Source organism: Pseudonocardia lacus, from assembly GCF_018531445.1.
GTDB lineage: Bacteria > Actinomycetota > Actinomycetes > Mycobacteriales > Pseudonocardiaceae > Pseudonocardia > Pseudonocardia lacus.
In genome coordinates, this window is the sequence record NZ_JAHDTH010000028.1 from 1 (window position 1) to 55,549 (window position 55,549).

Below are 55,549 nucleotides of genomic sequence, written 5' to 3' on the forward strand. Positions count from 1 at the left end.
GGGCGAACCGCGCGGGCGCCGGGCCGCTGACCGTCCTCGGCGCCGCGGCGGCGATCGCGTCGGCGAGCGCCCGCGCCCTCGGCCGTCCGCGGTCGGCCTCGACCAGCCCGGTGCGCAGGTCGGCCGTCGTCACCGCGCCGGTGGTGCGCAGGTGCACGGTGCCGATCCCGGCCGTGGCCAGCCCCAACGCGACCCCGACGGCCAGCGGCCCGGCCCCGTCGACCAGGACGCAGGCCTGGCGGCGGTGCTCGCCGCGGCGGCGCAGCGCCGTCGCGTCCACGACGACGCCGGCCTCGTGCAGTCGCGAGAGCAGGTCGAGCGCGTCGGACCGGCGGGCGCCGCGGGCGACGGCCCGCTCGACCAGCTCGTCGCGCCCCGACGGGGTGGCGAGGTCGTCGACCAGGGCGGCGAGCCCGGCGGGCAGGCCCTCCACGACGACCGCGGCCCCCGGGTCGAGGCCGACGAACCGCTCCTCGGGTCCGGTGCGGAACACCCGCCGGTGCGGGCGCAGACCCAGCACAGCGGGCAGGCCGGCGGCGGTGGGCGCGGCGTCGGGGACCGCGGGCGGCGTGGTCGCGGTGGCGGTCGTCCCGGTGGTCACAGCGGTATCGGTCATGGCGCCGATGGTGCCCCCCGCCGCCGACCGGTGCACCCGGCTATCCACAGGCCCACAGGGCCTGTGGACAACTGCCGCGTCCGCCGCGGCGCCGACCGCGCCCGACTAGTCTGGGGTGATGGCGCAGCCCGCGGTCGTCGAGGTCCGCCGCAGTGACCGCCGTCGGCGGATGGTCAGCGCCCGGCGCGAGGGCGACACCGTGATCGTCTTCATCCCGGGCTGGATGAGCGACTCGGAGGAGCGCCGCTGGGTCGACGAGATGGTGCGCAGGCTCGAACGCAGCGAGGCCCGCCGCCGCTCACCCGCCCGCAAGGGCGACGAGGAGCTGAAGCGGCGCAGCGTCGAGCTGTCCCGCCGCTACCTGGACGGGCGCGCTGTGCCGACCACCGTGCGGTGGGTCCCCCCGATGCGTACGCGCTGGGCGTCCTGCACACCCGTGGACGGCACGATCCGCATCAGCGAACGCCTGCGCGACGTGCCCGGCTGGGTCGTCGACTACGTGCTCGTGCACGAGCTCGCCCACCTGCTCGAGTCCGGCCACGACGAGGCGTTCTGGGCCTGGGTGCACCGCTACCCGCGCGCCGAGCGTGCGATCGGGTACCTGGAGGGGCTGTCGGCCGCGGCCGGGCTCGGCCTGGTCGGCGTCGACGACGAGCGGCCCACCGACGACGACGCGGACCCGGTGGTCGGCGCGGAGCCGGCCGCCGAGACCGCCTGAGCCGGCGCCGGCCCGGTCAGCCCTTGGCGCCGGGGTCCTCCGGGTCCTCGGGAGCGTCCTGACCGGCCAGCTTCTCCAGCTCGGCGATCGGGTCGCCGATCTCCTTGCGGGCCACGAAGGCGGCCGGGTCGTCCAGGTCGTCGGCCGTCGGGACCAGGTCGGGGTGGGCCCACAGCGCGTCGCGCCCGGAGATGCCGCGCTGCTCGCCGAGCAGTCGCCACAGCTCGGAGGCGGCCCGCAGCCGGCGCGGGCGCAGCTCCAGCCCGACCACCGTGGCGAAGGTCTGCTCGGCCGGGCCGCCCGAGGCCCGCCGGCGGCGCAGCGTCTCGCGCAGCGCCTCGGCGCCGGGGAGCCGCTCGCCCACGGCCTCGGCGACGACCGCGTCGACCCAGCCCTCGATCAGCGCGAGCAGCGTCTCCAGCCGGGCCAGCGCGGCCTGCTGCTCCGGGGTGGTCTGCGGCTCGAACAGGCCGGACTGCATGGCCTCCTCGATGGCGGCCGGGTTGGCGGGGTCGATGCCGCGGGTGAGCTCCTCGATGCGCGAGGTGTCGACCTGGATGCCGCTGGCGTAGGCCTCGACCGCGCCCAGCAGGCGCTCGGTGAGCCACGGAACGTGCGCGAACAGCCGCTGGTGGGCGGCCTCGCGGGCGGCCAGGAAGATCATGACCTCGCTGGCGGGGCGGTCGAGGTCCTTGGTGAACTTCTCGATGTTCTCCGGCAGTAGGGCGGCCGTCCTGGCCGGCCCCACCGGGATGCCGATCTCGGTCGAGGTGAGCACCTCGGCGCCGAGCTGGGCCAGGCCGTTGCCGAGCTGGCTGCCGAAGGCGAGCCCGCCCATCTGCCCCAGCATGGCCAGCATCGGGCCCGCGGCGTTGCGCACCTCCTCGGGCATGGCCTCGACCCAGGCCCCGGACATCCGGCGGGCGACCGGGTCGCACAGCCGCTTCCAGGTGGGCATGCTCGCGGTGACCCACTCGGTGGCCGCCCAGGCCTTCGTCTCGGTGGCCCCGGCCGGGAACTCGGTGACCGGGTCGAGCCACAGCTCGGCGAGCTTGACCGCGTCGCTGACCGCGGCCCGCTGCGAGCCGGTCAGCGACGAGGTGGTGGCCGCGAGCCGCTGGCGGGCAAGCTGCGCGGCCAGGTCGTAGTTGACCGGGCCGCCGTCGCCGGAGCTCTGGGCCTGGCTGAGCATCTGGCCGAGCTGGGTGAGCATCTGACCGAGCTGGCTCACGTCGAAACCGCCCGCGCCACCCGGGCCCCCCGGCATGCCGGGGATCCCGCCGGGCGGCATGCCAGGCAGGTTGCCCAAGCCGAACGGGTCGTTCGGGCCGTCGTCGCGGCGCTCCCGGTCGTCGTCGCGGTCGCGGTCCTTGTCGCGGTCGGCGGGTCCGAAGCCGAACGGGGTGTCACCCATGGGTTCACGGTACGCGGGTGGCGCGCGCCCCGCGTTCGCCCTCGGCGTGCGGATGCGCAGCGCCTGGCCACACGCCGGGCGGACGCCGCGTGGTCATAGGCTCGCGGCGTGAACCGCAGCACGTGGAACATCGCCGCCGCCGCCCTGCTCGCGGTGGTGCTCGGCGTGCTGGGCGGCACCCTGCCCGTGCCGTTGGTGGCGCTCGGGCCGGGACCGACCTACAACACCCTCGACACCGTCGACGACGTGCCGGTGATCCGAGTCGACGGCCTGTCGACCTACCCGACGTCCGGCCACCTCAACATGACCACGATCGCGGTGTCCGACCAGCTGACGATGTTCGGCGCGCTCGGCGCGTGGGCGTCGGGATACCGGCAGGTCGTGCCGCGCAGCACCATCTACCCGCCGGAGAAGTCCGACGCCCAGGTCCAGGAGGACAACTCGGCCCAGTTCGCGGCCTCGGAGGCCAACGCCGAGGTCGCCGCGCTGGCGCAGCTGAGCGTGCCCACCCGCGTCGTGGTCGGCGAGCTGACGGAGAACTCGCCCGCCGGGCCGTCCCTGCAGGTGGGCGACGAGCTGCTGTCGGTGGCCGGCAAGGCGGTCGACTCGCCGGTCGCGGTGGCCGAGGCGCTCCTCGACACCGTCCCCGGGCAGGCGATCCCGGTGATCTACCGGCGGGCGGGCCAGGAGGGCAGCGCCGAGGTCGTGCTGGGGTCCAGCCCGGATCGCCCGCAGGGCCTGCTGGGCGTGCGCCCGGGCATCGAGCCGCTGGGCGGCGACATCACGATCAGCCTCGGCGACGTCGGCGGGCCCTCGGCCGGGCTGATGTTCGCGCTGGCGGTGGTGGACAAGCTGACGCCGGGCGAGATCACCGGCGGGAAGTTCGTCGCCGGCACCGGCACCATCACCCCGGACGGGCAGGTCGGCCCCATCGGCGGGATCCCGTTCAAGATGGTCGCCGCGGCCGAGGCGGGCGCCGAGGTCTTCCTGGTGCCGGCCGGCAACTGCGAGGAGGCGGTCTCGACCGCGCCCTCCGCCCTGCAGCTGGCCAGGGTGGCCACCCTGGCCGACGGCATCGCCGCCCTGGACGCCCTGCGCGAGGGCCGGCCGATCGCTTCCTGCTGAGGCCGCCCGCCACACGACGCGGAACCGCAACGATCCGGACATTCGGGGCCCCAACGGGAACTCCACAGCTCATCCGTAGAGTTGGGTGGGCAGGGCGTGCCGTCGGGCCGGCTGCCAGGGGTGATCCGGAAGGGTCGCCGCGCGCGGGCCGGCGCGGCCGCCCGGCGCCCGAGACCCGAATTCAGGAGCGTGCCCTGTGGCCATGCGGCCCCCGGTGGGAGCCCCCACGCTGACCCGCCGTACCCGGATCCTGCTGATCGTCGCGGGCATCCTGGTGCTGCTGCTGCTCGGTGGTTCCCGCCTCATCAGCTTCTACGTCGACTGGCTGTGGTTCGGCGAGGTCGGCTTCCGCGACGTCTTCACGACCGTCCTGTTCACCCACATCGTGCTGTTCCTGATCGGCGGGCTGCTGATCGGCGGGTTGGTGGCGCTGTCGCTGGCCATCGCCTACCGGTCGCGGCCGGTGTTCGTGCCGGTGTCGGGCCCGGAGGACCCGATCGCCCGCTACCGCACCGTGATCATCCAGCGGCTGCGGCTGTTCGGCATCGGCATCCCGGTGCTGGTCGGCGTCATCGCGGGGGTGGCCGCCCAGGGCAACTGGGAGACCGTGCAGATGTTCCTGAACTCGACGCCGTTCGGGGTCACCGACCCCGAGTTCGGCATCGACATCGGGTTCTACGCGTTCCAGCTGCCGTTCTACCGCTACGTGCTCGACTGGCTGTTCGTCGGCATCGCGGTGAGCTTCGTGGTCGCGCTCATCGCGCAGTACATCTTCGGCGGCATCCGGCTCACCGGCCGCGCGGGCCAGGTCTCGGCCGCCGCGCGCGCCCAGCTGGCCGTCCTGGCCGGGGTGTTCGTCCTGCTCAAGGCAGTGGCCTACTACCTCGACCGCTACGAGCTGCTCTACAGCGACCGGGCCCAGCCCATCTTCACCGGCGCCACCTACACCGACCTCAACGCGGTCATGCCGGCGAAGCTGATCATGCTGTTCATCTCGATCATCTGCGCGGCGGCCTTCTTCGCCGCCGTGTTCCGCCGCAACCTGCAGCTGCCGGCCATCGCGACGGTGCTGCTGGTGCTGTCCAGCGTCCTGGTCGGGGCGGCGTGGCCGCAGGTGCTGCAGCAGTTCGTGGTCGCGCCGAACGCCAACGAGCGCGAGGCCGTGCCGATCGAGCGCAACATCGCCGCCACCCGGGAGGCCTTCGGCATCGACGAGGTCAAGCAGGTGGACTACAGCGGCACCTCGGAGGTCGACGCGGCCCAGGTCCGCCAGGACAAGGCCACCGTCTCCAACATCCGGCTGCTCGACCCGGCCAAGATCTCCCAGACGTTCACCCAGCTCCAGCAGCGGCGGACGTTCTACGGCTTCCCGTCCAACCTCGACATCGACCGCTACGAGGTCGACGGCGAGCTGCAGGACTACGTGGTCGCGCTGCGCGAGCTCGACAGCACCGGTCTGGCCGGCAACCAGCAGGACTGGATCAACCGGCGGCTGGTCTACACCCACGGCAACGGCATCGTGGTGGCCCCGGCCAACCAGGTGAACGCGGTGCTGGAGGACAGCGGCGGCCAGGGCGGCCTGCCCAACTTCACCAGCATCGACCTGTCCAACCACGAGTCGCCGTCGATCCCCGAGCCGCTGCGCGTCACCGAGCCGCGGGTCTACTACGGCGAGCTCATCGAGGGCTACTCCATCGTCGGTGGCGAGCCGGGTGGGGCGCCCATGGAGTACGACTCCGACACGGAGCGCTCCACCTACACCGGCCAGGGCGGCGTGTCGGTCGGCAACGTCTTCAACCGGATGGTCTTCGCCCTGCTCTACGGCGAGCGGAACATCCTGTTCAACGGCTCGATCAACGAGAACTCGAAGATCATGTACGTGCGCGACCCGGAGGAGCGGGTCAAGAACGTCGCGCCGTGGCTCACCACCGACGCCGACCCGTACCCGGCGGTCGTGGACGGGCGGATCACCTGGATCGTCGACGGCTACACGACCCTGGAGAACTACCCGTACAGCCAGAAGATCTCCCTCGGCGAGGCGACCGCCGACACCCTGGGGCAGAACCAGCTCGACGCCAACAAGGACGTCAGCTACGTGCGCAACTCGGTGAAGGCCACCGTCGACGCCTACGACGGCACCGTGAAGCTGTTCGCGTTCGACGAGTCCGACCCGGTGCTGCAGACCTGGATGAAGGCGTTCCCGGGTACGGTCGAGCCGACCGCGGCGATCAGCCCGAGCCTGCGTGAGCACCTGCGCTACCCGGAGGACCTGTTCAAGGTCCAGCGCGAGCTGCTGTCGAAGTACCACGTCGACAACCCCAGCGAGTTCTACGGCGGCGTGTCCTTCTGGGACGTGCCCTCCGACCCGACGGTGCAGGCGCCCAACACCAGCGGCACCGGCGACGCCCAGCCGCCGTACTACATCGTGGCCGGCAGCCCCGACGGGCAGAACCCGGACACGGCGACGTTCCAGCTGACCAGCGCGCTGGTCTTCCAGCAGCGCCAGTTCCTCTCGGCGTACATGTCGGTCAGCTCGGATCCGGACACCTACGGCGAGATGACCGTGCTGCAGCTACCCCCGGACACGACGACGTTCGGTCCACAGCAGGTGCAGACGAGGTTCCTGGGCGCGCCGGAGGTCAGTGAGCAGCTCAACATCCTGCAGCGCAACCAGACCACGATCGAGTACGGCAACCTGCTCACCCTCCCGGTGGCCGGCGGCCTGCTCTACGTCGAACCGGTCTACATCGAACGCGCGAACCAGGAGTCCAGCTACCCGCAGCTGGCCCGGGTGCTGGTGAGCTACAACGGCCGGGTCGGCTACGACGCCAACCTCGCCGACGCGCTCGACGAGGTCTTCGGCCCCGGCGCAGGCGCCGACACGACGTCCGTCCCGGGCGCCGAGACGCCGACCACACCGACGACACCGCCGGCCGGGAGCCCGACGGCACCGTCACCGGGTGCGCAGAGCCCCGACGTGGCCGCCGCGGCCCAGGCCATCCAGACGGCCATCACCAACCTGAAGACGGCCCAGACGGCCGGCGACTTCGCCGGTCAGGGCGCCGCGCTGCAGGCGCTGGACACCGCCGTCCAGCAGTTCCAGGCCGCCCAGGCGGCCGCCGGCGCCGCGACGCCGCCCCCGGCCCAACCCGGCGGCTGACGCCCCGACCGCCCGGCTCCCCGCCAGGGGAGCCGGGCGGTCCCGCGGGGGACCCCCCCTGCGCGGGAGCGTTTCCGGGGGGTGTACTGTCGTAGACACAGCAGGACAGCAACACAACAGCAAGACCGGTGAGACACAACAGAATCACCACGGCGCGGGGTGGAGCAGCTCGGTAGCTCGCTGGGCTCATAACCCAGAGGTCGTAGGTTCGAATCCTACCCCCGCTACGAACGACGAAGGCCCCTGACCAGCACGGTCAGGGGCCTTCGTCCTGCCCGGGTAGCGATTGCGGCCGATCGGATGATTACGCCCGTGGTCAGGCGTGCGCGATGCCGGCGATCTGGGTGTTGAAGGTGATGAACGGGGAGTGCAGGCGGTAGGGCTCGACGTCGAGGCGGGCGAAGCCGGCGTCGCGCAGCGCGCCGGCCAGGTCCCGTTCGCACGAGCAGCCCTCGAAGGTCCACGCCCACGGCCGGCGCAGCGCCCGTTGGAGGGCGCGGGTGGGGGTGCCGGCGGGGGCGGCGACGTGTTCGACGAAGCGGTAGGTGCCGCCCGGGCGGAGGATGCGGCGGATCTCGGCGAGGACCGCGGCGGGGTCGGTCACGGTGCAGAGCACGAGCGAGGAGATCACCGCGTCGACGCTGTGGTCGGGGAGGCCGGTGTGCTCGGCGACCCGGTCGCGGAGGTCGAGGTGGACGCCGCGGCGGTCGGCGGCGGCGCTCAGTTGCCTGTGCATGTGGGGGTTGGGCTCCACGGCGACCAGCGTCGACCCCGGCGCCAGGTGGCGGAGGTTGGCGCCCACCCCGGAGCCGATCTCGACGACGGTCGGGGGCAGGTCGGCGAACACGCGCCGTTTGTGGCGGCGCACGCTCCACTCGATGTAGGGGCCCATCACGCGGAAGAACGCGGCGTTGAAGGGGCCGCGCGCGCTGTGCACCTCGAAGTCGGTCGTTGCTGTCATACGCGCACTCTCCGCCGGCCCTGAGGGCGTGTCAGGCGTGGAACTACCCCAGTTCGCGCCGGGCGCCGTACCAGGCGGCGATCTGGGCGCGGGAGCGGAAGCCGAGGCGCAGCCGGATCCGTTCGACGTGGCCCTCGGCCGAGCGCTCGTCGATGCCCAGGCGCGCCGCGATCTCCCGGTTCGTGCACCCCTGGCTCACCAGGTCCGCCACCTCGTGCTGGCGGGCGGTCAGCCCGTCGGTGCGGCGGCGGGCGACGGGGAGGCCGAGGAAGCGGCGGACCACGGCCACCAGCTCGTCGCGGTCGCCCGCGTAGGGGATGTGCGAGCGGCCGGGCAGCAGGGTCAGCCGGGCGCCGTCGATGCCGGCGGTGAGGGCCTCGGCCTGGGCGACGGGCGCAGCGCGGTCGCCGGTGCGGTGCACCACCAGCGTCGGGGCCCGCACCCGGGCGAGCTGGTCGGTGACGTCGAGCTGGTAGCTGAGTGCCAGCAGCGCACGGGCGGTCGCGGCGGTCGAGCAGGCGCGCTGGTAGCGGGCGAGCTCGGCGCGCGTCGCGCGGTCGGCATCGGGGGCGAAGATGTCGGTCAGCACGTCGGAGCCCAGACCCCAGTGCGACTCGACCAGCCCCAGGACGTGGTTCCGCACGGCGGGCGGGGACAGCTCGTCGCCGCGCGCCCAGCCGCCGTAGAGCACCAGGCGCCGGACGTTGCCGGGGTGTGCCGCGGCGTACGCGGCGGCAACCGGGGCGCCCATCGAGGTGCCCATCAGGTCGAAGGGTTCGTCCAGCACGGCGGTGATCGCGGCCAGTTGTTCGAGCTCGAACTCCAGGGACGCCGGGCGGTCCACCGCAGGCGACAGGCCGCACCCGGCGCGGTCGTAGCGCACGAGCCGACAACCCCGCGCCAGCGCCTCGTAGAGCGCCCGCTCGGCGGGCAGCTCCCAGCCCAGCCGCAGGTGCGTGAGCCAGCCCATCACGTACACCAACGGCCGGCCCGCGCCGACCGAGGCGTACGCCACGGCGGTGCCGTCGGCCAGCACCACGTGGTCGAGCCGCTGCTGCACCCCGCGATTGTCGCCGATCCGCGACCGGCTCAGCGTCCGACGCGTCCGGTCACGGGCGGTCGGGGCGGTAGCCGCCGACCCCGGTAGTCGAGCAGGACGAGGCGGGAGAGGCTGCGGACCAGGGACCGGCTCCCGATCGTGCGCATGGGCTTCCACCTCGCCTTCCGTCGGACACCGGTACGTCGAACGGCCGACGGCGCGGATCGGCGCCCGGACCCGTCCGGATCCGAGTGGTTCCGGTCCTGGGCGTGGCGGTCCCGGCGGGCCAGGATGGGCCCATGACCGCAGTGTTCGTGCACGGCAACCCGGAGACGTCGGCAGTCTGGGGGCCGCTGCTCACCGAGCTCGGGCGCACCGACGTCGTGCTGCTGTCGCCGCCGGGCTTCGGCGCCCCGCTGCCCGACGGCTTCGGCGCCACGGTCGGCGAGTACCGCGACTGGCTGGTCGGCGAGGTCGAGGCGCTGGGCGAGCCGGTGCACCTGGTCGGGCACGACTGGGGCGGCGGGCACGTGGTCAACCTGGCGATGACCCGTCCCGACCTGCTGCGCAGCTGGGTGACCGACATCATCGGCGTGTTCGACCCCGACTACGTCTGGCACCCGCTCGCGCAGATCTGGCAGCGGCCCGGCGAGGGGGAGGAACTGGTCGAGCGGATGATCGGCGGCCCGGCGGACGAGCGCGCCGAGCGACTCGTGGGGCGGGGGATCACGCGTCCGGTCGCGGACCTGCTCGTGGCCGGCCAGACCGCGGACATGGGGCGGGCGATCCTGGCGCTGTACCGGTCGGCGGCGCAGCCGGTCATGGCCGAGCTCGGCCGCGACCTGCCGGCCGCCGCGGCCCGTCCCGGGCTGTGCCTGCTGGCCACCGCCGACGACATGGTCGGCACCGACGAGCAGCGCAGGCGCTCGGCGGTGCTGGCCGGCGCCCGCGTGGAGGTCCTCGACGGCCTCGGGCACTGGTGGATGGTCGAGGACCCGGCCCGCGGCGCGCGGGTCCTGCGTGACTTCTGGGACGAGGTCGGTTAGACCCCGCCCAGCGCCGCCACGATCTGCTCCTCCAGCAGCCCCGACATCGAGGTCGTGTAGCTGGCGGTGAGGTGGTTGTCGTCGAGGTAGACCAGCACGTTGCCGATCACGGCCGGGCAGCGCGCGGCGTCGCAGACGGCGTCGGCGATGTCGAGGAACGACACGTTCGCCGGCACGTCGTCCAGCTGCGCGTACGGCGGGACGGCCGCGTAGACGGCTTCCCGGTCGGCACCGCAGTCGGCGCCGTCGGTCTGCACGCAGTCGGGCACGGAGTAGTCGAAGCGGGGGTTGTCGCGCACGGCCAGCACCGGGATGCCCAGGTCGTCGAGCTGGCGCCAGCGCTCGACGAAGCCGGGCGGGGTCTGCTCGGTGAGCCCGGCGCGGACGTCCCGGCTGGCCAGGGTGACCACCGCGTCCGGGTTGAGCTCGGCGATCTCGGCGGCGGCGGCCTCGCCCCAGTTGAGGCAGTCGAGCTCGTCGGGCACGACCTCGGAGACGGTGGAGAAGGGGCAGGCGCCGCGCACGATCGCGGTCACCTGCCAGTTGCGCTGCTGGGCCACCGGGAGCAGGGCGCCGGTGAGCTGCTGGACGTGCGAGTCGCCGACCACGACGATCCGCCGCTCCGGCTCGCCCTCGACCGGCTGCGTGCAGCGGTCCATCGGGAACTGCGCCAGTGGAGCGCAGTCCCAGTACTCGATGCGGACCCAGTCCTCGTAGACGGTGACGGGGGCGGGCAGCAGCGGGGCGGGCGAGGCGTCGGCGCCGACCAGGGCGAGCGCGCCGGGGTGGAAGGCGTCGCCGACGGCGCCCGGCTGCTGGGCGCGTTCGGCCAGGGCCACCTGCCAGCCGCCGGCGACGAGCAGGACGGCGACGAGCCCGGCCGCGGCGAAGCGGCGACCGGCCGCGGGCACGCCCTTGGCTCCGGCCAGCACCGGCTTCTCGACGAGGTGGTAGGTGAGCACCGCCAGCACCAGTGACAGGGCGATGATCGCCGTCCCGCCGAGCGCGCCGACCTCCTCGCGGTCGCGGGTGACCAGGTAGAGCACCAGCAGCGGCCAGTGCCACAGGTAGAGCGCGAAGGAGATGTCGCCGAGGTAGCGCATCGGGCGGGCCGAGAGCAGCCGGTCGGCGCCCAGGGGCGAGCCGCTGTGGCCGGCCAGCAGCACGAGCCCGGCGCACACGGTCGGCCAGAGCGCGGCGTAGCCGGGGAACATCGAGCCGACGTTCAGCACGATCCCGCACAGCAGCAGCCCGACGACGCCGATCCAGCCCATCGCGACCCGGACCGCGCGGGAGAGCACGACCCGGTCGATCCACAGCGCCAGCAGCCCGCCGAGCGCGAACTCCCAGAGCCGGGTCAGCGTGTCGAAGTAGGCGAGCACCTGGTCGGAGTCGGTCAGCGCGACCGAGTAGCTCAGCGAGGCGACGAACACGCCGAGGACGGTCAGGGTCAGCCGGCCGTGCAGGCGGTGCGGCTGGGCCCGCACGGTCAGCAGGACCAGCGCGATGAGCAGCGGCCAGGCCACGAAGAACTGCACCTGCACCGACAGCGACCAGAAGTGCTGCACGACGCTGGCGATGTTGTTGCGCGCCCCGTAGTCGACGGCGTCGGCGGCGAGCTGCCAGTTCTGCACGAACAGCGCCGAGGCCAGCAGCTCGCGGATCGTCTGGCCCCACCGCCCCTCGGGCAGCAGCGTGGCGCCCGCGAGCCCCACCGACAGCAGCACGACCAGCGCGGCCGGGCCGATCCGCAGGACCGTGCGGCCCCAGCGGCGCCGCACGTGCAGCGCTCCGCCCTCCGCGGCCCGGACCAGCTGCGCGGTCAGCAGGAACCCGGAGACCAGGAAGAACACGTCGACGCCGCCGGAGACCCGGTTCAGCCAGACGTGGTAGACGACCACCAGCGCGACGGCGAGCCCGCGCAGGCCCTGCAGCTCAGGGCGGTAGCGGCGCTCGCTCGCGCGATGGGTGGCGGTCGTCGTGGAGCCGTTCAGCGGTGCGTTCATGCGTCCTTCCGGCCGGACGAGGGGGACCCGGCCAGGACAGGTTAGGAACGCGGAGGTCTCGATGCGGTGACGGGGTGCGCTCGATCAGTGCGCGGTCGATTCGGCTCAGTACCCGGTGTAGCCGCCGGAGGCGTTGGTCCGGCCGCCCTTCTCCAGGGTGTCCACACCGTAACGGTCGATCATGTAGTTGACGCCGGCGGTGATGTTGGCGACCGGGTCGGTGATCGGGCGGTCGGCCAGGCTCGGATCGACGTAGTGGTCGAACGTCGAGGGGATCGTCTGCATGAGGCCCTGCGACGGCGTGCCGGCGCGGGCGTTGCTGTCCCAGTTGTTGATCGCCCGCGGGTTGCCGCCGGACTCCTTCATGATGACGTTCTTCACACCGGGCGCGAGGTCCTGCGGGAGGTCGAGGATGTCGAGCGCCTCGGCGATCCAGCCGTCGACGCCACCCTCGGCGATGATCCGGTCGAGGCGGGCCTGCTCCTCGCGCTCGGCCTGCTCGCGGGCCAGCTGCTCGGCGAGCTGCTGGGCCAGGTCGGCGCCCTTGCCCAGCCGGGCCAGGTGCTCGTCGGCGGCGCTGAAGCCGTCCGACTCGCCGATCTCGTAGACGACCGGGGCCAGCGAGCCGATGGTGGTCGGGCCCGGCTCGGCGGCGTCGACGACCGGCGCGATCAACGCCGCGCTGCTGGCCGCGAGCGCGGCGTTCAGCTTGGGGGCCTCGTCGGCGTTGGCCTGCGGGGCGACGTCCTCGGCGAAGGTCGGGACGAACGCGCTGAACGTGCCGGTGGCGACCGCGCCGACCGCGGCGGCGGTGGCCAGCACGCTGGTGCGGAGGGTCGGGCCCTTCGGGCCCGAGGCGCGGGCGATCAGCTGGGTGGCCGGGATGGAACCCGACCCATGCGCACGCCGACCACGGGGGGAGCGGTGACCTGACACGGACCTGCCTTCCAGCGCTGGGGAGCGATCCGATCACTGCGCCACCGGTTCGGGGGGACCGGACGAGCCGCGCGGAGTGGGGGAGCGGCGGCTCGTTGCGCATGTGATCGGATCGTGACGCCTGTCGAGAACCTTATGAGGATCGTCGAGCGTTGGACAAGGTCCACAGGCGCCTGTGGGCGCTGGTGGGCGGCCGTTCACCGGGTCCGCCGCCGCCGACGGCGCCCGGCGACGGCGGGATCAGCGGTCAGCCGGCGCGCCGAACGGGGATCCGCCCGGCGAGCAGCAGGCAGGAGTCGCCGAACTCGTGCCAGAGGTAGCCGCGCCCGACGGCGGCGGCGTAGGCCCGGTCCACCAGTTCCGCCCCGGCGACGGCCTGCAGCAGCAGCAGGTGCGAGGCCTGCGGTTCGTGCCAGCCGGTGACCAGTCCGTCGACCACGCGGGCCGGGCGGTCGGGTCCGAGGACGAGGTCGGTCCACCCGGAGCCCGGGCGGACCCGGCCCTCGGCGTCGGTGGCGGTCTCCAGGGCGCGGGTGGCGGTGGTGCCGACGGCGACGATCCGCCCGCCCGCGGCCCGTGCGGCGTGGACGGCGACCGCGGTGCCGGCGGGCACCGCGTACCGCTCGGGCAGGGGCAGCTCCCCGGCCTCCAGCGACGAGACCCCGGTGTGCAGCACGACCCGGGCGACGCCGACGCCGCGGGCGCGCAGGCCGTCGAGCACGTCCTTGCTGACCGGCCGCCCGGCGCTGGGCATCTCGGCGCTGGCGAAGTCGCCGTCGGGCTCGGCGTGCACCGTCCGGTACGCCGGCAGCGGCGGGTGCCCGACGAGGTAGGGGTAGCGGATGGGGCGGCCGACGGTGCGCAGGTAGGCGGGCAGCGGCGCGGTGGTGTCGAACTCGGCCAGCCACAGCCGGCTGCCCTCGACGGGCGCCGGGTCGGGATGGGCGGTCCGCAGGTGGGCGGCTGCGCCGCCCGGCAGGGCGATGCGGTCTCCGACTCGCCCGTCCGGGACCCGTTCGCCGCGCTCGGTGCGCAGCTCGACCACCCAGCCGCGGCCGTCGCGGGCCGGCCCGGAGACGTGCACGGTGACCGGGCGGCCGTCCTCGCGGGTGCCGTCGACGGCGGCGGGTTCGGTGTCGGAGGTGTTGACCACGAGCAGGTCGCCGGGGCGCAGCGTCGAGGGCAGGTCGCGGAAGCGCAGGTGGCGCAACGGCCGTCCGGCTTCGGCGACCATCAGCCGGACCCCGTCGCGGGCCAGGCCGCGCTCCTCCGGCGGGCCGGTGGCCGACAGCTCCGCCGGCACGCGCGGCAGCGCCGTCCCCGCCGTCACGCGGGCTCCCCGGCGGCGAGGTCGACGGACCTGTGGCGACCGCTGTCGGGCCGTTCGGCGAGCAGCCGCAGCAGTGCCGGGACCACGGTCTCCGGCTCGGGCCGGTCGGAGATGTCCTCGCCGGGGAAGGCCCGCTGGTGCATGTCGGTGCGCATGTCGCCGGGGTCGAAGGCGTAGACGCGCAGGTCGGGCTCCTCCACCCCGAGCACGGCGGCCAGCTGGTCGAGCGCGGCCTTGGCGCTGCCGTAGCCGCCCCAGCCCGGGTAGGCCTCCACCGCGGCGTCCGAGCTGAGGGTGACGACGGTGCCGCGGTTCGCCCGCAACGCCGGTAGGGCGAGCTGGGTCAGTGCGAGCGGGGCCAGCACGGTCGTCTCCAGGACCGCGCGCAGGGCGTCGAGCGGGTAGTGCGCCAGTGCGGGCAGCGGCGACGGGCCGAGCTCGCCCGCGTTGTGCACGAGCAGGTCGAGCCGGTCGCCGGCGGCCGCGACGAGCTCGGCCCGGAAGCCGGGGTCGGTGACGTCGCCGGCGAGCGCGAGGACGCCGGGGAGGCCGTCGGTGGCCGCGCGCAGGCGGGCCGGGTCGCGGCCGCAGGCGACGACGGTGCGGTCGGCGCCGGCGATGGCGGCGGTCAGCGCGCGACCGAAGCCGCGGCCGGCTCCGGTGACGATGGCGGTGTGCGGTGTCATGGTCGTACAGTGCGACCTGAAGTCAGCTTCAGGTCAAGGCGACCGGACGAGGGGGAACGGGATGGATGCGCACGACCTGCTGACCATCGGCGAGGTGGTGCGGCGCAGCGGCTTCCCGGCCTCGGCGCTGCGCTACTACGAGCGGGAGGGCCTGCTGAGCACGACCCGGACGTCGGGCGGGCAGCGCCGCTACGAGCGCTCGGTGCTGCGCAGGCTGGCGTTCATCCGGGCGGCGCGCACGATCGGGGTGGGCCTGGACGAGGTGCGCGACGCGCTCGCGCGGCTCCCGGACGGGCGCACGCCCAACAAGGCCGACTGGACGCGGCTGTCGCGGGCCTGGCGCGGGCGGCTCGACGAGCAGATCGCGGCGCTGGAGGCGATGCGCGACGGGCTGGACTCGTGCATCGGCTGCGGCTGCCTGTCGCTGCAGCGGTGCAAGCTGTCCAACCCGGAGGACTGGATCGCCAGCCGCGGGCCCGGGGCGCAGATCTTCCCGCCGCTGCTGCGCCGCGCTCCGACCGACGGCCCCTAACCCGGCGGGCGGGCGATCAGGGCGGATTGGACGAGAGCCGCGCTCGTGCGGCCGGCCGCGGCGGGGGAGGGGTCCTCGCAGGGCTGGCGTGGTCTCGCAGCGCCAGCGGGCGACGTCGCAGCGCTGGCTGGGTCGTCGCAGCCCGCCGGCGGGCTGCGACCACAACCCTCGTGCTGCGAGGGCGCCGTAGCACCCCACCCCAGTGCTCCCCTGCCGTCGCGTCGGCGCGCACGGCGCAGCGCAGGGGGTGCGCTACGCGCGCCCCGGGCTCGCGCCTGCGGCGCTCACCCACAGCACCCGCTCCGCGGGCACGCCGCACGAGGGTGGCTTTCGTCCAGCCTGGCCGCACGAGAGTGACTCTCGTCCAACTCGGCGGCGTCGCCAAGGACGAGCAGCGCCGAGCGAGAGTGGCTTCGTCCGACCTGGTCGCACGAGCGCGGCTCTCGTCCGATCCCGCCGGTACGCGTGCTCGACGGGGGTGTGTCAGGAAGACAGCAGGCGGGGGCGGGCGGACCAGCGGGCCGGCAGGGTGCGGTCGACCCAGGCGTGCAGGTCCTCGATGGGCGGGCGGGTGCTGATGGAGGACTGCTCGTGCTCGGCCAGGAACGCGGTGGTGCGCTCCTCCCAGCCCACGCCGAGGCACGGCACGCCGGCCGCCACGGCGAAGATCAGCGCGTGCAGTCGCAGGCCGAACAGCGCGTCGGACTCGGCGACCACGGCCTTGGCCAGCGCCGGGGGCAGCTGCGGGCCGAGCACGGGCACCCGGCGGCCCAGCCGCTCGCCCAGCTCGGTGATCAGCACCTCGTCGCGGCGGGGCAGGCCGAGGCCGTAGTCGGCGTGCGTGCTGATGGCCAGGCCGGCCACCGCGCCGCCGCGGTCGATCCAGCGCCGGGCCAGCGACTCGGCCGCGTCCTGCAGGCAGTCGACCAGGATCGGGTTGGGCAGCGCCTTCGGGGCGACCAGCAGCAGCGGCACGGCCGGGTCGACGCCGGCGGCGCTCAGCGCGCGGCGGGCGTCGGCGCTCGGGGCCGGGGTCAGGCCCATGGCCAGGTCGCCGACGACCGGGGCGACGATCTCGTCGCCGAGGGTGGCGGCCGAGACCTCGTCGCGGACGGTGATGCGCCCGGGCTTGCGCACCGAGCGGCGCAGCAGGTCGAGCACGCGCTCGGGGGTGCCGGGGTAGACGCCGATGGCGACGTAGGTGATGTCGCGGCCGCGCGCCGTCGCGGCCCAGACGATCGCCGGCAGCGCCTTGACCAGCGGGGAGGCGCCGGTGCCGAACAGCCCGCCGCCCACCACGGCGATCCCGTCGCACCACTTGAGCGCCTTGACGAAGGCGACGCCCTCCATGGCCACGGCGGCGACCTTGTGCAGGGCCTCCACCATGCGCGGGTTGCGCGAGACGACCTTGATCTCGGTGTCCTCGGGCAGCTCCTGCAGCGTGCGGGCGAGCATGGCCTCGTCGCCGGTGTTGCCGTTGCCGAAGTTGCCGATGATGAGCACCCGCGTCGGCCGTGGCGTGACCGCGTCGCGGTTGTCCTCGGCGGCGTGCCGCCGACCGAGGTCGGCGAGCTGCTGGCGGATCAGGCTGGAGCGGGGGTCCGTCATCGAGATCCTCGGGTTCGGCGGGCAACTCTCCATGATCGGCGGCCGGACTGCGGTGGGGAGGTGGCCGCCGTTCACGGGCAGCCTACGGGGTGGGCGCGGGCCGTTCGACAGCGCGTTGCGGGGTGCGGGCCGGGCCGGGGCAAGATCGGCTGTCGGATCCCGTGGGGCGGCTGCACGCGCACGTGGTGCTGATCTGGGTGCCGCACGGCGCGGACGCCTGAACGTCAGCGGACGACGGAGCCCGGACAGGGCAATTTTCCGGAGGAGCACGTACAGCCGAATGGTCTAGGAGCTGGTGTGTCGGGCCGTTCACCGGCGGTGATGCCCAGATCCGCGGCCCCTCCGTCCGCTGTACGACCCGTACGATCGGCCGGTGATCGACACGCTTGCCGGGCGCCCCGCCCGACCCGGTCGCGCGGGCGTCGCGCCGACGGCCGTCCCCGCACCGGCGCGCGATCCCCGGCGGGCGTTCGCCGGGGCCGCGCTCGTCCTGCTGGCACTGGGTGTGTCCGCGTGCAGCAGCGAAGTCGCCGGGCGGGCCGACGCCGCCACGGCCCCCGCGCCCGCCACGTCCGCCCCGCGAACGCCTGCGGCCGAGCCGACGGCGTCGGCCCCGTCGACCGCGCCGACACTCGCCGAGGCCGCCGAGGGGCTGCGCCCGTTCCTGCTGGTACCCGCCGAGATCGGGCCGGGGTTCACGCAGGGCGAGGAGCCGAAGCCCGATCCGCAGGCCCCCGCGTTCTGCGGCGGCCCGGGGGTCGTCGCGCAGTTCCCGGCCGCGGTGCGCGTCGGGGCGGGCTTCACCGGGCCCACCGAGGGGATGTTCGTCCAGCAGACGGTGAGCGTCTACGGCGACGCCGCGACCGCCCAGGCCGCCTTCCTGGCCAACGAGCAGGGGCTGGCCTGCAGCCAGGGCGAGGCGTCCGGCTCGCCGGTGGTGATCACCCCCGCCGAGGACCTCGCCGTCGACGTGCCGGCGGACGAGTCGACCGGCTGGCAGATCGGCGGTCAGGGCTTCGACCTCATCCTGATCGCCGTGCGCTCCGGTGAACTCGTCGTGAACTTCGCGTTCGTCGCCCCGGAAGGGCGGTCGGCGGACCTGCCCGATCCGTTGGCGATCTCACGTGCGGGGGTCGAGAAACTCGCCGGTTGAGAATTACCGTGGCCGGGTGGACACCTCCGTGGACCGATGGCTCACCTTCGAGGGACTCGACAACGTCCGGGACGTCGGCGGCCTGCCGGTGCGCGGCGGCGGGCGCACCCGCAGCGGCGTGCTGCTGCGCAGCGCGGCGCTGCGCGCCGTCACCGCGACCGACGTCACCAGGCTCGTCGACGACTTCGGCCTGCGGCTGGTCCTCGACCTGCGCAGCCCCCGCGAGACCGAGGCCGACGGGCCGAGCCCCGTGGCGCGCGCCGGCGTGGAGACGCTGGAGCTGAACTTCATCGGCGCCAGCCGGGAGATCCTGCCCGAGGCGGGCGACACCACCGACCCGGTCCTGCGCAACTACCTGGGTTACCTGGCCGACCACCCGGCGAACGTGGCCGAGGGCGTGCGCAGGCTGGCCGCCGAGGACGCCGGTCCCACCCTCGTGCACTGCGCGGCCGGCAAGGACCGCACCGGTGTGCTGGTCGCGATGGTGCTCGACGCCGTCGGCGTCGAGCGGGAGGCGGTGGTCGAGGACTACGTGCTCTCGGCCACGCAGGTCGAGGCGATCTTCCGGCGGCGCGCCGAGGTCCTCGGCGAGCCCGTGCCCGACGACATCGACGTGCACAAGCCCCGCGCCGAGGTGATGGTCGCCGTGCTCGACCACCTGGACGCCGAGTACTCGCGGGTGCCCGGCGGCGTCGGCGCGGACGGCGGCGCGGCGGGCTGGCTGCGCGCCAACGGGTTGTCCGACGCCGACCTGGAGCGCCTGCGCGAGCACCTGGTCGCCCCGTCCTGATCGCGAGGCGTCAGGGCAGCTCTTCGATGGTGACGCTGGTGTCGAGCTTGCGCAGCGAGCCCGGCTCGCCGGTCACCGCGGGCCAGCCCCGACGCCGGGCGCTGGCCGCGACCTGGCCGGGCACGATGTCGTCGAGCCCGGAGGCGGCCAGCAGCAGCCCGGACTCCAGGGCGGCGGCCGGGTCGAGTTCGTCGATCACGGTGATGGGCAGGTCGAGCAGCACCTGCAGGGCGGCGTGGTGCTCCGGGCCGAGCAGCGCCCATGCGCGGCCGAGCGCCGCGCTGGGCACGGCCAGGATGATGTTCTCCTCGACGGCGGCCCAGACCAGCGCGCGGACGTAGACGGGACGGCCGGTGGCGAAGGCCTCGAGCGCGGTGACGTCGAGGACGCGGCCGCCGATCACCGGGCCGCCCGGTCGCCGCGGACGGGGGCGGCGGGGACGGCAGCGACGGTGAGGGTGAGAGCGGTGCTGGTGAGAGCGGTGCTGGTGCGGCGCGGGCCGGGTGCGGCCGCCATCAGACGGCGGTCGCCAGCGTCCGGCGGGCCTGGGCCAGCTGCTCGGGCGGTGGCGGCCCGCCGTACAGGTCGGCCAGCACCGCGAGCGAGCGCTCCCGCTCCTGGCGGGCGGCCAGCGCCTCGGAGATGTAGGCCGAGACGCTGGCCGCGGTGCCCCGGTGCACGGCGCGGCGGGCCTCGGCGACCAGGTCGGCCGGCAGGCTCACCGTGATCCGCTCGGTGCGCATGCCGGCAGAGTAGCGGTCCGGTCACCGCGCAGCGCACCGCGATGGCGCGGCGGGGGCGGTGCGCGAGAATCACGGTCCCGACCGCGACACGCGCGCACGACCCCACGGGAGGACACCGATGAAGGCAGCCGAGATCGTCGGCCTGCTGGCCGAGCCGGAGCGGCTCAAGGTGCTGTCCGCGCTCGCGCTGGGCGCACGCACCCCCGCGGCGGTGGTGGCGGCCACCGGGCTGGGTGCCCGCGAGGTCGGGCGGGCGCTGCAGAAGCTGCAGGCCGGGGGCCTGGTCGACGGGGCGCTGGCGGTGCGCGTCGAGGTCATCAAGGAGGCCGCGATCGCGGCCGCCCCGCCCGGCGGGGCCGACCCGGACGTCGCCGACGAGGTCGTGGGCCGGTTCGTGCGCGACGGCCGGTTGCTGTCGATGCCGGCCCAGGACGCCAAGCGCCGCCAGGTGCTGGAGTTCCTGGTGCAGAGCTTCGAGCCGGGGCGCCGCTTCCCGGAGCGGGAGGTGGACGCCGTGCTGCGGGCGTGGACGGAGGGCGGCGGGATCGACCACGTCGCCGTGCGCCGCTACCTCGTCGACCACGGCCTGCTGGCCCGCGAGGGCGGCGACTACTGGCGCATCGGCGGCTGGGTCGACGTCCGGGCGTGAGCGGGCTCAGGAGGGGTCGGAGCCGCGGAACGCGCCCAGCCACAGGCCCAGCGCGGCGGTGAGCGCGGTCGCCGACGCCCAGGTGAGCACGCCGCCGCGGTCGACGTAGGTCCACAGCAGCCCCAGGAACGGCGCCGGGACGACGAGCGGGAGGTCGGCGCGCAGCTGGCGCGCCAGCCGGGCCAGCGCCGCCGACCGCTGCCCGACGGTGTCGTCGGGGCGGCTGGGGTTGTCGGTGCGGTGCCCGCGGGGTTCGACCAGCCGGACGGGACCGGAGGGCACCAGCGGGTGGTCGCCGTCCGGGCCCGGCACGACGGCGGCCACGACCCGGTCGCGCAGCGGGTCGCCGTGCAGCCGCACGGTCGTCGGGGCGGGCAGCCCGACGAGCACCGGGTCGAAGTGCACCGGGATCCAGCGCTGCGGGTTCGACTCGGTCTCCAGGTAGGAGCGCGTCCACAGGCCCTGCTGCCAGCGCACCCGGCGGACCCGCGCGGTGCGCGCGGGCAGGGCGAAGGCGCGCCTGCGGCTGAGCACCTGCCAGCCCAGCACACCCAGCACGAGCAGGGCGACCACCACGGCCAGCGAGAGCACGGTGAGCCAGCGGTCGCCGTCGACGAGGACCTCGGCGCCGGGGATCAGCGGCGAACCCGGGTCGGCCGGGTCGAACGCGACCTCGGTGCGGGTGCCCGGCGCCGGGACCGGGCCGCCCACCGCGACGGCGTCGACCCGCTCGGCGGCGCCCGGCGGGGTCCAGCGCAGTCGCACCGCCGGTGCGTCGCCGCCGTCGACCGGTCCTTCGACGACGCCGACGGACCGCCCGGTGGCCGCGCCGATCCGGTCCGCCGTGGCCGCGAACGACACCGCCGCCGTGCCGGCGAGCAGCCCGCACACCGCCAGCACCAGCCCGGTCGCCAGCAGGGCGTGCCGCAGCGGGCGGAGGGCCAGTGGCCCCCCGCCCGCCGCGGTCCTGCCCGATCGCTCGCTCAGCGACGGCTCACTTCGCGAAACCGATCTTGGTGTAGTCGTACTCGGCGAAGCCCTTGGCCCCGAAGTTGACCACGTTGCTCTTCACCGCCCAGGCGTCCGGGCGCTGGTACTGCAGCAGCGAGTGCCCGAGGTTCCAGATCTCCTGGTCGATCTCGTTGACGATCTCGGCCTGCTTCACCGGGTCCAGCTCGGCGTTGGCCTGCACCAGCAGCTCGTTGATCTTCTCGTTGCCGATCCGGCCGTAGTTCTGGTCGACCGAGTCCGGCGTGAGCCGGTAGATCCCGCTGGCCGAGCTGATCGGCGAGGGGGTGCCCAGCCACGAGAAGTGCGTGATGTCGAAGTTGCCGACGTTCACGAACTGCTCGAAGAAGTTGTCCAGCGGCACCGACTCGATGTTCACCTGGACGCCGATCGCGGCCAGCTGCTGCTGGACGATCTTGGCCTCGGCCTCGCTCACCGCGGTGCCGGTCGGGATGACGTCGCGGATCGCCAGCTGCTGGCCGTCCTTGGCCCGGACGTTGCCCTGCAGCGTCCAGCCCAGCGCGTCCAGCTCGGACTTGGCCTTCTCCGGGTCGTAGGCGACCACGCCGGAGTGGTCCTCGTAGCCGGCCTGGCCCTCCACGAACAGGTGGTTACCCAGCGGCTTCGCGTCCGGCACGATCGGGCCGATCTGCGACTGGGTGAGGATGTTGCGGTCGATGCCCTTCATGATCGCCAGCCGCAGCGCCGGGTCGGCCAGGATCGACGTCGGCGCCCCGTTGAACGTGATGTGCCGGAAGTTCGGGCCCTTCGCGGTGCGGATGACGGTGTCGGGCACCTGCTGGGCCCGCTGGAACGTCGACACGCTCGGGCCGATCTCCAGCACGCTCAGCGTGCCGTTGGCGTAGGCCTCGGGCTGGGCGGAGGAGTCCAGCGCGACGTAGATGATCCGGTCGAGCTTGGCCGGCTGACCCCACCACTTCTCGTTCTTCACCACGGTGACGCGCTTGGCGGTGGTGTCGATCTGCTCCAGCTTGAACGGGCCGGCACCGTCCAGCGGGCCGTTGCGCCATCCGTCGTTGAAGACCGCCGGGTCGGACATCGTCTCGCGCGGGTAGAGCGGCAGGAAGTTGCCCTTCCAGTCGGCGAACTTCGACGCGAAGGTGACCACGACCTCCTGCGGAGTGGCGCCCTGGGCGACCGACTGGATCACGTCGTAGCCGGTGGTTCCGGATACGGTGTAGGCCGGGTTGGAGCCGTTGAGCGCCTTCCACTGGGCCTCGAAGTCGGTCCAGTCGATCGGGCGCCCGCTGTTCCAGGTCGCCTCCGGGTTGAGCTTGTAGGTGACGACCTGCGGGTCGGTGCTGGTGAGCTCCGCCGACTCGAGGTAGTTCGGGTCGATCTGGTACTGGCTCTCCGCGTCGCCCTTCATGATCTCGGGCATGAACGAGTCGAGGATGTTCTTGGCATCCCGCTCGGTGCCGTCGAGCTGGTGGTAGTTGTACTGCGGCGGCAGGCTGGAGATCGCCCAGAAGAAGTCGCCGCCGTCGCGGACCTGGTCGTACTCGACCGCGTTGATGTCGTTCCCGGCGGCCGGTGGGACCCCACCGGACACGTCACCCGCGCCGCCGCCGGCACCGGCACCACCGCCTCCGCCACAAGCACTCAACACGAGCGCGGCGGTCGCGACCAGCGCGACCAGCCCTGCTCCCCGACGTGACGGTCTCATCGGCGTTCCTCTCATCGTTTTCCCGGGGTTGGGGGGTACTTCCGGGTCACACCACGGTGCGGATCCGCGCCCAGTGGCAGGCGACGTCGTGGTCGGGCAGGTGGGCACCGACCGGCGCGTCCGGCTCGGCCGGCAGCGCGCTCTCGCGCGGGGGCTCGACGTCGATGCAGCGTTGCTGCTGGTCGGCGCCGAGGGTGGCGAACAGCTGGCAGCGGGTGCGGAACCGGCAGCCCGACGGCGGGTTCGCCGGGCTGGGCAGGTCGCCGGTCAGCAGGATCCGCTCGCGGCGGCGCTCGACCTCGGGGTCGGGCACCGGGATCGCCGACAGCAGGGCCTGCGTGTAGGGGTGCTGCGGGGCGGCGAAGACCTCCTCCACCCCGCCGATCTCGACGATCTTGCCCAGGTACATGACGGCCACCCGGTCGGCGATGTGGCGCACCACCGACAGGTCGTGGGCCACGAACAGGTAGGCCAGCCCCAGGCGGGCCTTGAGCTCGTCGAGCAGGTTGAGCACGCCGGCCTGGATCGACACGTCGAGCGCGGAGACCGGCTCGTCGAGCACCAGCACCTTCGGCTCCAGGGCCAGCGCGCGGGCGATGCAGATGCGCTGGCGCTGCCCGCCGGAGAACTCGCCGGGGTAGCGGTTGATCTGCTCGCTGCGCAGCCCCACCAGCTTCATCAGCTCGGGCACCCGGCGGGTGATGTGGGCCTTGTCGAAGCCCTGGACCTCCATCGGCTCGGCGATGAGGTCGCGCACCGGCAGTCGCGGGTCGAGCGAGGCCATCGGGTCCTGGAAGACGATCTGCAGGTCGCGCCGGATCCGCTTGCGGTCGGCCCGGGACAGCCCCTCCACCTGGGACCCGAGCACCTGGATGGACCCGCCCGTCGGCGGCTCCAGGCCCATGATCTCCATGATCGTCGTGGACTTGCCGCAGCCGGACTCGCCGACCAGCCCGAGCGTCTCGCCCGCCCGCACGTCGAAGGTGACGCCGTCCACGGCCTGCACCGCGCCGACCTGCCGGCGGAAGATCCCGCCCGCCCGCACCGGGTAGTGCTTGACCAGCCGGTCCACCCCGAGCACCACCTCGCGGTCGATGCGGGTCGCGGAGTCGACCGGCTCGGCCTCCACGACGTGCGCGTCGAACAGCTCGGCGGCCAGCTCGCCGCCCTCGGCGTCGGCGGCGGCCAGCTCGCCGGTGCGGATGCAGGCCGCCCGGTGGTCGGGCGCCGCGCCGGGTGCCGGGAGCAGCTCCGGCTCGGCCGCGTCGCAGGCCGGCTCGTGCAGCGGGCAGCGCGGGCCGAACGGGCAGCCCGGCGGCAGCGCGACCAGCGACGGCGGCTGGCCCTCGATCGGCACCAGCGGCTGGCCGCGCCCGACGTCGAGGCGGGGGATCGAGCCGAGCAGCCCCAGCGTGTAGGGCATCCGCGGGGTCGCGAAGATCTCGTCGACGGTGCCGGTCTCCACGGCCTTCCCCGCGTACATGACGATCACGCGGTCGGCGGTGCCGGCGACCACCCCGAGGTCGTGGGTGATCAGCACGATGCCCGCGCCGGTGACCTCCTGCGCGGTCTTGAGCACCTCCAGCACCTGCGCCTGCACGGTGACGTCCAGCGCGGTCGTCGGCTCGTCGGCGATGATCAGGTCGGGGTCGTTGGCGATCGCCATCGCGATCACCGCGCGCTGGCGCATGCCGCCGGAGAACTCGTGCGGGAACGCCTTGACCCGCTCGGCCGCGTTCGGGATGCCGACCAGGTCGAGCAGCTCGACCGCGCGGTTGCGGGCGGTGCTCGCGGTCGTCGACCTCCCGCCGTGCACCAGCAGGGCCTCGGCGATCTGGTCGCCGACGGTGTAGACGGGGGTCAGCGCGGACAGCGGGTCCTGGAAGACCATGGCGACCCGCCGGCCCCGGATGCGCGACAGCTCGGTGTCGGACAGCCCGAGCAGCTCCTGCCCGCGCAGCCGGATCGAGCCGCCGATCCGCGCCGACGGCGGCAGCAGCCCCATCACGGCCAGCGACGACACCGACTTGCCGGACCCGGACTCGCCGACGATGCCGAGCACCTCGCCGGGCGACACCCGGTAGCTCAGCCCGCGCACCGCCCGCACCCGGCCGTCCTCGCTGGGGAACGACACCTCCAGGTCGGCGACCTCCAGCAGCGGCGCCGCCGGCTCCCCGGCCCGGCCGGGGTCGGCCAGCACGTCGGACTCGGCCTCGTACGCGGTCACGCGCGCTCCACCTCGACCTCGGGGTCCTCGTCCTCGCGGACGTTGCGACCGCGCCTGGCGTTCGGGTCGAGCGCGTCGCGCAGCCCGTCGCCGATGAAGTTGACCGCCAGCACCGAGACCACCAGCAGCCCGCCGGCGAACAGGAACAGCCACGGCGTCGTGAGCGCGGCGGTGCTGCCGTCGCGGATCAGCGTGCCCAGCGAGACGTCCGGTGGCTGCACGCCGAAGCCGAAGTAGGACAGGCCGGTCTCCAGCAGGATCGTCGAACCGACCGTGATGGTCACGTCGATGATCATCAGCGAGGCCATGTTGGGCAGGATGTGGCGGCGGATGATGAGCCCGGAGGGCGCCCCCATGAACCGGGCCGCCTTGACGAACTCCCGCTCGCGCAGGGTGAGCGTCATGCCGCGCAGGATCCGGGCGGTGATCATCCAGGCGAACAGCCCGAGCAGCAGCACGAACAGGATCCAGCTGCTGCCGCGCAGCGCGGGCGAGATGACCGCGATGATCAGGAACGAGGGCAGCACCAGCAGCAGGTCGACGATCCACATGAGGCCGCGGTCGACCCAGCCGCCGAAGTAGCCGGCGCACGCCCCGACGACCGAGGCGATCACGATCGAGATCGCCGCGGTCAGCAGCCCGATCGTCAGCGACCGCTGCAGCCCGCGCATCGTCTGCGCGAACACGTCCTCGCCGATCTGGGTCGTGCCGAACCAGTGGCTGGCCGAGGGCGGCTGCAGGAAGGACAGGTAGTCGTACTCGTCGTAGGCCCACGGCGCGAACAGCGGGCTGGTCAGCGACACCGCGTAGAGCAGCGCGAGCACGACGAGCCCGGTGAGCGCGAGCTTGTTGCGCAGGAAGCGGCGCAGCACGAGCGTGCCGCGGGTGACGCCCTCGGTCTCGGCCTCGATGGCGTCCAGCGGCACGTCGACCGGGTTGGCCCCGCCGGTCGGCACCGACTTGCCGGTGCCGCCGGTGACGTCTGTGGTGGTCATCGCAGGGTTCCTGTCTGCCGGGTCAGCGGAGCCGGACGCGCGGGTCGAGCAGCGCGTAGAAGACGTCGGACAGCCATCCGGAGACCAGCACCAGCACCGCGACGAACAGCGTCACGGTGGCGGTGATGTTGGTGTCGTCCTGCTCGATGCCGTAGACGAGCCAGTCGCCCATCCCGTACCAGCCGAAGATCCGCTCGGTGAACGTGCCGCCGGTGATCAGCAGCCCGAACCCGAAGGCGAACAGCGTGGCCATCGGGACCAGCGCGGTGCGCAGACCGTGCTTGAACAGCGCTTTGCGCCGGGTCAACCCCTTCGCCTGGGCCGTGCGCAGGAAATCGCTGCCCAGCACGTCGAGCATCGCGCTGCGCTGGTAGCGGCTGTAATAGGCGATCTGGCCCAGCGCGATGGTCAGCGTGGGCAGCACCAGGTGCTGGACGCGGTCGACCAGCGCTTCGAAGAACCCGCCCTGGAACCCGGGCGTCGTCTCACCGGTGAACACCAGCAACTGCGCCCCGGCGGCGGTGTTCAGCTCCAGCGCGACGTACTTGAGCAGCAGGCCGAGCAGGAACACCGGGGTCGAGAGGATCACGAAGGAGAAGAAGGTGGCCGCGTAGTCGCTGAAGCGGTACTGCCGGATCGCGCTGGCCACCCCGACGATCACGCCGAGCCCGATCCCGACCACCGTGCCCAGCAGGAACAGCCGCAGGCTGACGCCGATCCGGCGGGGGAGCTCCTCGCTGATCGACTGGTTGACCACGGTGCGGCCGAAATCGCCCTGCACGGCGTCGCCGAGCCAGAGCACGAAGCGCTGCGGGATCGGCTCGTCCAGGCGCAGCTCGGCGCGCTTGGCGTCGATCGTCGCCTGCGGTGGCGGGGGGTTGCGCGCCTGCAGCTTCCCGACCGGGTCGAAGGTCAGCGCGGCCAGCGCGAAGGCCAGGAACGTGGCGACAAGGCACAAGGCCAGGTAGTTCACCAGGCGACGGGCGAGGAAGCGGGCCATCCCTCTCCTTGCTTGCCGATGGGTTGCATCGGGTTTGGACTTTGTCCGGAGAAACCGGTGGGCGCTCCGAACTACTGGCGGGTACCTTGTGCGGCCCCGTGTGAGGGCGATGTGAAGTGTCGTACCGCATCCGGGTGACCGCCGCATTTCGATGCGCATCCGTTGCTCGGCGGAGGGCGTCATGCCTCGTGCGGCGGTCAGCACTCCGCCGGACGCCGAGCCTGCCCGGAGGGGGAGCCCGACCGCGGCGGCGCGGGCGGCCGTACACGTCGTCGCACAGTGCGGTCGCGCTGTTCAGCGGGCCACTGTGGAGCTGCGGATACGGGTTCGGAATGGCACGGTGGGGGGATGCCGCCCGCGAGAGCGACTCCCGTCAACTCCACCGCCGCCGCACTGCTCGGGCTGCTGCACACCGGCCCGATGACCGGCGGCCAGCTGGTCGCCGCCGCCGGGGAGCAGTTCGGGACGTTCTTCTCGGTGACCCGCAGCCAGATCTACCGCGAGCTCCCGGTGCTCGCCGAGGCCGGGCTCGTCCGGCTGGGCAAGCAGGGTCCGCGCGGCTCCCAGCAGTACGTGCTCACCGCCGCCGGCAAGCGGTCGTTCAAGGCCTGGGTGGCCGCCGGCGCCGGCGCCGACACCCTGCGCAGCCCGCTCGTGCTGCGGCTGCTGCACGCCGGGTTCCTCACGCCCAAGCAGCGCGCCGACCTGCTCGGCGGCAGCCGGGCCGAGTACGCCTCGCGCCTGGAGGCGGCCCGCGCGGCCGCCCGGTCCGAGGAAGACCCCTACCGCAGGGCCGTCGCCGACTTCACCGTCGCGCACACCAGGGCGATGTTGAAACTGGTCGACGCCATCCCCGCCGACTAGGAACCGGTCAGGGCTCGCCCGGAAGGCCTCGCGGGTCCGCGTACCCTGGAGCGTCGTGAACCCCGACGTCTCGGCCGACCTGAAGGACCTGTCCGGCACCCTGGAGAACATCGAGGCGGTCGCCGACCTGCCCGCGCTGCGCGCCGAGATCGCCGACCTCTCCGACCAGGCCGGCCAACCCGACCTGTGGAACGACCCCGCCGCGGCCCAGCGGGTCACCAGCCGCCTCGCGCACGCCCAGGGCGACCTGCGCCGCCTCGACGACCTGCGCCGCCGCCTCGATGACCTCCCGGTGCTCTACGAGCTCGCCGAGGACGAGGGCGACGAGTCCGCCGTCGCCGACGCCGACGCCGAGCGGGCCAAGCTCCGCGAGGAGGTCTCCGCGCTGGAGGTCCGCACCCTGCTGTCGGGGGAGTACGACCCCCGCGAGGCACTGGTGACGATCCGCGCCGAGGCCGGCGGCGTCGACGCCGCCGACTTCGCCGAGATGCTCATGCGGATGTACCTGCGCTGGGCCGAGCGGCACGGCTACCCCGTCGACGTCTACGACACCTCCTACTCCGAGGAGGCCGGCATCAAGTCGGCCACGTTCCAGGTGCACGCCCCCTTCGCCTACGGCACGCTGTCGGTCGAGCAGGGCACCCACCGCCTCGTCCGGATCTCGCCCTTCGACAACCAGGGCCGCCGCCAGACCTCCTTCGCCGGCGTCGAGGTCGCGCCCGTCGTCGAGTCCAGCGACGAGGTCGAGATCGACGAGAAGGAGCTGCGCGTCGACGTGTACCGCTCCTCGGGCCCCGGCGGCCAGGGCGTCAACACCACCGACTCCGCCGTCCGGCTCACCCACCTGCCCACCGGCATCGTGGTGTCCTGCCAGAACGAGCGCTCCCAGCTGCAGAACAAGGCCTCCGCGATGATGGTGCTGCAGGCCAAGCTCCTGGAGCGCCGCCGGCAGGAGGAGCGGGCCCGGATGGACGCGCTCAAGGACACCGGCTCCTCGTGGGGCAACCAGATGCGCTCCTACGTCCTGCACCCGTACCAGATGGTCAAGGATCTGCGCACCAACTACGAGGTCGGCAACCCCGACGCCGTCCTCGACGGCGATCTGGACGGTTTCATCGACGCCGGGATCCGCTGGCGGCGGAGCCAGGGCACGGGGGCGTAGGCCTCGTCGGCACACCCCCGTGGCCGCCCGGGCCTCCGCGCGGTCCTGGGAGGCCCCCGGCGCAGGCGCGCCACCTCGGCGGGACGAGCGCGGCTTTCGTCCAACCTGGTTGGACGAGAGTCACTTTCGTCGGTGCGCCGGGCCGGGAGTCCGGGTCGGCGGGGTGTCTCCGGCCTGGGAGGGTCGGGTGCTGAGGGCGGGTCGCAGCGCCGTATCGTCCCCGGTCGTGATCCGGCTGGAGCATGTCACCAAGCTCTACAAGACCTCCACGCGTCCCGCGCTGGACCAGGTCTCGGTGACCATCGACCGCGGTGAGTTCGTGTTCCTGATCGGGCCGTCGGGGTCGGGCAAGTCGACGTTCCTGCGGCTGCTGCTGCGCGAGGACGTGCCGACCAAGGGCGACATCTACGTCTCCGACCTGAACGTCGCCAAGCTGCCCCGGCGGCGGGTGCCGCGGCTGCGCCAGCGGATCGGGTGCGTGTTCCAGGACTTCCGGCTGCTGTCGAACAAGACCGTCGGCGGGAACGTGGCGTTCGCGCTGGAGGTCATCGGGAAGTCGCAGTCGACGGTGCGCAAGGTCGTGCCGGAGGTGCTCGACCTGGTGGGGCTGGCCGGCAAGGCGGACCGGATGCCGCACGAGCTCTCCGGCGGTGAGCAGCAACGGGTGGCGATCGCCCGCGCGTTCGTGAACCGGCCGCTGGTGCTGCTGGCCGACGAGCCCACCGGGAACCTCGACCCGGACACCAGCCAGGACATCATGCTGCTGCTGGAGCGGATCAACCGGACCGGGACGACGGTGCTCATGGCCACCCACGACCACTCGATCGTCGACTCGATGCGCCGGCGGGTGGTCGAGCTGGACATGGGGCACATCGTGCGCGACGAGTCCCGCGGCGTGTACGGCGTCGGGAGGTAGGACGTGCGGCGCGACGACGTAATCCTTCCCGCGGAGGCGCCATGAGAACCGACTTCGTCGCCCGGGAGGTCTTCACCGGTCTCCGGCGCAACGTCACGATGACGATCGCGATGGTGCTGACCACCGCGATCTCGCTGGGCCTGGTCGGCACCGGGCTGCTGGCGGTGCGCACGATCGACCGCACCGAGCAGCTCTACAGCGACCGGGTCGAGGTGCAGGTCGCGCTGACCTCCGACGTCTCGGCCGCCGACACCGACTGCAGCCAGGCGGTGTGCACCGCGCTGCGGTCGAAGCTGGAGGCGCTCACGCAGGTCGAGGCGGTGCGCTACGAGAACCAGCAGCAGGCCTACGAGCGCTACCTGCAGCTGTTCAAGGGCCAGGCGCTGGCCGACCTGGTCCGCCCGCAGTCGCTGCCCTCGACGCTGCGGGTCCGGCTCAACGACCAGGAGACCGGGGCGCAGGCCGTGCGCCAGGCCACGACCGGGCAGGTCGGCGTGCGCAACGTGATCGACCAGCGCGAGGTCGTGGCCCGGCTGTTCGACTTCCTCGGCGGCGTCCGCGACGTGACGTTCGGGCTGGCCGTCGTGCAGGCCATCGCAGCGCTGCTGCTGATCTCCAACACGGTGCAGGTCTCGGCGTTCACCCGGCGCACGGAGGTCGGCGTGATGCGCCTGGTCGGCGCGACCCGCTGGTACACGCAGCTGCCGTTCCTCATCGAGGCGGTGGTCACCGGCGTGGTGGGCGCGCTGATCGCGGTCGGCGGGCTGGTGATCGGCAAGTTCCTGTTCATCGACCAGTTGCTCAGCGGCATCGTCTCGAACGGGGTCGTGCCGCCGGTCGAGGTCGCCGACATCATCTGGGTCTCGCCGATCCTGGTGATGATCGGCGCGGCCATCGCCAGCGTCACCGGATACGCCACGCTGCGGCTCTACGTGCGCCTGTGACCGGGCCGCCTATAGCGCACGACCCGCCGGGCCGGTCCGCGTAGGCTGGACAGGTGAAGGAGCAGGGCCGCAAGGTGATCGCGCAGAACCGCCGGGCACGGCACGACTACGCGGTGATCGACACCTACGAGGCGGGCGTCGCGCTGGTCGGCACCGAGGTGAAGAGCCTGCGGCTGGGCCGGGCGTCGCTGGTCGACGCCTACGCCACCGTGGACGACGGCGAGGTCTGGCTGCGCGGCCTGCACATCCCGGAGTACACCCACGGCAGCTGGACCAACCACGAGCCGCGCCGCACCCGCAAGCTGCTGCTGCACCGCAAGGAGATCGAGCGGCTGATCGGCAAGACCCGCGAGGGCGGGGCGACGCTGGTGCCGCTGTCGCTGTACTTCGCCAACGGCAAGGTCAAGTGCGAGCTGGCGCTGGCCCGGGGCAAGCGCACCTACGACAAGCGCCAGGACCTGGCCCGCCGCGACGCCGACCGCGACGTCCAGCGGGCGATCGGCCGGGCGGCCAAGGGGCGGATGCGGGAGATCAGGTGACGGCTGCGGCAGTGGTCCCGGCACCCCCGGTCGACGACGCCGACGTCCCGCGGTTCCTCCACGAGCTCGGCGTGCCCGGCATCGTCGACGTGCACGTGCACTTCCTGCCCGAGCGGGTGCTGCGCAAGGTCTGGGCCTACTTCGACGAGGGCGCCAGGAACTACGGCACCGGCTGGCCCGTGCACTACCGCACGCCCGAACCGGAGCGCGTCGAGACACTGCGCGAGCTGGGTGTTCGCGCGTACGCGCCGCTGACCTACCCGCACAAGCCGGGCATGGCCCGCTGGCTCACCGAGTGGGTCACCGGGTTCGCCGAGCGCACCCCGGCCGCCGTCCCGACCGCCACGCTGTACCCGGAGCCCGACGTCGTCGACTACCTGTCCGCCGCGGTGGCGGCCGGGGCGCGCGCGGTGAAGGTGCACGTCCAGGTCGGCGCGTTCGACCCGCGCGACCCGCTGCTGCGCCCGGCTTGGGGCCTTCTGGCCGAGGCCGGTGTGCCCGCCGTCGTGCACTGCGGCGACGGGCCGCTGCCCGGCGCGTACACCGGGCTGGACGTGTTCGCCGAGGTGCTCGCCGGGCACCCCCGGCTGCGCGTGGTGCTGGCGCACTCCGGGATGCCCGACTACCTGGGCGCGCTCGACCTGGTGCACCGCTACCCGGACGTGCACCTCGACACGACGATGGTGGGGCCGGCGTTCAGCCAGCGGATGGCCCCGCTGCCCGACGACTGGCCCGCGCGGCTGGCCGACGTCGCCGACCGGGTGGTCTTCGGCTCGGACTTCCCGAACATCCCGTACCCGTACGCGGAGCAGGTCGCCGCGGTGGCCGCCTGGTCGGCCGCCGACGACCGGCTCGGCGCCGGCTTCGCCCGCGCCGTCCTGCACGACAACCCGGCGGCGCTGCTCGGCGTGTGAGCGGGCACACGTTCGGGTACACGCGGTCATGACCACCGGGCAAATCGTCGCGATAGCTGTGCTGGTGCTGTTGGTCGCCATCGTCGTGGCGGCCGTCATGATCTTCCGCAGGCGCAGTCCGAGCCAGCGCCGCCTGGAGGCCGCGCAGGCCCGCCGCGAGGCCGAGGCCCACGCGGCCAGCGCCGAGCGCCTGGAGGCCGAGGCGAAGCAGCGCGCCGAGCGCGCCAGGGCCGAGCAGGCCCAGGCCGAGGAGCTGGCCGCGATGGCCCGCCACGACCGCGAGGTCGCCCGCGAGCAGCAGGCCAGGGCCGCGGAGCTGGACCCCGATCACGCCGAGGTCGACGGGGCCCCGCAGCGCCCGGCCGTCGCCGGCGGTGCCGCTCCGGCCCGGGAGCTGCACTCCGCCGACCGCCCCGCCGACGCCCGCGGCGGAACGCACGACCGGACCGACGACCACCGCGACGCGCAGGACCACGAGGGTCACGAGGACCACGAGGACCGCAAGGACCACCACGACGCCCCGCACCGGACCGACGAGCGCCCGCACCGGCCGGACCGCCCCAGCCGGCACGAGTACGAGCGCCAGGAGCCGATCGTCGCCGGTGCCGCTGCCGGCATGGTGGCGCCGCGCCCGCGCCCGGCCGACGAGACCGCGCCCGCCGCGGTGCCCGCGCAGCGCTCGACCCCCGTCGACGACCCGGCCAAGGACCGGACCACCGTCGGGGAGCACGTGCGGGCGAAGAACGGCCCCACCGGGTCCACCGACCCCGCCCACCAGCGCGACGGCGCGGCCGACCGCACCACCGACCACAGCACCGACCACAGCACCGACCACAGCACCGACCAGCACCACCAGAGCCCGGTCCGGACGTTCGCCGACCGCATCCTGGGCCGCGGCTGACCGACGAACCGCCGGCCCCCGCCCTCGTTCCGGTATCCGGGATGAAGGCGGGGCCGTCCGGCGTTATGATCGGTGCGCGCCCGAGCAGCGGGCGTCGAGGGGGTGAACGGTTTCGACTCCGGATGTTGATCGTGGGGAAGCGTGCCGAGGAAGGCGACGATGATCTCGGAAACCATGCGTCGCAAAAAAACAAGTGCCGCTGATAAGCGCACTGACTTCGCCCTCGCCGCCTGAGCGAGTAAGAAGTCTGTCGGCCCGGGTGTGATCCCCGACCCGGTCGCCGGCATCAGCTAGGGGGTCTTACCCGCCCACTCGGTCACGGGGTGGTCGGGAACAGCAAACAGTGACTGGGATCGTCACACCGGCTCGTCCGCGTGACCGGTGGATCCGAGTAGAGGCACAGCGGACTGCGCACGGAGAAGCCCTCGTGAAGCAACGGAGGACCCGGGTTCGATTCCCGGCACCTCCACGAGGCCGATGGCCGACCCCGCACGGCGGGGTCGGCCATCGGCGTCTCCGCGGGTGGTGGGCTCACGTGGGCCGTCGACTCCCCGGCGCCCGGGCGGCGAAGGGTGCGGTCGTGACGGTGGTCCAGCGGTAGACCCACTCGGGTTCGAGGATCCGTTCCTGGCGGATCAGGCTGATTCCGGTGATCGGCACGGTGACCGGTGGCGCGTCGACCGGGGCGAGCGCCTCGACGTACGGCGCGACCGGGTGGTCGGCGCCGGCGTAGGCGGTGCCGACGTGCGGGCGGAACCGCCCGGTCTGGTCGGGTCTGGCGTGGACGGCGTCGTGGTCGAGCACGGTCGCGAGGGCCTCCCGCATGGTGCGCAGGAGGTCGTGGACCGGTTCGGCGGGTCGGGGGTGGATGGCGATGCCTTCGCCGTGGACCTCCGGGAGACCGAAGACCAGGTCGAACGCCGGCAGCGCGGCCACCGCCCCGGTCACCGCGGCGGTGCTGGCGCGGAGATCGCGGTCGGTGACCTCGTCGGTGAAGCCGATGCTCTGCACGGTCAGGTGCAGCCACCGCGGGGGCACCGGGTGCAGGCCCGGGAGCGGTGCCAGTGCCCGCTGGTAGGTGCGGACCAGGGCGTGCAGGTCGGTGGCGTGCGCGAAGGTGAGGTGCCAGGTGAGCACCACCCGGCCGGGGCGCCAGCCGGGGCGCGGCCACCAGTGGTCCCGGAGGCGGGGCTCGTCCGACGGGGGCATCAGGGGGCCGGCCGGTCGATCTTGGTGATGAACCGGTGGTAGTGGGGGTCGAGGCGGTGGGGGTCGGTGCGGAGGACCTCTTCGTGGGTCCACCAGCGGGCCTCGGTGAACTCGGCGGGATCGACCGTGACGGGCATGTCGCGGGTGCCGGCGAGGACGAACCAGAGGCTGACGTCGGTGTGCCCGGCGTCGGCCCCGACGGTCCGGGTGACGGTGAGGAACGACGGTCGCGGCGGATCCTGGACGAACACGGGGTCGATGGTGAGTTCCTCGCGGGCTTCGCGACCGGCGGCGGTGGCGGGGTGCTCGTCGGGTTCGACGTGGCCGCCGGGCGGCAGCCAGAGGCCGGCGTCGATGTGGTCGACCAGCAGGCTGCTGCGGTCGACGTGGTCGATCACCGCGACGTAGGAGACCAGGTGGCGGGGCGGGGTGGCCGGTTTCGCCCGCCGGAACACGTCGTCGGTGCCCGCGAGCCAACGCAGGGTGTCGTGCCGGTGCTCGGCCTCGAGGGCGTCGAGCGGGTCGATGCCGCGGACCAGTTCGTGGACGAGTTCGACCTGCGGGCGCATGAGCAGAACCTGCCACGACGCCCGAGTGGGCGATGGGGCGTGTGCGAGTCCAGCGGTGCGAGCCCGGTCGTTGGGGGTGCCGATCACGTCCCGGTAGCGTCCGGCCCGTGACGCACACCGACGCGGCGGCCACCGTCATCGCGGCGGAGCCGGAGGCGGTGTTCGCGGCACTGGTCGACGCCGGGGCCAGGGCCGTGTGGCTGCCGCCGACGGGGATGACGGGGCGGTTCGAGTGGTTCGACGCCCGCACCGGCGGCGGCTACCGGATGGTGTCGACCTACGACGACGCCTCGGAGGTGGGCAAGTCGGGCGGCAACGAGGACGTCGCCGACGTCCGGTTCGCCGTCGTCGAGGCGCCGCACCGGGTGGTGGAGGAGGTCGACTTCGTGTCCGACGACCCCGCCTTCGCCGGCACCATGACGATGACGTGGGCCGTCGAGCCGATCGAGGCCGGTAGCCGCGTCACGGTGACGGCCACCGACGTCCCCGACGGCATCAGCAGCGCGGACCACGCGGTCGCGTTCGCCTCGACGCTGGCGAACCTCGACGCCTACCTGCGCGGCTCGGCCCCGGCCGGATAGGCGGGCGGCCTCAGGTGGCCGAGGTCGTCGGCTGCAGCACGGCCTCGACCAGCGCCTGCGACCGCAGGTGGGTGCCGGACTGGTACTCCGGGTCGCGGACCATGTCGGTGAACGCGCGCCGGCTGGGGTAGCGGACCAGCAGCACCGCGTCCCAGTCCTGCCCCTGCTCGGCCACAACCGGGGCGTGGCCGTAGCCGTAGTAGACGACCTCGGCGCCGAACCGGGCCGACGTGCGGTGGAAGTGCGCGATGTACTCGTCGTAGCGCTCCCGGCCGCCGTCGGCGAACCGCAGCAGGTTGAGCATGGTGACGGGCTGGTCGGGGGCCTCGGTCAGGAAGGCCTTCAGGTCCGCGCCGGTGGGATCGATCGCCATGGGGCCAGTCTGGGCCACAGGGTCCCCGTGGAGGGATCGCTCTCGCCGTCGTGCCCGAGACCGTCGTCACGGGCCGTGGGACGGCGCCGAAGCGCCAGGTGGGGACCCGCCCGCCGCCGGGTGATCGCCAGCCGTGCCCGGACGTGGTTCAATGGAGGCAGGTCGTTCGGTTTCGGTGCTCGTGTGATGCACGCCCGCGGGAACACGTCGGGCAGGTGCATGGTGAAAGCCGCGTACTCCTGCCCACGCGGATCGGCCGGGACGGGCGAGGTGCCCGTTCCACCGTCTAGCAGGAGTACATCGACATGGCTCAGGGCACTGTCAAGTGGTTCAACGGCGAGAAGGGCTTCGGCTTCATCGCCCAGGATGGCGGCGGCGCCGACGTCTTCGTGCACTACTCGGAGATCGACGCTTCCGGCTTCCGCAGCCTCGACGAGGGTCAGCGCGTGGAGTTCGAGGTCGGCCAGGGCGCCAAGGGCCCGCAGGCCACCGGGGTCCGCGTCCTCTGACGAGGACCGGCTGACCCGAGCGGTCAGCACTGCACTGCACGGTAGCGGCGGTGCCACCTCTGGGTGGCACCGCCGCTGTCGTTCGTGAGGGGTCACCCGGCGCCGGAGGCGATCAGGGTCGGGGAGGCGCCGACCAGCTGGAGCGGGCGGTGGTCGCGGTGTTCTCGTCCTGGGACGCGCCACGCCTGCCGACGGCTGTCGCGGGGTCGTGGTCCTCGGGTGATGCCCGCGCCCGTCCCGACGCGGAGCGGCTCGCGGCGGCGCACGACGTCCTGCGGGCGTCAGCCGGCGGGTGAGGACGCGGGCTCGGCCGGCGCGACGCGGTCCTTCGGCATCGACAACCCCGCGACCACCGTGATCGCCACGGCGACCAGCACCGCCAGGAACACCGCCGCCCCGGACTGCGTGGCCACGCCCGGGTCGGTGGCCGGGCGCCCGGACACCGCGACCACCCCGTTCGCGACGGCGCCGAGCGCGGCCGCCCCGACCGCGCTGCCCAGCGACCGGGCGAACATGTTGGTGCCGGTGGCGACGCCGCGCTCGTGCCACTCGACGCTCGTCTGCGCCGCGATGATCGACGGGGTGGCGACCAGGCCCATCCCCAGGCCGATCACGAAGCAGCTGGCGGCCACGGCGGCGACCGAGGGGCTGCGGGCGAACAGGGCCAGCGACCCGGTGCCCGCGACGACCAGGACGAGGCCGATCAGCACGGTCTTCCGGAAGCCCAGGCGCAGGTAGAACAACCGGCCCGACAGGCCGGCGCTCAACGGCCAGCCCAGCGTCAGCGCGGCCAGCGCCAGGCCGGCGGCCAGCGGCGGCACGCCCAGCGAGTACTCCAGGTAGGTCGGCACGAAGGAGGTCAGGCCGATGAGGATCACCCCGACGCCGAACGCCAGACCCGTCGTCGTCGCCAGCAGCCGCCGGCCGAGCACCCACATCGGCAGCACCGGCTCCGCGGCCCGGCGCTCGACCAGCGCGAACGCCGCGAGCAGGACGGCGCCGCCGGCGAACACCGCGATGCTCGCCGGCGAGTCCCACGCCCAGGCCTGGCCGCCCTCCAGCACCCCCAGGATGACCAGCGTCATGCCGCTGGTCAGCAGGACCGAGCCGAGGTAGTCGATGCGGTGCTCCCGGCGCCGCACGGTCTCGTGGAGGTTGCGCGCGATCAGCCCACCGGCCAGCAGGCACAGCGGCACGTTCACGAAGAAGATCCACCGCCAGATCCCCAGCTGCGAGAAGACGCCGCCCAGCGTCGGGCCGACGACCGAGGAGACGGCCCAGACGCTCGCCAGGTAGCCCTGGGTCCGCGCGCGCTCGGCCACCGTGTAGATGTCGCCGGCGATCGTCATGGCCATCGGTTGCACCGCCCCGGCGCCCAGCCCCTGCACCGCCCGGAACGCGATCAGCGCGGTCATGCTCCACGCCAGCCCGCACAGCACGCTGCCCAGCAGGAACAGCCCGATGCCCCACAGCATCACCGGCTTGCGGCCGAAGGTGTCGGAGAGCTTGGCGTACACCGACACCGACACGGCCTGGGCCAGCAGGTACACCGAGAACAGCCACGGGAACTGCTCGAACCCGCCGACGTCGCGCACGATCGAGGGCACCGCGGTGGCGAGGATGGTCGCGTCGATGGCGATCAGCCCGGTGGACACCATCAGGGCGAGCAGGACGGGGCCGCGCTCCGAGCGCAGGCCGACGGCGGTGGCGGTCGGGGTCACCCCAAGGACAAGGCGCGCACGACCGTCCGCCATTCCTGGTTCCCGCGCCGGGCTACGACACGCCGGCGGCGGCGTCGGCGAGCCGCTCCAGGAGGGCGGCGGTGGCGGCCGGGTCGGGTGCGGCGCCGTGCACCGCGGCGAAGACGGCGCGGTGCTCCGCGGGCAGCGCCACCGACCGCACACCGGGGTGGCGGCTGGCGGCCAGCGCCAGGCCGGGCAGCACGGTGACGCCGAGGCCGACGGCGACCAGCGCCTGGACGGCGACGTAGTCGTCGGTGGTGAAGGCGATGTCGGGGGTGAAGCCGGCCTCGGCGCAGCAGCGCACCAGGTGGGCGCGGCAGCGCTCGCAGCCGGTGATCCAGCGCCGGCCGGCGTGGTCGGCCGGCGAGTCGCCGTCGACGTCCGATGGGGTCACCAGGTGCAGCCGGTCGGTCAGCAGGGGCACCCGGCGCAACCCGTCGTCGCCGCCGGGGACTCCCGGGTGGTCGAACAGCACCGCGACGTCGACCTCGCCGGAGCGCAGCAGGGCCACGGCGTCCGGCGGCTCCGCCTCGATCAGCCGCAGCTCGACGCCGGGGTGCTCGGCGGCGAACCCGGCCGCGGCCACCGGCACGAAGGTGCCCAGCGCCGACGGGAACGCCGCGAGCCGGACCCGGCCGGCGGTGAGCCCGGTGAGCGCGTCGAGCTCGGCCTCGGCGGCGTCGAGCCGGGCCAGGATCTCCTCGGCGCGCCCGGCCAGCACCCGGCCGGCCTCGGTGAGCCGGATGCCGCGGCCCACCCGCTGGACGAGCCGGCTGCCGGTCTCCGCCTCCAGGCGGGCGAGGTGGTGGCTGATCGACGGCTGGGCGTAGCGCAGGGCCCGGGCGGCGGCGGTCACCGAACCGTGCCGGGCCACGGCGGCGAGCACGCGCAGCCGGTTCACATCGAGCACCGCCCCAACCTATCGGCCGTGTTGATAGGTGTGCGCGATAACTGGCATTGGACCGATGGGTGGCGCACCCCCAGGCTGGGGGCATGTCCCCGACCGTCACCTTCGCCGACATCCGGCTCGCCCGAGACCTGCTCGCGGCGCACCTCCCGCCGACCCCGATGTGGTCCTACCCGGCCCTCGACGGGGTGGTCGGCGCCCACGTGCTGGTCAAGCACGAGAACGTGCAGCCCGTCGGCGCGTTCAAGGTCCGCGGCGGGATCACACTGCTGGCCGGGCTGGGCGCCGCGGAGCGGGCTCGCGGGCTGGTCACCTACTCGACCGGCAACCACGCCCAGTCCCTGGCCTACGCATGCCGGGAGTTCGGCGCGTCGTGCACCGTCGTCATGCCCGCCGCGGCCAACCCGGCGAAGGCCAGGGCGGTGCGCGCGCTGGGGGCCACCGTCGTGCTCGACGGCGCCGACCTGGCCGGCGCGCACGCCCGCGCGGAGGAGGTCGCCGAGCGGGAGGGCCGGCTGCTGGTCGGGCCGGCCGACACGCCCGCGCTGATCGCCGGGGTCGGGTCGCTCTACCTGGAGGTCTTCGAGGCGCGCCCCGACCTGGACGCCGTCGTCGTCCCGGTGGGCAGCGGGACGGGCGCGGCGGCGGCCGGGATCGTCGCCGCCGAACTGGCGCCGGGGTGCCGGGTCGTCGGGGTCCAGTCGGCCGCCTCGCCCGCCGCGCACGACTCCTGGCGGGAGGGGACCTGCGTGACCCGACCCGACCGCACCGCGGCCGAGGGCCTGGCCACGGGGCGGGGCTTCGCGCTGCCGCAGGCGCTGATGCGCACCGGGCTCGCCGACTTCCACCTCGTGTCCGACGAGCGGATCGCGCAGGCCAGGCGGCTGCTGGCCGGGCACGCGCACACCCTCGCCGAGGGTGCGGGGGCGGCCGCGCTGGCCGCCGTGCTGGACCGTCCGGACGAGTTCGCCGGGCGCACGGTGGCCGTCATCTGCTCCGGGGGCAACGCCTCCCCGGCCGAGATCGCCGACCTGGCCGAGGTGGCGGCTGTGGGGTGAGCCACGACGGCGCCGGGTGAAATCCGTGTGCGGTCGCCGTAATGTCCTTCGGTAGCAATGCGAAGGAGGCCGACGGTGGTCGAGGCGGACGGCCACCGCGCCCCCGGACCGGTCCGCGAGCGCCTCCCGCGCCAGATCTGGATCCTGGTCGTCGCCGCGTTCCTGATCGCGATCGGCTTCGGGATCGTCGCCCCGACGCTGCCGGTGTTCGTGCGCAGCTTCGACGTCGGCGTCACCGCGGTCTCGCTCGCGGTCAGCATCTTCGCGCTGTCGCGGCTGCTGTTCGCCCCGCTCGGCGGGCGGTTCGTGACCCGCTACGGGGAGATGCCGGTCTACCTGGCCGGGCTCGGGATCCTCTCGCTGTCCACCGCGGGCTGCGGCTTCGCCGTCGAGTACTGGCAGCTGCTGGTGCTGCGGGTGCTGGCCGGGGTGGGCTCGACGATGTTCACCGTCTCGGCGCTGTCCATGCTGATCGCCTTCGCCCCGGAGTCGATGCGCGGGCGCGCCACCGGCATGTGGGCCACCGGGTTCCTGCTGGGCAACATCATCGGGCCGCTGGTCGGCGGAGCGCTGCTGGTGGTGAGCCTGCGCGCGGCGTTCCTCGTCTACGCGGTCGTGCTGGTGGTCGTGGTGGGGGCCTCGGCGCTGCTGCTGCGCGGCGGCGGTGTCGTCGAACTGGCCGTCGAGACCCCGCCGGCCCGATTCCGCGACGCCTTCGGCCACTCCGCCTACCGGGCCGCGCTGGTCGCCAGCTTCGCCAACGGCTGGGCGGTGTTCGGCGTGCGGATCGCGCTGGTGCCGCTGCTGGTGGTCGAGGTGCTCGGCCGGTCGGAGTCCTGGGCGGGCGTGGCGCTGGCCGTGTTCGCGGCCGGCAACGCCCTCACCCTGACCGTGACCGGGCGGATCACCGACCGGATCGGGCGCCGCCCGCCGATGCTGGTCGGGCTGGCCGTCTCCGCCGTGACCACGGCGTCCCTCGGCACGATCAGCTCCCCGACGCTGTTCCTCGTGGTCAGCCTGCTGGCCGGGGCGGGCAGCGGGCTGGTGAACCCGCCGATGAACGCCGCCGTCGCCGACGTCATCGGCTCCGGGGCGCGCGGCGGATCGGTGCTGGCCGGCTTCCAGATGGCCGCCGACATGGGCGCGATCGTCGGCCCGGTGCTGGCCGGTGCGCTGGCCGAGGGCGCCGGCTACGCCACGGCGTTCGCGGTCACCGGGGCAGTGGCGCTGGTCGCGCTGGTGTTCTGGATCCGGGCCCCGGAGACGCTCGTGCGGCGCACGGCCGCCGAGGCCGACCCGCTGACCTCGGTCGTCGAGGTCGCGCGCGCGGAGGACCCGAAGACCGGCGCGGGCACCCGCGACGACGGGCGCGACCGCCGGCGGTCGGCCGGCTGAGCCCGCACGAACCGCTTGTGCGCGCGGTCCGGGCCCCACGACTCGACGCGAACCGGCGCCCCGAGCAGCGACCCGATCTCCGCCGCCCAGTCGTCCGGACGGTGCAGAGCGGCGGGCCGGGCGCGGAGCAGACGCTCGGTCAGGGCCCGCTGGTGGTCCAGGTCGCGGAACGGCCCCGGCTCGATGCGGTCGCGGACCCCGCCGTCCAGCTCGTACGCCGTGCACACCCGCAGCTCCGGGCAGCGGGCCGGGGCGTCGAGGTGGGTCACCGCCAGCGCGTCGACGCCGCCGCACACCTCGACCGCGTACCGGTGGGCCACCGCGTCGAAGTGGCCCACCCGGAACGCGCCCTGCCACTCGCCCGTGCCGTTGTGCGCCTCCGGCAGGGCGAGCGGCGCCTCGGTCACGAACGGGCCGGGGCCGTGCCGCGTGGTCGAGGTCCGGACGACGCCGAGCCGCTCGACGTCCCCGTCACCGCAGAGCTCGGCGACGTTCGCGAACGTCGTGGTGGACCAGGTCGTGTACGGGTGCCAGCCCCGCCACTCGTCGAGCAGCACGCCCTGCGCGCCCTCGAAGACGCAGCGCCCCTCGCGCAGCAGCCGCCCGGTGAACGCCGGACCGACGACGGCGACGGCCGCGCCGAACGCGACGACGGCGTCCACGACGTCGTCCAGCGGGGGAGCGTCGAGCGGCCCGTACCGCTCGGTGAGGCGGTCGCGCACCGCGGCGAGGCGCCTGCGCAGGACTCGCGGCGTGCGCACGTCGCCGGCGCGCGGGGCGTCGGCGTGGTCCCGGGCGTACTCGACGGCCTGCCCGAACCCGACCCCGCACGACCCGTGCCGGGCCCCGCCGCGGCGCCGCTCGCGCAGCCGGTTCGCCGCCCGGTGCCACGGCGTGCCGAGCAGGCAGTCGGCGTCCACGGTGAGCAGCGCGAACGGGTTGCCCAGCGCGGCCGCCTCGGCGGCCAGCGCGAGCGGGTCGACGACCACGAACCGGGTGAGGTGGGTGGTCACCCCGGCGAAGGTGCCCGACCCGAACTGCGCGAACGTGTGGTGCCGGCCGCCGGCGACGACGTTGTGCGCGGCCTGCGCGCCCCCGTTGCAGCGCAGGACCGCGCGGACGCCGCCGGCGGCGCACAGCGCGTCCACGACGGTGCCCTTGCCGGCGTCGCCGTAGCCGAGGTCGACGACGGCGGTGTGGGCAGGACGCGTCACAGCCGCTCGTTCCCGTCGGGGCCGGCGCCGGGGGTGATGGCCGCCCGCACCACGGCGCCGCGCGGGCGGACCGGCGCCAGCGCCCGACCCACCGAATCGCCGGCCGCCGAGCCGACGTCGGTCAGGTCGGCCAGGCCCTCGTCCAGGTCGATGCGGCCCTCGCCCAGCCCGACGGTGAGCGCGATGGTCTCGCAGACGGCGTCCAGGTCGTCGAGCGCGATGACGTGCTGGCCGAGCAGCCGCTTCCAGTGGCCGAGGATCTCCTGGTCGCCGCCCCAGCCGGCCGCGGTCGGGATGATGCAGTACACGTCGTAGGACCGCTGCAGCTCCGCGATCACCGCCTCCACCGCGATGGCCTCGGGCAGCTCGTCGCCGATGAAGCGCTCGACCTCCTTCGGCTTCACCGTCGCGTAGGGCATCTCGTCGCCGATCAGGAACAGGTAGCCGCGCCGGCCCCTCCTGACGACGCTGTCCAGCTCGGTGTGGCGGGCCATGAAGTACATCGCCAGCTCGTAGGACTCGGTGCGCTGCCCGCCGCCTCCGCCTTCCAGCACGATGCGGGCCAGGTCGTCGTCCATCCGGTTGTCCGACTCGAACTGCCCGACCTGCAGCGGCACCCGGTCGCAGGTCGCGTCGCCGACCGCGCCGAACAGGATCTGCGGGTCGGTGGCGTAGCCCTTGCGGGTCAGCAGGCCGAGCAGCTGCGGCAGCTTGGTCTGCAGGACGCGCGGGACGCCGCCCATCGAGCCGGTCACGTCGAACAGCACGGCGATCGGCGTGCTGAGCGGGTGCTCGTCGGTGTCGCGGCTCTCCCGCACGACCACGCCCTTCGGGTCCAGCGCGGCGTGCGCCCGGCGGGCGCCGCTGTCGCTGTAGGCGAAGGCGCTCGCGCCGCGGGACGCCCGGTAGTTCGCGGCCGCGGTGTAGACGTCGGTGCTCCAGCGTCCGTCTCCCATGTCGTTCCTCCTCTACGCGGCCGGCACCGTGAAGGGCCGGAACCGTCGGGGTCCGTACAACTTCTCCAGCAGCTCGTCGAGCTCGGCGAGCAGCTGCCACGCGTCCTGCGGGCGCATCCGCGGCGCGTCGAACCGGCACCCGGCGGCGAACCGCCCGACCGCGGCGGGCGGATCCGCGATCAGCCCCAGCACCAGGCCGGTGGCCATGTGGATGTCGGTCGCGGCGGTCGCCGGCCGCTTGGCCCGGACCTCCGGCGGGTAGGCGGCCCGGTGCCGCGACACGATCGCCGGCACGGCCCGTCCCGGCGCCACGCTGTAGCACCAGTCGACGAGCACCACTCCGTGCCGCTCGGGGTGGATCAGCACGTGCTCGGGCAGGACCGCCCCGTGCACGACGCCGGCCCGGTGCGCCCAGCCGAGCCCGGTCAGCAGCCGGCGCCAGATCCAGGCGGCGTCGCGCGGGTCGAGCCGGCGCCGCATGCCGGTCAGCGGGACGAACCCGGTGAGCCGCTCCAGCACGACCGCCTCGCGCCGGACTCCGCTGTCGTCCTCCTGCGCGAACGCCTCGACCAGCACCGGCGCGTAGGCCCGCAAGCGCGGGTCGCCCTCCCGGTGCAGCGCGGTCAGCGCCGCGACCTCGGCCCGCACCAGGTCGTTGTCGGCCGGGCGGCGGGGCAGCTTCAGGAGCTTGTCGTCGTCCAGCGCGATGAGGTCGGCGAGGTCGCCCCGGGCGATCAGGCCGCCCAGCCGGTACGTGCCGCGCGGGGTCGTCAGGGTCTCCTCGCGGTCGAAGAGCGCCGAGAGCCTGGCCGTGGCCTCGGTCGCGGCGGCGCCGCGGCCGGTGGGGGCGACGTCCGGGTGGACGAGCTTCAGCAGCCGCCGGTACGTCGCGGCCCGGTCGCCGCCGACCAGCTCACCGAACGTGGTGGCCTGGGCTATGGCCGCGACGGCCTCCTCGAACGTCACCGCACGCCGTCCTCGCGGGTGGGGCGCAGCAGCGCCGGGTGCAGCGACCGCGCGTCGCCCGCCCGGTAGAGCTTCGGCTTCGGGCCGCCCCGCTCCCCGGCGCGTGCCGCCGTCTCCCCGGTGCTCTCCACGAAACCGGGCACCGACAGCACCTTGCGGTGGAAGTTGCCCGGGTGCAGCTCCTCGCCCCACACCGCCGCGTACACCGCGCGCAGCTCGGCGATCGTGAACTCCTCGGCGACGAACGCGGTGGCCAGCGGCGTGTACTCGAGCTTCGCCCTGGCCCGTTCCAGGCCGTCGGCCAGGATCGCGGCGTGGTCGAAGGCCAGCTCGCCGACCTCGTCGACCGGCACCCAGGAGGCGCCGGCCGCGTCGCTGCCGGCCCGGGGGTCGGGCAGGCTGGGGGCGAAGGCCAGGTACGCGACCGAGACGACCCGCATCCGGGGGTCGCGGCCGGGGTCCCCGTAGGACCGCAACTGCTCCAGGTGGACCCGGTCGAGCGCGCGGTCGTCGCCCAGCCCGGTCTCCTCGGCGAGCTCGCGCCGCGCCGCCGCGTCGAGCGGCTCGTCCCGCACGAACCCGCCGGGCAGCGCCCGCCACCCGGCGAACGGGTGCGCGCCGCGCTCGACGAGCAGCACGTGCACCCGGCCGGCGCGGATCGTCAGCGCCACGACGTCGACGGTGACCGCGAGCGGCGGGAACTCGCCCGGGTCGTACCGCGCCAGGAACTCCGCTTCGGTCACCGCGGCACCCCGATCTCAGGTCGAGTCTTTCTCGGTTCGAGAACAACATAGGTCGTTCTCGTTCTGAGCACAACCCCCGTCCGCGGCGCCCGTGCCTCCCGGACCTGGAGGCGGTGCTGGGGCGGGAGTCGGCCCGGGAAACCTGCTGACCACGCCGTCGCTACGCTGAACGCGTGAAGTCCAGCCGTGCCCTCGACGTGATCGGCACGTTGGCGCGGCTCGGCCTGGCCGCGGTGTGGCTGGTCTCCGGGGTGCTCAAGGCCGTCGACCCCGACCAGACCTACGTCGCCGTCCGCGCCTACGACGTCCTGCCCACCGCGGGCGTCGAGGTGGTGGCCGCGCTGCTGCCCTGGGTCGAGATCGCTTTCGGCCTGCTGCTGGTGCTCGGCGTCGGCACCCGGATCGTGGCCGTGCTGTCGCTGGCGCTGCTGCTGGTGTTCATGGCCGGCGTCGTGCAGGCGTGGGCGCGCGGGCTCTCGATCGACTGCGGCTGCTTCGGCGGCGGGGGAGCGGTCGAGCCCGGGCAGACCGCCTACGTCCAGGAGTTGCTGCGCGACACCGGCTTCGCGTTGCTCGCCTGCTGGCTGATCGTCCGACCGCGCACGGTCGCGTCGCTGGACTCACGGCTCGTCGACTCGGAGAGGACCTGACCATGGGCGGAGCTGCGCGCAACGAGAAGCGGCGCAAGCAGGACGAGGCGGCCCGCAAGCTCGCCGCGGCCGGCATCAGGGTGGAACGCAAGACCGGGCCCAACCGGACCGCGATCATCCTGGTCGCCGTCGTCGTCGTGTTCGCGCTGCTGGTCGGCGGGTTCATCTTCTGGCAGCGCAGCAGCGGCTCCTCCGGCGACGTCGCCGCCACCTACCCGGTCGCGGTGTCCGGCGCCGTCGTGACCGCCGGCACCGGCCCGGTGGTCGTCGACACCTACGAGGACTTCCTCTGCCCGCAGTGCGAGCGCTTCGAGTCCCGCTACGCCGGTGAGATGAAGACCGCGCTCAACGAGGGCAAGATCACCGTCAGGTACCACGCGATCGCGATCCTCGACCGGCTCACCGAGCCGCAGGGCTACTCCACCCGGGCCGCCAACGCCGCGCTCTGCGCCGCCTCGGCCAACATCTACCCCGGCTACCACGAGAAGCTCTTCGCCGAGCAGCCCGCCGAGGGCGGCTCCGGGCTGACCGACGAGCAGCTGATCGCGTTCGGCACCGAGCTCGGCGCGGGCGCCGACTTCGCCGCCTGCGTCACCGGGGGCACCAACTCCGCCGCCGTCACCGCCGAGACCGACAAGGCGGTGGCCGACCCGGCCCTGCAGACCGACGGCAACTTCGGCACCCCGACGGTCACCGTCAACGGCCAGAAGATCGACCTGAACGACACCTCCTGGCTGCAGACCGCCATCGGCGCCTGACCACCCCGGCGGGGGTGGGGGCTAGGGGGTGCGGGAGGGGTGGTCCCAGGTGATCCGGGGCCGCCGGCCGCCGAGGTGGCGGCCGAACCAGTCCAGGATGATCTCCGCGCGCTGCACCCGGTGGCGCGGCGAGCCGCTGCGCGAGAGCTCGTGGCCCTCCTCGGGGAAGCGCCAGTACTCCACCGGCTTGCCCAGCAACCGCAGCGCCACGAACAGCTGGTCGGCCTGCTCGACGTGGCAGCGCAGGTCGTCCTCGGAGTGCAGGATCAGCACCGGTGTGCTGATGTCGCGCACGTAGCTGATCGGCGACATCCGGCGGTAGACCTCCGGCGAGTCCAGGTGGCCGACGCCGAACTCGTGGCGGAAGAACCCGGCCGCGTCCGAGCTCCACTCCAGCGACTCGACGTTGTTGACCGCGCGCTCGCTGCACGCCGCGGCGAACCGGTCGGTGTGCCCGATCAGCCAGCTGGTCAGGTAGCCGCCGTAGGACCCGCCGAGCACGCCGACGCGGTCGGGGTCGAGCTGCGGGTCGCGGGCGAGTGCGGCGTCCAGCGCGGCGAGGACGTCGTCGGCGTCGATGCCGCCCCACCCGGTGCCGGGGACCTCCGCGGCCTCCGGCGGGCGGATCGAGCGCGCCCAGGCCTCGGTCTGGCCCGTCGAGCCGTGCGGGTTGCAGTAGACGACGGCGTAGCCTGCGCCCGTCCACAGCTGGAACTCATCGAAGAACGCGTTGCCGTACTGGCTCATCGGCCCGCCGTGGATGGACAGCAGGACCGGCAGCCGCCCGCCGTCGGCGGGGGCGTCCGGCTTGACCAGCCAGACGTCCATGTCGCCGTCGCCGCCGGGGGAGGGCACCCGGAAGTACTCCGGCGCGCGCACCGGCACGGCGTCGTGGAACGCCGCGCCGACCGAGGTGAGGCGCCGCTCGGTGCCGTCCGGGTCGCGGACGAACAGCTCGGGCAGCGTGGTCGCGGTGGCCGCCACGAACGCCAGCACGCCACCCGCCTGGTCGTAGCCGGTGATCACCCGGGTGCCGCCGAGCACCCGGTGGGCCGGCCCGGAGCCGTCGGCCGGGACGCGGTAGACGTGCACGTCGCCGCGGTCCTCCGCGGCGAACAGCAGGTGGTCGCCATCCCAGATGGGGGCGCGGGCGCCGGGCTGGGGGGCGCACTGGCGGTCGAGGTCGGCGGTGAGCACCCGCTGCTCGCCGGTGGTCGCGTCGGTCAGCACGACCTGCGTGTGCGAGTGCAGCAGCTTGCCGTCCTGGGCGAGCGAGGCGATCGTGGCGCCGTCCGGGCTCCACGCCGGCCGCCAGTGCGACAGCCGACCGGAGGTGATCGCCCGGGGCGGGGCGTCGGCGGCGGCCAGGTCGACCAGGTGCAGGTCGGCGATCAGGTCGAGGTCCCAGTCCTTGGCCCGCGGCACGGCGGTGACCAGCCGGCTGCCGTCCGGGCTCCAGGCCGGGCCGTCGTGCTCGTAGGGGCCCCCGGCGACGACGCGCGGGCGGGCGGACCCGTCGGCCGGAACGACGAACACCGAGCGGGGGCGGTCGATCGTCCATCCGGTGCCGTCCTCCCGGCTCCACAACCGGTCGATGCGCCGCGGCGGCCGCGCGCGCTCGTCGTCGCCGTCGGAGTAGCGCCCGGTGCGCTCCCGGGAGGCGAACGCGAGGTGCCGGCCGTCGGGTGACCACGCGGGCTGCTCGATGCCCTCGGGCCGCTCGCAGACGGTCACCGTCTCGCCCGGGCCGCCGATCGGCACGACGTGCAGGGTGGCGGCGTCGGAGCCGGTCGAGCGCCGGCTGGTGAACGCGAGCCTGCGCCCGTCGGGGGACCAGACCGGCTGGGAGTCGCCGTGCTCACCGGAGGTGAGCTGGTGGGGCGGCGTCGAGCCGTCGGTCGCGGCGAGCCAGACCGCGCTGCGGTAGCGGTTGGCGTCGAGGTCCACGCGGGTGACGGTGAAGGCGATCAGGGAGCCGTCGGGGGAGACCCTCGGGTCGGCGAGGGACACGAGACGTCCGATGTCGGTGGGTTGCACTCCGGTCACGCTAGAGCACCGGGCAGTCGTCGAGGCGGCCGTTCACGTTAGCGCTCACATCCGCACGTCGATGCAGGCCGCGTCCTTGTTGACTACCGCGCGACGCTGCGCCAGGGTGCGGATCTGCCAACCAGGTGATCACTGTCACCCGGCTTGTGTCGTAGCTGATTACGTTGGGTGCGAGGAGGAGCGGTGACGATGTCTCGACCTGCCTCCCAGTCGGCGTACCTCGCAGGGCTGGTCCCGCCGTCGGTCGCCGCGACCGGCGTCCGTCGGCGCAGCCTGCTCACGGGCGCGCTGGCCGGGGCGGGCCTGCTGGGCGCGGGCGGCCTGCTCGGCGGCTGCGCCAGCGCCGACGCCGTGGTCCCCGCCGCCGGCGACGGGATCGTCAAGTTCGGCTCGAACCAGTCCGACGACGTGCCGCGCAAGGCGTACGAGGAGATCGTCGCCGGGTTCGACCGCCCCGGGCTCACCGTGGTCACCAACACCGTCGACCACAACGCCTTCCAGGAGAACATCAACAACTACCTGCTCGGCCAGTCCGACGACGTGTTCACCTGGTTCGCCGGCTACCGCATGCAGTTCTTCGCCGAACAGGGCCTGGTCGGTGACATCTCCGAGATCTGGCAGACGATGACCGGCATGACCGACGCGCTGCGCACCGCGTCGTCGGGCCGCGACGGCCGCCAGTACTTCGTGCCGCTCGACTACTACCCCTGGGCCGTGTTCTACCGCCCCAGCCTGTTCGAGGAGCACGGCTACCGGATCCCCGCCACCCTCGACGAGATGGTCGTGCTCGGCGAGCAGATGCAGGCCGCCGGGCTGATCCCGCTGGCCTTCGCCGACCAGGAGGGCTGGCCGGCCATGGGCACGTTCGACCAGCTCAACCTGCGGCTCAACGGCTTCGACTACCACATGTCCCTGATGACCGGCCGGGAGTCGTGGGACGGCCAGCCCGCCCGCCGGGTCTTCGAGCTCTGGCGCGACCTGATGCCCCTGCACCAGACGAACCCGCTGCAGCGCACCTGGCAGGACGGCGCCGCCGCCCTGGAGCGCAAGCAGGCCGGGATGATGGTCATGGGGATGGGCCTGGTCGGCCACCAGTTCGCCGACGCCAACCGCGACGACCTCGACTTCTTCGCCTTCCCGCAGATCGACGCGGCCATCGGCACCGGCGCCGTCGAAGCCCCGATCGACGGCTTCATGATGCGCGCCTTCCCCCGCAACCGGCCCGGCGCGCTGGAGTTCCTCAGCTACCTCGCCGAGCCCGCCACCCAGCGGATCTACACCACCGCCGACACCACCGTCGTCGCCGCGAACTCCGAGACCGACACCTCCGGCTACACGGCCCTGCAGCGCAAGGCCCGGCAGTTCGTCGACGACGCCACCGACATCGCCCAGTTCATGGACCGCGACACCCGCCCCGACTTCGCCTCCGCCGTGCTGCTGCCGGCGATCCAGCAGTTCCTGGCGGACCCGGCCGGGTTGACCGGGACGCTGAGCGTCATCGAGAGCCGGCGGCGGGACTTCTTCTGAGGGTTGCCTCCGGCGACGCCGGGCCGGGGTGCGCGTCGGGACGTCAGTGGCCGCTCTGCAGCACCAGCATCGACCTCGCCGGCACGTCCACCGTGGTCCCGTCGACCGGCTCCGTCCCGTCGGCCGCGGCCGGGTCGGCGGTGTCGAGCGTGCGGCGCCACCCCTTCCCGTAGCTGGCGTCGGGCAGGGTGAAGGCCTGGGACTCGTGGTGGGCGTTGACCAGCAGCAGGAACGAGTCGTCGACGACCAGCATGCCGAGGTCGTCGCGGTCGGGGATGCCGCGGCCGTTGAGGTAGATCGCCAGGGTCTGGTGATTGCCGCCCCAGTCCTGGTCGGTCATGGGCCGGCCGTCGGGGCGGAGCCAGGCGATGTCGTCGATCCCCTCGCCGCGCAGCGGGCGGCCCTCGAAGAACCGCTGCCGGCGGAAGATGGGGTGCTCGGCGCGCAGGCGGGCGAGGCGGGCGGTGAACGCGGTGAGCGTGCGGTGCTCGGCCGCGGCGTCCCAGTCGACCCAGCTCAGCTCGTTGTCCTGGCAGTAGACGTTGTTGTTGCCCTGCTGGGTGCGGCCCAGTTCGTCGCCGTGGGCGATCATCGGGACGCCCTGCGACAGCAGCAGGGTGGCCAGGATGTTGCGGGTCTGGCGGGCGCGGAGTTCGCGGACGCCGGGGTCGTCGGTCTCGCCCTCGACGCCGCAGTTCCATGACCGGTTGTGGCTCTCGCCGTCGTTGTTGTCCTCGCCGTTGGCCTCGTTGTGCTTCTCGTTGTAGGAGACGAGGTCGCGCAGGGTGAACCCGTCGTGGGCGGTGACGAAGTTGATGGAGGCGATGGGGCGGCGGTTGTCGGTCTCGTAGAGGTCGGACGAGCCGGTGAACCGGGCGGCGAACTCGCCGAGGCTGCCGGGCTCGCCGCGCCAGAAGTCGCGCACGGTGTCGCGGTACTTGCCGTTCCACTCCGTCCACAGGGGAGGGAACCCGCCGACCTGGTAGCCGCCCTCGCCGACGTCCCACGGCTCGGCGATCAGCTTGACCTGGCTGACCACCGGGTCCTGGTTGACCAGGTCGAAGAACGCGGCCAGCCGGTCGACCTCGTGGAACTCCCGCGCGAGCGACGAGGCGAGGTCGAACCGGAAGCCGTCGACGTGCATCTCGGTGACCCAGTAGCGCAGCGAGTCCATGATCAGCCGCAGCGACTCGTGGTGGCGGACGTTGAGGCTGTTCCCGGTGCCGGTGGTGTCGTAGTAGAACTTCTCGTCGCCCTCGACGAGCCGGTAGTAGGCCTTGTTGTCGACGCCGCGGAACGACAGCGTGGGGCCCATGTGGTTGCCCTCGGCGGTGTGGTTGTAGACCACGTCGAGGATCACCTCGATGCCCGCCTTGTGCAGGGCGCGCACCATCGACTTGAACTCGTAGACCTGCTCGCCGCGGGTGCCGAAGCTGGCGTAGCCGTTGTGCGGGGCGAAGAAGCCGATCGTGTTGTAGCCCCAGTAGTTCGACAGCCCCTTCTCCTCGAGCGTCGAGTCGTGCACGAACTGGTGCACCGGCATCAGCTCGACGGCCGTGACCCCCAGGTCGCGGAAGTGCTGGATCATCGCGGGGTGCGCGATGCCGGCGTAGCTGCCGCGGACGTCCTCGGGGATGTCCGGGTGGCGCATCGTCATGCCCTTGACATGGGCCTCGTAGATGACGGTCTCGTTGTAGGGGATGCGCAGCGGCTGGTCGTTCTGCCAGTCGAAGAACGGGTTGATGACCACGGACTTCATGGCGTGCGCGGCGCTGTCGGCGTCGTTGTAGGACTCGGGGTCGCCGAAGCGGTACGCGAACAGCGACTCGTCCCAGTCGATCCGGCCGTCGACGGCCTTGGCGTAGGGGTCGAGCAGGAGCTTCGCCGGGTTGCAGCGGGGCCCGGCGGCGGGCTCGTAGGGCCCGTGGACGCGGTAGCCGTAGCGCTGGCCGGGCCACACCCGGGGCAGGTAGCCGTGCCAGACGAGGCCGTTGCGCTCCGGTAAACACAGCCGACTCTCGGTGCCGTCGTCGTCGAACAGGCACAGCTCGATGCGCTCGGCGACCTCGGAGAAGATCGCGAAGTTGGTGCCGCCCCCGTCGAACGCCGATCCGAGCGGGTAGGGCGAGCCGGGCCAGATGTGCATCGATCCTCCATGCAGGGGACGCCCGCGGGTCCGCGAGCACGTCTTTGTATCGGTTGGCCGGCCGCTCCGCTCGATGGGCGCGGGCGCGTCGGTGCAGGTGAGTTGAACCGCCCGGCTGGGTTGCGGTATGAAACGGATCACATCGTGAAGGGTCAGTGCATGCCGCTCGCAGTCCGCCGCCCCGTCCCGCCGCCGTGACGGAGCACCCGGCAGGCGAGCGGCTCGACCCGGCGGTCCTGGACGCCGCGCTGCAGGCGCTGCTCGACGAGCACCCCACCGCGGTCGTGTTCGCGCTGGACTCGGCGGCCCGCCGGGTCCCGGTGCCCGCGGACGAGCGGTTCGCGACCTGCGTGCCGCTGCCGGGCGAGGAGCCCACCGCGATCGACTACGTCGTCCCGGCCGACCGGGTCGGCGTGGGCACCTGCTGGAACCGGGCCCGCGCGACCGGTCTGGCCCGCGGCGGGTTCCGGCTCGCCTGCGCGCCCGACCAGGTGATGACGGTGACGTTCGTCGACTGCCGCGACCGGCACGGCGTGTGGATCGGCGTGATCGTCGCCGAGGGCGGCTGGACGGTGCGCGCCGGGGCGGTCGGGTTCGACCCGGCCCTGCTGGTGCCGAGCCGCCCGCGCACCGCCGAGGTGCGCAAGAACCTGCTCGGCGTCATCACCGGCGTCGACGAGCGGGCCACCCGGATGGTCGGCTGGTCGGCGGCGGAGATGGTCGGGCGCAGCTCGCTGGAGTTCGTCCACCCCGACGACCACGAGCGCGCCATCGGGCAGTGGCTGGAGCTGCGGGCGCGGCGCAGCACCCAGCGCGTCCGGCTGCGCCACCGCCACCGCGACGGCCACTGGCTGTGGGTGGAGATCGAGAACGTCTTCGTCGGCCTCGACGACCCCGACGACGTGGTGGCGATCGGGCGGATGACCGACATCTCCGACGAGATGGCCGCGATCGAGGCCGTGCGCCAGCGGGAGCGGCTGTTCCGCAGGCTGACCGAGTCGCTGCCGGTCGGGGTGCTGCAGGTCGACGAGGACGCCCGCGTGCTCTACGCCAACCGGCGCGCGTCCGACCTGCTGGGCACGGCGCACGACGCCGGTGCCACCCCGTCGGACGTGCACGAGCGGTTCGTCGGCGTCGAGCCGGCCCAGCGCACCGAGCTGGAGCGGGCGGTCGAGCGCGTGCTGGAGGCGGGGGTGGAGGGGTCGGTGCAGGTCGACGCGTGGGTGCGGCGCGGCGGCGACCGGCGCCGCTGCCAGTTCACGCTGACCCCGCTCACCGGTGCGGAGGACCCGCCGGGGGCGATCGTGCTGGTCGCCGACGTCACCGAGAGCGCGCGGCTGCGGGAGGAGCTGCAGGTCAGGGCGACCTACGACGGCCTGACCGGCTGCCTGAACCGGGCCGCGGTGCTCGCCGAGCTGGGCCGGGCCCTCACCGCCGCCGACGGCCGCCCGCTCGCGGTCGTGTTCATCGACCTGGACGACTTCAAGGCCGTCAACGACTCCTACGGGCACTCCGCGGGCGACGCGCTGCTGACCGCGGTCGGACAGCGGCTGCGCGGCCAGGCCCGCGCGGGCGATTCGGTCGGGCGCCTCGGCGGCGACGAGTTCCTCGTGCTGTGCCCGGGGGTGGGCGACGACGGCCGTGCGGTGGCGCTCGCCCGGCGCATCCACGACCACCTCGACGGCACCTTCCGGCTCGACGGCGGCATCCGGGTCCGGTCGCGGGCCAGCGTGGGGGTGACGGTGGCCCAGCCGGGCGATCCGGCGGACGCCTCCCCGGACGCGGTGGTCGCGCGCGCGGACGCGGCGATGTACCGGGCCAAGCGCCGTTCCCGGGACCGGACGGGGTAGCCCGGCGCTCAGCCGGTGCCGGCGCGCTCGACCTGGTCGGCGGCGTCGTCGAGCGAGCCGCAGCGCCGCACGTCGGCCGGGAGGTCCTGACCGGCCCAGCCCGGCCCGCCGACGATCCAGCGGCACCCCGGGCGGGGGCGCGGGAGGTCGGCGAACAGCCCCACCAGGTGCGGGCCGGGGGCGTGCGCCCAGAGGAACACCGCGGCCGGGCCGGTGCGGTCGACGGCCGCGCGCAGCGACGCCTCCGGCAGGGAGGCCAGCGGACGGGCGCCGATCCCGCGCTCGGCGAGGACGGCGGCCAGCGCGGCGAGGGGCAGGGTGTGCACCTCGTCCGGGACCGCGGCGAGCAGGACCGGCCGGGCGGGCCGGGTCACCGTCGTCGCGTCGACGACCCGGTGGAACGCGCGCAGAAGGCACTCGCTGAGCAGGTGCTCGGTCTCCACGCCGGTGGCCGTGCGCTCCCACCGCTCGGCGATCGCGACCAGCACGGGGCGGGCGACCTCGTCCCAGGTGGCGGCGACGCCGACGGCGGCGATCGAGTCCGCGAGCACGGCGTCGAGCGCGACGGGATCGAGTGCGAGCGCGGCCCGACCGAGGCCGCGGACGCGGGGGGCGGCGTCGGGCAGGCGCAGGCCGCGTCCGCCGTGGCGACCGGTCGGGCCGTCGGGCGCGGGCCCGGCC

49 protein-coding genes, 1 tRNA gene, 1 other RNA gene and 2 pseudogenes are annotated in these 55,549 nt (G+C 73.8%); 25 read left to right on the forward strand and 28 right to left on the reverse strand.

What is annotated here, in order from left to right:
• Positions 1 to 616, reverse strand: a pseudogene (locus KIK08_RS08515) (hypothetical protein); the annotation flags it as partial.
• A 118-nt stretch (positions 617 to 734) separates the two neighbouring features.
• Between KIK08_RS08515 and KIK08_RS08520 the strand changes: the two are divergent.
• A complete protein-coding gene (locus KIK08_RS08520) occupies positions 735 to 1,334 on the forward strand; it encodes a M48 metallopeptidase family protein (protein WP_214402479.1) in 600 nt (199 codons plus the stop codon).
• 16 nt (positions 1,335 to 1,350) lie between these two features.
• On the opposite strand, the gene KIK08_RS08525 is transcribed toward KIK08_RS08520, so the two are convergent.
• Entirely contained in the window at positions 1,351 to 2,748 is a 1,398-nt protein-coding gene (locus tag KIK08_RS08525) for a zinc-dependent metalloprotease (protein ID WP_214402480.1), read from the reverse strand.
• A gap of 108 nt (positions 2,749 to 2,856) precedes the next feature.
• Here KIK08_RS08525 and KIK08_RS08530 point away from each other — a divergent pair, with 108 nt between their 5' ends.
• The 3 genes from KIK08_RS08530 to KIK08_RS08540 all read left to right on the forward strand — a co-directional run bounded on the left by KIK08_RS08530 (position 2,857) and on the right by KIK08_RS08540 (position 7,260).
• Positions 2,857 to 3,873, forward strand: coding sequence for a YlbL family protein (locus KIK08_RS08530; RefSeq protein ID WP_308257496.1), 1,017 nt, complete (start codon positions 2,857 to 2,859; stop codon positions 3,871 to 3,873).
• 202 nt (positions 3,874 to 4,075) lie between these two features.
• Positions 4,076 to 7,033 carry a UPF0182 family protein gene (locus KIK08_RS08535; RefSeq protein WP_250556588.1) on the forward strand — a complete coding sequence of 986 codons (2,958 nt, stop codon included), beginning with the start codon at positions 4,076 to 4,078 and terminating at the stop codon, positions 7,031 to 7,033.
• A 153-nt stretch (positions 7,034 to 7,186) separates the two neighbouring features.
• A tRNA-Met gene (locus KIK08_RS08540) sits at positions 7,187 to 7,260 on the forward strand.
• 89 nt (positions 7,261 to 7,349) lie between these two features.
• Here the strand turns inward: KIK08_RS08540 and KIK08_RS08545 are convergent.
• Both KIK08_RS08545 and KIK08_RS08550 read right to left on the reverse strand, forming a co-directional pair.
• On the reverse strand, positions 7,350 to 7,994 hold the full coding sequence (locus KIK08_RS08545; protein WP_214402482.1) for a class I SAM-dependent methyltransferase: 645 nt from the start codon (positions 7,992 to 7,994) through the stop codon (positions 7,350 to 7,352).
• A 43-nt stretch (positions 7,995 to 8,037) separates the two neighbouring features.
• Entirely contained in the window at positions 8,038 to 9,054 is a 1,017-nt protein-coding gene (locus KIK08_RS08550; protein WP_308257497.1) for an alpha/beta fold hydrolase, read from the reverse strand.
• A 278-nt stretch (positions 9,055 to 9,332) separates the two neighbouring features.
• On the opposite strand from KIK08_RS08550, the gene KIK08_RS08555 reads away from it, so the two are divergent.
• On the forward strand, positions 9,333 to 10,079 hold the full coding sequence (locus KIK08_RS08555; RefSeq protein ID WP_214402483.1) for an alpha/beta fold hydrolase: 747 nt from the start codon (positions 9,333 to 9,335) through the stop codon (positions 10,077 to 10,079).
• On the opposite strand, the gene KIK08_RS08560 is transcribed toward KIK08_RS08555, so the two are convergent.
• The 4 genes from KIK08_RS08560 to KIK08_RS08575 all read right to left on the reverse strand — a co-directional run bounded on the left by KIK08_RS08560 (position 10,076) and on the right by KIK08_RS08575 (position 15,037).
• Complete coding sequence (locus tag KIK08_RS08560) at positions 10,076 to 12,085, reverse strand: acyltransferase family protein (protein WP_214402484.1); 2,010 nt, start codon at positions 12,083 to 12,085, stop codon at positions 10,076 to 10,078. The genes KIK08_RS08555 and KIK08_RS08560 overlap by 4 nt on opposite strands.
• Before the next feature lie 105 nt (positions 12,086 to 12,190).
• Positions 12,191 to 12,907, reverse strand: a complete 717-nt coding sequence (locus KIK08_RS08565; protein WP_214402485.1) for a transglycosylase SLT domain-containing protein — start codon at positions 12,905 to 12,907, stop codon at positions 12,191 to 12,193.
• 361 nt (positions 12,908 to 13,268) lie between these two features.
• On the reverse strand, positions 13,269 to 14,351 hold the full coding sequence (locus KIK08_RS08570; protein WP_308257498.1) for an S-adenosylmethionine:tRNA ribosyltransferase-isomerase: 1,083 nt from the start codon (positions 14,349 to 14,351) through the stop codon (positions 13,269 to 13,271).
• Positions 14,348 to 15,037 (reverse strand): SDR family NAD(P)-dependent oxidoreductase, encoded by a 690-nt coding sequence (locus KIK08_RS08575; RefSeq protein WP_214402486.1) that lies wholly within the window; start codon positions 15,035 to 15,037, stop codon positions 14,348 to 14,350. The genes KIK08_RS08570 and KIK08_RS08575 overlap by 4 nt, the downstream gene beginning before the upstream one ends.
• Before the next feature lie 61 nt (positions 15,038 to 15,098).
• Here KIK08_RS08575 and soxR point away from each other — a divergent pair, with 61 nt between their 5' ends.
• Positions 15,099 to 15,569 carry a redox-sensitive transcriptional activator SoxR gene (soxR, locus tag KIK08_RS08580; protein ID WP_214402487.1) on the forward strand — a complete coding sequence of 157 codons (471 nt, stop codon included), beginning with the start codon at positions 15,099 to 15,101 and terminating at the stop codon, positions 15,567 to 15,569.
• A 483-nt stretch (positions 15,570 to 16,052) separates the two neighbouring features.
• On the opposite strand, the gene KIK08_RS08585 is transcribed toward soxR, so the two are convergent.
• A complete protein-coding gene (locus tag KIK08_RS08585; protein ID WP_214402488.1) occupies positions 16,053 to 17,177 on the reverse strand; it encodes a polysaccharide pyruvyl transferase family protein in 1,125 nt (374 codons plus the stop codon).
• A 373-nt stretch (positions 17,178 to 17,550) separates the two neighbouring features.
• On the opposite strand from KIK08_RS08585, the gene KIK08_RS08590 reads away from it, so the two are divergent.
• Together KIK08_RS08590 and KIK08_RS08595 are read left to right on the forward strand one after the other, a co-directional pair.
• Positions 17,551 to 18,330 (forward strand): hypothetical protein, encoded by a 780-nt coding sequence (locus KIK08_RS08590; protein WP_214402489.1) that lies wholly within the window; start codon positions 17,551 to 17,553, stop codon positions 18,328 to 18,330.
• 16 nt (positions 18,331 to 18,346) lie between these two features.
• Positions 18,347 to 19,120, forward strand: a complete 774-nt coding sequence (locus KIK08_RS08595; protein ID WP_214402490.1) for a tyrosine-protein phosphatase — start codon at positions 18,347 to 18,349, stop codon at positions 19,118 to 19,120.
• A 10-nt stretch (positions 19,121 to 19,130) separates the two neighbouring features.
• Here KIK08_RS08595 and KIK08_RS08600 read toward each other — a convergent pair whose 3' ends face one another.
• The gene (locus tag KIK08_RS08600) at positions 19,131 to 19,523 is read right to left on the reverse strand and encodes a hypothetical protein (RefSeq protein ID WP_214402491.1); all 393 of its coding nucleotides are present in this window, start codon (positions 19,521 to 19,523) and stop codon (positions 19,131 to 19,133) included.
• A gap of 112 nt (positions 19,524 to 19,635) precedes the next feature.
• Positions 19,636 to 19,863 carry a ribbon-helix-helix domain-containing protein gene (locus KIK08_RS08605; protein WP_214402492.1) on the reverse strand — a complete coding sequence of 76 codons (228 nt, stop codon included), beginning with the start codon at positions 19,861 to 19,863 and terminating at the stop codon, positions 19,636 to 19,638.
• 118 nt (positions 19,864 to 19,981) lie between these two features.
• Between KIK08_RS08605 and KIK08_RS08610 the strand changes: the two genes are divergently transcribed.
• Entirely contained in the window at positions 19,982 to 20,512 is a 531-nt protein-coding gene (locus tag KIK08_RS08610; protein WP_214402493.1) for a DUF2087 domain-containing protein, read from the forward strand.
• Between the two features lie 6 nt (positions 20,513 to 20,518).
• Here the strand turns inward: KIK08_RS08610 and KIK08_RS08615 are convergent, their stop codons facing one another.
• The 5 genes from KIK08_RS08615 to KIK08_RS08635 form a co-directional block, all read right to left on the reverse strand.
• Positions 20,519 to 21,412 carry a hypothetical protein gene (locus KIK08_RS08615; RefSeq protein WP_214402494.1) on the reverse strand — a complete coding sequence of 298 codons (894 nt, stop codon included), beginning with the start codon at positions 21,410 to 21,412 and terminating at the stop codon, positions 20,519 to 20,521.
• Positions 21,413 to 21,506: 94 nt separating this feature from the next.
• On the reverse strand, positions 21,507 to 23,093 hold the full coding sequence (locus KIK08_RS08620) for an ABC transporter family substrate-binding protein (RefSeq protein WP_214402495.1): 1,587 nt from the start codon (positions 23,091 to 23,093) through the stop codon (positions 21,507 to 21,509).
• A 160-nt stretch (positions 23,094 to 23,253) separates the two neighbouring features.
• On the reverse strand, positions 23,254 to 25,434 hold the full coding sequence (locus KIK08_RS08625) for an ABC transporter ATP-binding protein (RefSeq protein WP_308257499.1): 2,181 nt from the start codon (positions 25,432 to 25,434) through the stop codon (positions 23,254 to 23,256).
• Positions 25,431 to 26,429, reverse strand: coding sequence for an ABC transporter permease (locus KIK08_RS08630; protein ID WP_214402496.1), 999 nt, complete (start codon positions 26,427 to 26,429; stop codon positions 25,431 to 25,433). The genes KIK08_RS08625 and KIK08_RS08630 overlap by 4 nt, the downstream gene beginning before the upstream one ends.
• A 22-nt stretch (positions 26,430 to 26,451) precedes the next feature.
• Complete coding sequence (locus KIK08_RS08635) at positions 26,452 to 27,429, reverse strand: ABC transporter permease (RefSeq protein ID WP_214402497.1); 978 nt, start codon at positions 27,427 to 27,429, stop codon at positions 26,452 to 26,454.
• A gap of 348 nt (positions 27,430 to 27,777) precedes the next feature.
• On the opposite strand from KIK08_RS08635, the gene KIK08_RS08640 reads away from it, so the two are divergent.
• From KIK08_RS08640 to ssrA, 8 genes are all read left to right on the forward strand, one after another.
• On the forward strand, positions 27,778 to 28,293 hold the full coding sequence (locus tag KIK08_RS08640) for a PadR family transcriptional regulator (protein WP_214402498.1): 516 nt from the start codon (positions 27,778 to 27,780) through the stop codon (positions 28,291 to 28,293).
• 55 nt (positions 28,294 to 28,348) lie between these two features.
• On the forward strand, positions 28,349 to 29,455 hold the full coding sequence (gene prfB / locus KIK08_RS08645; protein ID WP_214402499.1) for a peptide chain release factor 2: 1,107 nt from the start codon (positions 28,349 to 28,351) through the stop codon (positions 29,453 to 29,455).
• A gap of 226 nt (positions 29,456 to 29,681) precedes the next feature.
• Positions 29,682 to 30,371, forward strand: coding sequence for a cell division ATP-binding protein FtsE (gene ftsE / locus KIK08_RS08650; protein ID WP_214402500.1), 690 nt, complete (start codon positions 29,682 to 29,684; stop codon positions 30,369 to 30,371).
• 41 nt (positions 30,372 to 30,412) lie between these two features.
• The gene (gene ftsX / locus KIK08_RS08655) at positions 30,413 to 31,315 is read left to right on the forward strand and encodes a permease-like cell division protein FtsX (RefSeq protein WP_214402501.1); all 903 of its coding nucleotides are present in this window, start codon (positions 30,413 to 30,415) and stop codon (positions 31,313 to 31,315) included.
• 53 nt (positions 31,316 to 31,368) lie between these two features.
• On the forward strand, positions 31,369 to 31,854 hold the full coding sequence (gene smpB, locus KIK08_RS08660; protein ID WP_214402502.1) for an SsrA-binding protein SmpB: 486 nt from the start codon (positions 31,369 to 31,371) through the stop codon (positions 31,852 to 31,854).
• Complete coding sequence (locus KIK08_RS08665) at positions 31,851 to 32,768, forward strand: amidohydrolase family protein (protein WP_214402503.1); 918 nt, start codon at positions 31,851 to 31,853, stop codon at positions 32,766 to 32,768. The genes smpB and KIK08_RS08665 overlap by 4 nt, the downstream gene beginning before the upstream one ends.
• 28 nt (positions 32,769 to 32,796) lie before the next feature.
• Positions 32,797 to 33,669 (forward strand): hypothetical protein, encoded by an 873-nt coding sequence (locus KIK08_RS08670; RefSeq protein ID WP_214402504.1) that lies wholly within the window; start codon positions 32,797 to 32,799, stop codon positions 33,667 to 33,669.
• Positions 33,670 to 33,767: 98 nt separating this feature from the next.
• Positions 33,768 to 34,141: a transfer-messenger RNA gene (gene ssrA / locus KIK08_RS08675) on the forward strand.
• 59 nt (positions 34,142 to 34,200) lie between these two features.
• Here ssrA and KIK08_RS08680 read toward each other — a convergent pair.
• Together KIK08_RS08680 and KIK08_RS08685 are read right to left on the reverse strand one after the other, a co-directional pair.
• Positions 34,201 to 34,878, reverse strand: coding sequence for a 2'-5' RNA ligase family protein (locus tag KIK08_RS08680; RefSeq protein WP_214402505.1), 678 nt, complete (start codon positions 34,876 to 34,878; stop codon positions 34,201 to 34,203).
• Complete coding sequence (locus KIK08_RS08685) at positions 34,878 to 35,447, reverse strand: NUDIX hydrolase (RefSeq protein ID WP_214402506.1); 570 nt, start codon at positions 35,445 to 35,447, stop codon at positions 34,878 to 34,880. Before KIK08_RS08685 ends, KIK08_RS08680 begins: the two co-directional genes overlap by 1 nt.
• Before the next feature lie 107 nt (positions 35,448 to 35,554).
• Between KIK08_RS08685 and KIK08_RS08690 the strand changes: the two genes are divergently transcribed.
• On the forward strand, positions 35,555 to 36,028 hold the full coding sequence (locus KIK08_RS08690) for an SRPBCC domain-containing protein (protein ID WP_308257500.1): 474 nt from the start codon (positions 35,555 to 35,557) through the stop codon (positions 36,026 to 36,028).
• Positions 36,029 to 36,038: 10 nt separating this feature from the next.
• On the opposite strand, the gene KIK08_RS08695 is transcribed toward KIK08_RS08690, so the two are convergent.
• The gene (locus tag KIK08_RS08695) at positions 36,039 to 36,401 is read right to left on the reverse strand and encodes a DUF1330 domain-containing protein (RefSeq protein WP_214402508.1); all 363 of its coding nucleotides are present in this window, start codon (positions 36,399 to 36,401) and stop codon (positions 36,039 to 36,041) included.
• A gap of 305 nt (positions 36,402 to 36,706) precedes the next feature.
• Between KIK08_RS08695 and KIK08_RS08700 the strand changes: the two genes are divergently transcribed.
• On the forward strand, positions 36,707 to 36,910 hold the full coding sequence (locus tag KIK08_RS08700) for a cold-shock protein (RefSeq protein ID WP_214402509.1): 204 nt from the start codon (positions 36,707 to 36,709) through the stop codon (positions 36,908 to 36,910).
• A gap of 281 nt (positions 36,911 to 37,191) precedes the next feature.
• On the opposite strand, the gene KIK08_RS08705 is transcribed toward KIK08_RS08700, so the two are convergent.
• Together KIK08_RS08705 and KIK08_RS08710 are read right to left on the reverse strand one after the other, a co-directional pair.
• A complete protein-coding gene (locus KIK08_RS08705; RefSeq protein ID WP_308257501.1) occupies positions 37,192 to 38,631 on the reverse strand; it encodes an MFS transporter in 1,440 nt (479 codons plus the stop codon).
• Positions 38,632 to 38,683: 52 nt separating this feature from the next.
• Complete coding sequence (locus KIK08_RS08710; RefSeq protein ID WP_214402511.1) at positions 38,684 to 39,562, reverse strand: LysR family transcriptional regulator; 879 nt, start codon at positions 39,560 to 39,562, stop codon at positions 38,684 to 38,686.
• Between the two features lie 83 nt (positions 39,563 to 39,645).
• On the opposite strand from KIK08_RS08710, the gene KIK08_RS08715 reads away from it, so the two are divergent.
• Positions 39,646 to 40,617, forward strand: coding sequence for a threonine ammonia-lyase (locus KIK08_RS08715; RefSeq protein ID WP_214402512.1), 972 nt, complete (start codon positions 39,646 to 39,648; stop codon positions 40,615 to 40,617).
• Positions 40,618 to 40,692: 75 nt separating this feature from the next.
• Entirely contained in the window at positions 40,693 to 42,012 is a 1,320-nt protein-coding gene (locus tag KIK08_RS39680; RefSeq protein WP_308257502.1) for an MFS transporter, read from the forward strand.
• A 197-nt stretch (positions 42,013 to 42,209) separates the two neighbouring features.
• Here the strand turns inward: KIK08_RS39680 and KIK08_RS39685 are convergent.
• The 4 genes and pseudogenes from KIK08_RS39685 to KIK08_RS08735 all read right to left on the reverse strand — a co-directional run.
• Positions 42,210 to 43,226: pseudogene (locus KIK08_RS39685) on the reverse strand (adenylosuccinate synthetase); the annotation flags it as partial.
• Positions 43,223 to 44,182: a hypothetical protein gene (locus KIK08_RS08725; protein WP_214402514.1), complete on the reverse strand. Its 960-nt coding sequence runs from the start codon at positions 44,180 to 44,182 to the stop codon at positions 43,223 to 43,225. The pseudogene KIK08_RS39685 and the gene KIK08_RS08725, both read right to left, overlap by 4 nt.
• A gap of 12 nt (positions 44,183 to 44,194) precedes the next feature.
• Positions 44,195 to 45,148 carry a lipopolysaccharide kinase InaA family protein gene (locus tag KIK08_RS08730; protein ID WP_214402515.1) on the reverse strand — a complete coding sequence of 318 codons (954 nt, stop codon included), beginning with the start codon at positions 45,146 to 45,148 and terminating at the stop codon, positions 44,195 to 44,197.
• Positions 45,145 to 45,891: an NUDIX hydrolase gene (locus KIK08_RS08735; RefSeq protein ID WP_308257504.1), complete on the reverse strand. Its 747-nt coding sequence runs from the start codon at positions 45,889 to 45,891 to the stop codon at positions 45,145 to 45,147. The genes KIK08_RS08730 and KIK08_RS08735 overlap by 4 nt, the downstream gene beginning before the upstream one ends.
• Before the next feature lie 173 nt (positions 45,892 to 46,064).
• On the opposite strand from KIK08_RS08735, the gene KIK08_RS08740 reads away from it, so the two are divergent.
• Together KIK08_RS08740 and KIK08_RS08745 are read left to right on the forward strand one after the other, a co-directional pair.
• Positions 46,065 to 46,541: a MauE/DoxX family redox-associated membrane protein gene (locus tag KIK08_RS08740; protein ID WP_214402516.1), complete on the forward strand. Its 477-nt coding sequence runs from the start codon at positions 46,065 to 46,067 to the stop codon at positions 46,539 to 46,541.
• Positions 46,542 to 46,543: 2 nt separating this feature from the next.
• Entirely contained in the window at positions 46,544 to 47,299 is a 756-nt protein-coding gene (locus KIK08_RS08745) for a DsbA family protein (RefSeq protein ID WP_214402517.1), read from the forward strand.
• Between the two features lie 21 nt (positions 47,300 to 47,320).
• Here the strand turns inward: KIK08_RS08745 and KIK08_RS41620 are convergent, their stop codons facing one another.
• Positions 47,321 to 49,336 carry a S9 family peptidase gene (locus KIK08_RS41620; RefSeq protein WP_214402518.1) on the reverse strand — a complete coding sequence of 672 codons (2,016 nt, stop codon included), beginning with the start codon at positions 49,334 to 49,336 and terminating at the stop codon, positions 47,321 to 47,323.
• 198 nt (positions 49,337 to 49,534) lie between these two features.
• On the opposite strand from KIK08_RS41620, the gene KIK08_RS08755 reads away from it, so the two are divergent.
• The gene (locus tag KIK08_RS08755) at positions 49,535 to 50,872 is read left to right on the forward strand and encodes an ABC transporter substrate-binding protein (protein ID WP_214402519.1); all 1,338 of its coding nucleotides are present in this window, start codon (positions 49,535 to 49,537) and stop codon (positions 50,870 to 50,872) included.
• A gap of 43 nt (positions 50,873 to 50,915) precedes the next feature.
• Here KIK08_RS08755 and glgX read toward each other — a convergent pair whose 3' ends face one another.
• Positions 50,916 to 53,018: a glycogen debranching protein GlgX gene (gene glgX / locus KIK08_RS08760; RefSeq protein WP_214402520.1), complete on the reverse strand. Its 2,103-nt coding sequence runs from the start codon at positions 53,016 to 53,018 to the stop codon at positions 50,916 to 50,918.
• Positions 53,019 to 53,212: 194 nt separating this feature from the next.
• Between glgX and KIK08_RS08765 the strand changes: the two genes are divergently transcribed.
• Positions 53,213 to 54,868 carry a GGDEF domain-containing protein gene (locus KIK08_RS08765; RefSeq protein WP_214402521.1) on the forward strand — a complete coding sequence of 552 codons (1,656 nt, stop codon included), beginning with the start codon at positions 53,213 to 53,215 and terminating at the stop codon, positions 54,866 to 54,868.
• A gap of 8 nt (positions 54,869 to 54,876) precedes the next feature.
• On the opposite strand, the gene KIK08_RS08770 is transcribed toward KIK08_RS08765, so the two are convergent.
• Positions 54,877 to 55,549 (reverse strand): B12-binding domain-containing protein (locus KIK08_RS08770; protein WP_328516852.1); only part of this gene is annotated, 673 nt, incomplete at its 5' end.

What these genes read in the sequence shown, in the direction of transcription:
- KIK08_RS08520 (WP_214402479.1), top strand. Translation starts at nt 735, where the DNA reads ATGGCGCAGCCCGCGGTCGTCGAGGTCCGCCGCAGTGACCGCCGTCGG.
- KIK08_RS08635 (WP_214402497.1), bottom strand. Translation starts at nt 27,429, where the DNA reads ATGGCCCGCTTCCTCGCCCGTCGCCTGGTGAACTACCTGGCCTTGTGC.
- KIK08_RS08670 (WP_214402504.1), top strand. Translation starts at nt 32,797, where the DNA reads ATGACCACCGGGCAAATCGTCGCGATAGCTGTGCTGGTGCTGTTGGTC.
- KIK08_RS08685 (WP_214402506.1), bottom strand. Translation starts at nt 35,447, where the DNA reads ATGCGCCCGCAGGTCGAACTCGTCCACGAACTGGTCCGCGGCATCGAC.
- KIK08_RS08640 (WP_214402498.1), top strand. Translation starts at nt 27,778, where the DNA reads ATGCCGCCCGCGAGAGCGACTCCCGTCAACTCCACCGCCGCCGCACTG.
- KIK08_RS08555 (WP_214402483.1), top strand. Translation starts at nt 9,333, where the DNA reads ATGACCGCAGTGTTCGTGCACGGCAACCCGGAGACGTCGGCAGTCTGG.
- glgX (WP_214402520.1), bottom strand. Translation starts at nt 53,018, where the DNA reads ATGCACATCTGGCCCGGCTCGCCCTACCCGCTCGGATCGGCGTTCGAC.
- KIK08_RS08545 (WP_214402482.1), bottom strand. Translation starts at nt 7,994, where the DNA reads ATGACAGCAACGACCGACTTCGAGGTGCACAGCGCGCGCGGCCCCTTC.
- ftsX (WP_214402501.1), top strand. Translation starts at nt 30,413, where the DNA reads ATGAGAACCGACTTCGTCGCCCGGGAGGTCTTCACCGGTCTCCGGCGC.
- KIK08_RS08630 (WP_214402496.1), bottom strand. Translation starts at nt 26,429, where the DNA reads ATGACCACCACAGACGTCACCGGCGGCACCGGCAAGTCGGTGCCGACC.
- KIK08_RS08700 (WP_214402509.1), top strand. Translation starts at nt 36,707, where the DNA reads ATGGCTCAGGGCACTGTCAAGTGGTTCAACGGCGAGAAGGGCTTCGGC.
- KIK08_RS08725 (WP_214402514.1), bottom strand. Translation starts at nt 44,182, where the DNA reads ATGGGAGACGGACGCTGGAGCACCGACGTCTACACCGCGGCCGCGAAC.
- KIK08_RS08680 (WP_214402505.1), bottom strand. Translation starts at nt 34,878, where the DNA reads ATGCCCCCGTCGGACGAGCCCCGCCTCCGGGACCACTGGTGGCCGCGC.
- KIK08_RS08715 (WP_214402512.1), top strand. Translation starts at nt 39,646, where the DNA reads ATGTCCCCGACCGTCACCTTCGCCGACATCCGGCTCGCCCGAGACCTG.
- KIK08_RS08535 (WP_250556588.1), top strand. Translation starts at nt 4,076, where the DNA reads ATGCGGCCCCCGGTGGGAGCCCCCACGCTGACCCGCCGTACCCGGATC.
- soxR (WP_214402487.1), top strand. Translation starts at nt 15,099, where the DNA reads ATGGATGCGCACGACCTGCTGACCATCGGCGAGGTGGTGCGGCGCAGC.
- KIK08_RS08525 (WP_214402480.1), bottom strand. Translation starts at nt 2,748, where the DNA reads ATGGGTGACACCCCGTTCGGCTTCGGACCCGCCGACCGCGACAAGGAC.
- KIK08_RS08755 (WP_214402519.1), top strand. Translation starts at nt 49,535, where the DNA reads ATGTCTCGACCTGCCTCCCAGTCGGCGTACCTCGCAGGGCTGGTCCCG.
- KIK08_RS08585 (WP_214402488.1), bottom strand. Translation starts at nt 17,177, where the DNA reads ATGACGGACCCCCGCTCCAGCCTGATCCGCCAGCAGCTCGCCGACCTC.
- KIK08_RS08745 (WP_214402517.1), top strand. Translation starts at nt 46,544, where the DNA reads ATGGGCGGAGCTGCGCGCAACGAGAAGCGGCGCAAGCAGGACGAGGCG.
- KIK08_RS08695 (WP_214402508.1), bottom strand. Translation starts at nt 36,401, where the DNA reads ATGGCGATCGATCCCACCGGCGCGGACCTGAAGGCCTTCCTGACCGAG.
- KIK08_RS08560 (WP_214402484.1), bottom strand. Translation starts at nt 12,085, where the DNA reads ATGAACGCACCGCTGAACGGCTCCACGACGACCGCCACCCATCGCGCG.
- KIK08_RS08610 (WP_214402493.1), top strand. Translation starts at nt 19,982, where the DNA reads ATGAAGGCAGCCGAGATCGTCGGCCTGCTGGCCGAGCCGGAGCGGCTC.
- KIK08_RS08575 (WP_214402486.1), bottom strand. Translation starts at nt 15,037, where the DNA reads ATGACACCGCACACCGCCATCGTCACCGGAGCCGGCCGCGGCTTCGGT.
- KIK08_RS08605 (WP_214402492.1), bottom strand. Translation starts at nt 19,863, where the DNA reads ATGCGCACCGAGCGGATCACGGTGAGCCTGCCGGCCGACCTGGTCGCC.